The organism is Agrobacterium sp. NPDC090283, from assembly GCF_044769685.1.
In the GTDB taxonomy this organism is placed as follows: Bacteria; Pseudomonadota; Alphaproteobacteria; order Rhizobiales; family Rhizobiaceae; genus Agrobacterium.
In genome coordinates this window covers 1-56,371 of the sequence record NZ_JBIVYG010000017.1, presented here as the reverse complement: position 1 = coordinate 56,371, position 56,371 = coordinate 1, and the positions used below count along the sequence as shown (strand labels likewise).

At 59.6% G+C, this 56,371-nt stretch carries 52 protein-coding genes, 1 tRNA gene and 1 pseudogene (1 of these 54 cut by a window edge); 35 read left to right on the top strand and 19 right to left on the bottom strand.

What is annotated here, in order from left to right; translation table 11 throughout:
* From ACIQUH_RS21535 to trmB, 3 genes are all read left to right on the top strand, one after another.
* Positions 1 to 88, top strand: the final stretch of a protein-coding gene (locus ACIQUH_RS21535; protein WP_400818750.1) for a helix-turn-helix domain-containing protein. The gene continues 332 nt to the left of window position 1, outside the view; the window shows 88 of its 420 coding nt (coding positions 333-420); its start codon lies off the left edge, out of view; it ends in the stop codon at positions 86 to 88.
* A 189-nt stretch (positions 89 to 277) separates the two neighbouring features.
* Positions 278 to 1,540: a methionine adenosyltransferase gene (metK, locus tag ACIQUH_RS21530; RefSeq protein WP_400818747.1), complete on the top strand. Its 1,263-nt coding sequence runs from the start codon at positions 278 to 280 to the stop codon at positions 1,538 to 1,540.
* A 169-nt stretch (positions 1,541 to 1,709) separates the two neighbouring features.
* Positions 1,710 to 2,408, top strand: coding sequence for a tRNA (guanosine(46)-N7)-methyltransferase TrmB (trmB, locus tag ACIQUH_RS21525; RefSeq protein ID WP_006310208.1), 699 nt, complete (start codon positions 1,710 to 1,712; stop codon positions 2,406 to 2,408).
* A 63-nt stretch (positions 2,409 to 2,471) separates the two neighbouring features.
* On the opposite strand, the gene ACIQUH_RS21520 is transcribed toward trmB, so the two are convergent.
* Both ACIQUH_RS21520 and ACIQUH_RS21515 read right to left on the bottom strand, forming a co-directional pair.
* Positions 2,472 to 3,371 carry a ribokinase gene (locus ACIQUH_RS21520; RefSeq protein WP_400818743.1) on the bottom strand — a complete coding sequence of 300 codons (900 nt, stop codon included), beginning with the start codon at positions 3,369 to 3,371 and terminating at the stop codon, positions 2,472 to 2,474.
* Between the two features lie 54 nt (positions 3,372 to 3,425).
* Entirely contained in the window at positions 3,426 to 4,619 is a 1,194-nt protein-coding gene (locus ACIQUH_RS21515) for a DNA recombination protein RmuC (RefSeq protein ID WP_400818741.1), read from the bottom strand.
* Positions 4,620 to 4,768: 149 nt separating this feature from the next.
* Between ACIQUH_RS21515 and def the strand changes: the two genes are divergently transcribed.
* From def to truA, 3 genes are read left to right on the top strand one after another with little or no spacing between them, the layout of a single operon-like run.
* Positions 4,769 to 5,281, top strand: coding sequence for a peptide deformylase (gene def / locus ACIQUH_RS21510; RefSeq protein WP_080791476.1), 513 nt, complete (start codon positions 4,769 to 4,771; stop codon positions 5,279 to 5,281).
* Between the two features lie 47 nt (positions 5,282 to 5,328).
* A complete protein-coding gene (fmt, locus tag ACIQUH_RS21505; RefSeq protein ID WP_400818739.1) occupies positions 5,329 to 6,264 on the top strand; it encodes a methionyl-tRNA formyltransferase in 936 nt (311 codons plus the stop codon).
* The gene (gene truA / locus ACIQUH_RS21500; protein WP_400818737.1) at positions 6,264 to 7,067 is read left to right on the top strand and encodes a tRNA pseudouridine(38-40) synthase TruA; all 804 of its coding nucleotides are present in this window, start codon (positions 6,264 to 6,266) and stop codon (positions 7,065 to 7,067) included. The genes fmt and truA overlap by 1 nt, the downstream gene beginning before the upstream one ends.
* Positions 7,068 to 7,089: 22 nt before the next feature.
* Here the strand turns inward: truA and ACIQUH_RS21495 are convergent, their stop codons facing one another.
* The 3 genes from ACIQUH_RS21495 to dapD are packed head-to-tail and all read right to left on the bottom strand — an operon-like array spanning position 7,090 to position 9,735.
* Entirely contained in the window at positions 7,090 to 7,686 is a 597-nt protein-coding gene (locus ACIQUH_RS21495; RefSeq protein ID WP_400818735.1) for a hypothetical protein, read from the bottom strand.
* Positions 7,670 to 8,866, bottom strand: coding sequence for a succinyl-diaminopimelate desuccinylase (dapE, locus tag ACIQUH_RS21490; RefSeq protein WP_400818733.1), 1,197 nt, complete (start codon positions 8,864 to 8,866; stop codon positions 7,670 to 7,672). Before dapE ends, ACIQUH_RS21495 begins: the two co-directional genes overlap by 17 nt.
* Positions 8,867 to 8,880: 14 nt before the next feature.
* Entirely contained in the window at positions 8,881 to 9,735 is an 855-nt protein-coding gene (gene dapD, locus ACIQUH_RS21485) for a 2,3,4,5-tetrahydropyridine-2,6-dicarboxylate N-succinyltransferase (protein WP_059759385.1), read from the bottom strand.
* 138 nt (positions 9,736 to 9,873) lie between these two features.
* Between dapD and ACIQUH_RS21480 the strand changes: the two genes are divergently transcribed.
* Both ACIQUH_RS21480 and ACIQUH_RS21475 read left to right on the top strand, forming a co-directional pair.
* Positions 9,874 to 10,740 (top strand): LOG family protein, encoded by an 867-nt coding sequence (locus ACIQUH_RS21480; RefSeq protein WP_031234344.1) that lies wholly within the window; start codon positions 9,874 to 9,876, stop codon positions 10,738 to 10,740.
* Positions 10,741 to 10,907: 167 nt separating this feature from the next.
* On the top strand, positions 10,908 to 13,247 hold the full coding sequence (locus ACIQUH_RS21475) for a methyl-accepting chemotaxis protein (protein WP_400818729.1): 2,340 nt from the start codon (positions 10,908 to 10,910) through the stop codon (positions 13,245 to 13,247).
* A 71-nt stretch (positions 13,248 to 13,318) separates the two neighbouring features.
* On the opposite strand, the gene ACIQUH_RS21470 is transcribed toward ACIQUH_RS21475, so the two are convergent.
* The gene (locus ACIQUH_RS21470) at positions 13,319 to 14,263 is read right to left on the bottom strand and encodes a nucleoside hydrolase (RefSeq protein WP_400818726.1); all 945 of its coding nucleotides are present in this window, start codon (positions 14,261 to 14,263) and stop codon (positions 13,319 to 13,321) included.
* A 206-nt stretch (positions 14,264 to 14,469) separates the two neighbouring features.
* On the opposite strand from ACIQUH_RS21470, the gene ACIQUH_RS21465 reads away from it, so the two are divergent.
* Together ACIQUH_RS21465 and ACIQUH_RS21460 are read left to right on the top strand one after the other, a co-directional pair.
* Positions 14,470 to 14,895, top strand: coding sequence for an Hsp20 family protein (locus ACIQUH_RS21465; protein ID WP_400818724.1), 426 nt, complete (start codon positions 14,470 to 14,472; stop codon positions 14,893 to 14,895).
* 56 nt (positions 14,896 to 14,951) lie between these two features.
* Positions 14,952 to 15,209: a DUF1150 family protein gene (locus ACIQUH_RS21460; protein ID WP_003503706.1), complete on the top strand. Its 258-nt coding sequence runs from the start codon at positions 14,952 to 14,954 to the stop codon at positions 15,207 to 15,209.
* Positions 15,210 to 15,251: 42 nt separating this feature from the next.
* Here ACIQUH_RS21460 and ACIQUH_RS21455 read toward each other — a convergent pair whose 3' ends face one another.
* Both ACIQUH_RS21455 and ACIQUH_RS21450 read right to left on the bottom strand, forming a co-directional pair.
* The gene (locus ACIQUH_RS21455) at positions 15,252 to 15,860 is read right to left on the bottom strand and encodes an EF-hand domain-containing protein (protein ID WP_400818721.1); all 609 of its coding nucleotides are present in this window, start codon (positions 15,858 to 15,860) and stop codon (positions 15,252 to 15,254) included.
* A gap of 100 nt (positions 15,861 to 15,960) precedes the next feature.
* On the bottom strand, positions 15,961 to 16,674 hold the full coding sequence (locus ACIQUH_RS21450) for a pyrimidine 5'-nucleotidase (protein ID WP_400818719.1): 714 nt from the start codon (positions 16,672 to 16,674) through the stop codon (positions 15,961 to 15,963).
* Positions 16,675 to 16,780: 106 nt separating this feature from the next.
* Here ACIQUH_RS21450 and ACIQUH_RS21445 point away from each other — a divergent pair, with 106 nt between their 5' ends.
* Positions 16,781 to 17,698, top strand: coding sequence for an EamA family transporter (locus ACIQUH_RS21445; RefSeq protein ID WP_400818717.1), 918 nt, complete (start codon positions 16,781 to 16,783; stop codon positions 17,696 to 17,698).
* Between the two features lie 46 nt (positions 17,699 to 17,744).
* Here the strand turns inward: ACIQUH_RS21445 and argB are convergent, their stop codons facing one another.
* Positions 17,745 to 18,629, bottom strand: coding sequence for an acetylglutamate kinase (argB, locus tag ACIQUH_RS21440; RefSeq protein WP_400818715.1), 885 nt, complete (start codon positions 18,627 to 18,629; stop codon positions 17,745 to 17,747).
* Between the two features lie 271 nt (positions 18,630 to 18,900).
* Here argB and ACIQUH_RS21435 point away from each other — a divergent pair, with 271 nt between their 5' ends.
* A complete protein-coding gene (locus tag ACIQUH_RS21435; RefSeq protein ID WP_400818713.1) occupies positions 18,901 to 19,278 on the top strand; it encodes a hypothetical protein in 378 nt (125 codons plus the stop codon).
* Between the two features lie 12 nt (positions 19,279 to 19,290).
* On the opposite strand, the gene yihA is transcribed toward ACIQUH_RS21435, so the two are convergent.
* Genes yihA through rpmH form a run of 4 tightly spaced genes read right to left on the bottom strand, consistent with a single transcriptional unit; the run spans position 19,291 to position 22,303 of the window.
* On the bottom strand, positions 19,291 to 19,944 hold the full coding sequence (yihA, locus tag ACIQUH_RS21430; protein ID WP_149743868.1) for a ribosome biogenesis GTP-binding protein YihA/YsxC: 654 nt from the start codon (positions 19,942 to 19,944) through the stop codon (positions 19,291 to 19,293).
* Entirely contained in the window at positions 19,941 to 21,746 is a 1,806-nt protein-coding gene (yidC, locus tag ACIQUH_RS21425) for a membrane protein insertase YidC (protein WP_400818710.1), read from the bottom strand. The genes yihA and yidC overlap by 4 nt, the downstream gene beginning before the upstream one ends.
* A complete protein-coding gene (gene rnpA / locus ACIQUH_RS21420) occupies positions 21,746 to 22,129 on the bottom strand; it encodes a ribonuclease P protein component (protein WP_400818708.1) in 384 nt (127 codons plus the stop codon). The genes yidC and rnpA overlap by 1 nt, the downstream gene beginning before the upstream one ends.
* Positions 22,130 to 22,165: 36 nt before the next feature.
* A complete protein-coding gene (gene rpmH, locus ACIQUH_RS21415; protein WP_003493611.1) occupies positions 22,166 to 22,303 on the bottom strand; it encodes a 50S ribosomal protein L34 in 138 nt (45 codons plus the stop codon).
* A gap of 351 nt (positions 22,304 to 22,654) precedes the next feature.
* On the opposite strand from rpmH, the gene ACIQUH_RS21410 reads away from it, so the two are divergent.
* The 17 genes from ACIQUH_RS21410 (at position 22,655) to ACIQUH_RS21330 (ending at position 42,296) form a co-directional block, all read left to right on the top strand.
* Positions 22,655 to 24,703: a methyl-accepting chemotaxis protein gene (locus ACIQUH_RS21410; protein WP_400818705.1), complete on the top strand. Its 2,049-nt coding sequence runs from the start codon at positions 22,655 to 22,657 to the stop codon at positions 24,701 to 24,703.
* Positions 24,704 to 24,947: 244 nt separating this feature from the next.
* Positions 24,948 to 26,366: a sensor histidine kinase gene (locus ACIQUH_RS21405; RefSeq protein ID WP_400818912.1), complete on the top strand. Its 1,419-nt coding sequence runs from the start codon at positions 24,948 to 24,950 to the stop codon at positions 26,364 to 26,366.
* A 217-nt stretch (positions 26,367 to 26,583) separates the two neighbouring features.
* Positions 26,584 to 26,660: transfer RNA gene (locus ACIQUH_RS21400), tRNA-Arg, on the top strand.
* A gap of 181 nt (positions 26,661 to 26,841) precedes the next feature.
* Positions 26,842 to 27,654: a class I SAM-dependent methyltransferase gene (locus tag ACIQUH_RS21395; RefSeq protein WP_400818703.1), complete on the top strand. Its 813-nt coding sequence runs from the start codon at positions 26,842 to 26,844 to the stop codon at positions 27,652 to 27,654.
* Positions 27,655 to 27,874: 220 nt separating this feature from the next.
* On the top strand, positions 27,875 to 29,020 hold the full coding sequence (locus ACIQUH_RS21390; RefSeq protein WP_400818700.1) for an ABC transporter ATP-binding protein: 1,146 nt from the start codon (positions 27,875 to 27,877) through the stop codon (positions 29,018 to 29,020).
* Positions 29,017 to 29,943 (top strand): carbohydrate ABC transporter permease, encoded by a 927-nt coding sequence (locus ACIQUH_RS21385; protein WP_400818698.1) that lies wholly within the window; start codon positions 29,017 to 29,019, stop codon positions 29,941 to 29,943. The genes ACIQUH_RS21390 and ACIQUH_RS21385 overlap by 4 nt, the downstream gene beginning before the upstream one ends.
* The gene (locus ACIQUH_RS21380) at positions 29,943 to 30,764 is read left to right on the top strand and encodes a carbohydrate ABC transporter permease (RefSeq protein ID WP_400818695.1); all 822 of its coding nucleotides are present in this window, start codon (positions 29,943 to 29,945) and stop codon (positions 30,762 to 30,764) included. Before ACIQUH_RS21385 ends, ACIQUH_RS21380 begins: the two co-directional genes overlap by 1 nt.
* A 42-nt stretch (positions 30,765 to 30,806) precedes the next feature.
* Positions 30,807 to 32,099 (top strand): ABC transporter substrate-binding protein, encoded by a 1,293-nt coding sequence (locus ACIQUH_RS21375; protein WP_400818693.1) that lies wholly within the window; start codon positions 30,807 to 30,809, stop codon positions 32,097 to 32,099.
* A gap of 66 nt (positions 32,100 to 32,165) precedes the next feature.
* Positions 32,166 to 32,966, top strand: coding sequence for a phosphodiesterase (locus ACIQUH_RS21370; RefSeq protein WP_400818691.1), 801 nt, complete (start codon positions 32,166 to 32,168; stop codon positions 32,964 to 32,966).
* A 299-nt stretch (positions 32,967 to 33,265) separates the two neighbouring features.
* Positions 33,266 to 34,762: an acetyl-CoA hydrolase/transferase family protein gene (locus ACIQUH_RS21365; RefSeq protein WP_400818689.1), complete on the top strand. Its 1,497-nt coding sequence runs from the start codon at positions 33,266 to 33,268 to the stop codon at positions 34,760 to 34,762.
* Positions 34,763 to 34,951: 189 nt separating this feature from the next.
* Entirely contained in the window at positions 34,952 to 36,274 is a 1,323-nt protein-coding gene (locus ACIQUH_RS21360; RefSeq protein WP_400818910.1) for an alpha/beta hydrolase, read from the top strand.
* A gap of 126 nt (positions 36,275 to 36,400) precedes the next feature.
* The gene (locus ACIQUH_RS21355; protein WP_400818687.1) at positions 36,401 to 37,438 is read left to right on the top strand and encodes a 4-hydroxyproline epimerase; all 1,038 of its coding nucleotides are present in this window, start codon (positions 36,401 to 36,403) and stop codon (positions 37,436 to 37,438) included.
* A gap of 113 nt (positions 37,439 to 37,551) precedes the next feature.
* On the top strand, positions 37,552 to 38,589 hold the full coding sequence (gene pyrC / locus ACIQUH_RS21350; protein WP_400818685.1) for a dihydroorotase: 1,038 nt from the start codon (positions 37,552 to 37,554) through the stop codon (positions 38,587 to 38,589).
* Positions 38,590 to 38,755: 166 nt separating this feature from the next.
* Positions 38,756 to 39,454 (top strand): orotate phosphoribosyltransferase, encoded by a 699-nt coding sequence (locus tag ACIQUH_RS21345; protein ID WP_400818683.1) that lies wholly within the window; start codon positions 38,756 to 38,758, stop codon positions 39,452 to 39,454.
* Between the two features lie 100 nt (positions 39,455 to 39,554).
* Positions 39,555 to 40,481 carry a carbohydrate kinase gene (locus ACIQUH_RS21340; protein ID WP_400818681.1) on the top strand — a complete coding sequence of 309 codons (927 nt, stop codon included), beginning with the start codon at positions 39,555 to 39,557 and terminating at the stop codon, positions 40,479 to 40,481.
* Positions 40,482 to 40,605: 124 nt separating this feature from the next.
* Positions 40,606 to 41,571 carry an acetylxylan esterase gene (locus ACIQUH_RS21335; protein WP_400818679.1) on the top strand — a complete coding sequence of 322 codons (966 nt, stop codon included), beginning with the start codon at positions 40,606 to 40,608 and terminating at the stop codon, positions 41,569 to 41,571.
* Positions 41,568 to 42,296 carry an esterase family protein gene (locus ACIQUH_RS21330; protein ID WP_400818677.1) on the top strand — a complete coding sequence of 243 codons (729 nt, stop codon included), beginning with the start codon at positions 41,568 to 41,570 and terminating at the stop codon, positions 42,294 to 42,296. Before ACIQUH_RS21335 ends, ACIQUH_RS21330 begins: the two co-directional genes overlap by 4 nt.
* A gap of 62 nt (positions 42,297 to 42,358) precedes the next feature.
* On the opposite strand, the gene pgi is transcribed toward ACIQUH_RS21330, so the two are convergent.
* Together pgi and ACIQUH_RS21320 are read right to left on the bottom strand one after the other, a co-directional pair.
* Complete coding sequence (pgi, locus tag ACIQUH_RS21325; protein WP_400818674.1) at positions 42,359 to 43,984, bottom strand: glucose-6-phosphate isomerase; 1,626 nt, start codon at positions 43,982 to 43,984, stop codon at positions 42,359 to 42,361.
* Between the two features lie 139 nt (positions 43,985 to 44,123).
* Positions 44,124 to 45,836, bottom strand: coding sequence for a long-chain fatty acid--CoA ligase (locus ACIQUH_RS21320; RefSeq protein WP_400818671.1), 1,713 nt, complete (start codon positions 45,834 to 45,836; stop codon positions 44,124 to 44,126).
* Between the two features lie 358 nt (positions 45,837 to 46,194).
* On the opposite strand from ACIQUH_RS21320, the gene ACIQUH_RS21315 reads away from it, so the two are divergent.
* The 6 genes from ACIQUH_RS21315 (at position 46,195) to ACIQUH_RS21290 (ending at position 54,150) form a co-directional block, all read left to right on the top strand.
* Entirely contained in the window at positions 46,195 to 47,250 is a 1,056-nt protein-coding gene (locus ACIQUH_RS21315) for an ABC transporter ATP-binding protein (RefSeq protein WP_400818669.1), read from the top strand.
* Positions 47,251 to 47,399: 149 nt separating this feature from the next.
* Positions 47,400 to 48,416, top strand: coding sequence for an extracellular solute-binding protein (locus ACIQUH_RS21310; RefSeq protein WP_400818667.1), 1,017 nt, complete (start codon positions 47,400 to 47,402; stop codon positions 48,414 to 48,416).
* A 174-nt stretch (positions 48,417 to 48,590) separates the two neighbouring features.
* On the top strand, positions 48,591 to 50,267 hold the full coding sequence (locus ACIQUH_RS21305; protein ID WP_400818664.1) for an ABC transporter permease: 1,677 nt from the start codon (positions 48,591 to 48,593) through the stop codon (positions 50,265 to 50,267).
* Between the two features lie 179 nt (positions 50,268 to 50,446).
* The gene (locus ACIQUH_RS21300; protein WP_400818661.1) at positions 50,447 to 52,636 is read left to right on the top strand and encodes a TonB-dependent siderophore receptor; all 2,190 of its coding nucleotides are present in this window, start codon (positions 50,447 to 50,449) and stop codon (positions 52,634 to 52,636) included.
* Positions 52,637 to 52,745: 109 nt separating this feature from the next.
* Entirely contained in the window at positions 52,746 to 53,627 is an 882-nt protein-coding gene (locus ACIQUH_RS21295) for a helix-turn-helix transcriptional regulator (protein WP_400818658.1), read from the top strand.
* Between the two features lie 130 nt (positions 53,628 to 53,757).
* Complete coding sequence (locus ACIQUH_RS21290; protein ID WP_003503587.1) at positions 53,758 to 54,150, top strand: PRC-barrel domain-containing protein; 393 nt, start codon at positions 53,758 to 53,760, stop codon at positions 54,148 to 54,150.
* 95 nt (positions 54,151 to 54,245) lie between these two features.
* On the opposite strand, the gene ACIQUH_RS21285 is transcribed toward ACIQUH_RS21290, so the two are convergent.
* From ACIQUH_RS21285 to ACIQUH_RS21270, 4 genes and pseudogenes are all read right to left on the bottom strand, one after another.
* Positions 54,246 to 54,488: a DUF982 domain-containing protein gene (locus ACIQUH_RS21285; protein ID WP_003519998.1), complete on the bottom strand. Its 243-nt coding sequence runs from the start codon at positions 54,486 to 54,488 to the stop codon at positions 54,246 to 54,248.
* 318 nt (positions 54,489 to 54,806) lie between these two features.
* Positions 54,807 to 54,965: a YqaE/Pmp3 family membrane protein gene (locus ACIQUH_RS21280; RefSeq protein ID WP_003503579.1), complete on the bottom strand. Its 159-nt coding sequence runs from the start codon at positions 54,963 to 54,965 to the stop codon at positions 54,807 to 54,809.
* A gap of 355 nt (positions 54,966 to 55,320) precedes the next feature.
* Positions 55,321 to 56,019, bottom strand: a complete 699-nt coding sequence (locus tag ACIQUH_RS21275; RefSeq protein WP_400818654.1) for a hypothetical protein — start codon at positions 56,017 to 56,019, stop codon at positions 55,321 to 55,323.
* A 155-nt stretch (positions 56,020 to 56,174) separates the two neighbouring features.
* Positions 56,175 to 56,371: pseudogene (locus ACIQUH_RS21270) on the bottom strand (hypothetical protein); the annotation flags it as partial.

Below are 56,371 nucleotides of genomic sequence, written 5' to 3'. Positions count from 1 at the left end.
GGCATTCGTGAAGATCGCAGACCCGAAGGTTCGCCGCCGCCTCGTCGACCTTGTCAAGGCGCTCGCCGCCGAAGGCGACGCCGAGTAAGCGCAGCCTCCGCCACGCAAAAATTTCCGGCACGGGATGCCGGGCACTCAACGGTCCGCAAGGACCGTTTTTTTGTGCCGGATTAGAAAGGAATTCTCACATAAAGATATATTTATGTGGTTGTGTCCTTGTTTTTCGCGGCCGAAATGACTAACAAACTCGAAGACCGTTCTTTGAGGGGAATCCCGCATGCGTGCCAATTACCTGTTCACCAGCGAGTCCGTGGCCGAGGGTCATCCGGACAAGGTTTGTGATCGTATTTCCGATGAAATCGTGGATCTTATCTATCGCGAAGCAGCCAAGACGGGTGTTGACCCCTGGACCGTACGCATCGCCTGCGAAACGCTGGCGACAACCAACCGCGTCGTTATCGCCGGTGAGGTTCGGGTTCCCGACACGCTTCTGAAGAAGGACAAGGACGGCAAGGTCGTCAAGGACGCCGCCGGCCATCCGGTCATCAATCCTTCCAAGTTCAAGTCCGCCGCCCGCAAGGCGATCCGCGACATCGGCTACGAGCAGGATGGTTTCCACTGGAAGACCGCCAAGATCGACGTTCTGCTGCATCCCCAGTCCGCGGATATCGCGCAGGGCGTGGACAGCGCCTCCGACAAGCAGGGCGACGAGGGTGCCGGCGACCAGGGCATCATGTTCGGTTACGCCTGCAAGGAAACCCCGGACCTCATGCCGGCGCCGATCTATTATTCCCATCGCATCCTGCAGCTTCTCGCCACCGCCCGTAAGAGCGGCGAAGGCGAAGCGGCGAAACTCGGCCCCGACGCCAAGAGCCAGGTGACCGTTCGTTACGTCGACGGCAAGGCTTCGGAAGCCGTGTCCATCGTCCTGTCCACGCAGCACCTCGATGCAAGCTGGGATTCGAAGAAGGTTCGTGCCGTTGTCGAACCTTATATCCGCGAAGCTCTGGGTGACCTGAAGATCGCTGACGATTGCCAGTGGTACATCAACCCGACGGGCAAGTTCGTCATCGGCGGTCCTGACGGCGATGCCGGTCTGACCGGCCGCAAGATCATCGTCGACACCTATGGCGGTGCCGCTCCCCATGGCGGTGGCGCATTCTCCGGCAAGGACACGACCAAGGTCGACCGTTCCGCCGCTTATGCCGCCCGCTACCTCGCCAAGAACGTCGTGGCTGCCGGCCTTGCAGAGCGCTGCACGATCCAGATCTCCTACGCGATCGGCATCGCCCAGCCTTTGTCGATCTATGTCGATCTGCATGGCACCGGCAAGGTCAGCGAAGATCAGGTCGAGGCGGCGATCCGCAAGGTCATGGACCTGTCGCCCTCGGGCATTCGTCGCCATCTCGATCTCAACAAGCCGATCTATGCCAAGACGTCTTCCTACGGCCATTTCGGCCGCAAGGCCGGCCGCGATGGCTCCTTCTCCTGGGAGAAGCTCGATCTGGTGAAGCCGCTCAAGGAAGCTTTGAGCGCCTGAAGCATTTCCAGTAAAAGTGCGTAGCGGTTTTACGTCCGGAAATGCGTCAACTGGATATCGCGCTTGTTATTCGGCGGCAATTGAGAGATACCGTCTGCACCTTTGTAACCCGCACAGTGCCTCATCTGGCGCTGTGCGGGTTAAGTCTATTTGTTCTTGAGAGTATGAGATGACGGAAGAACGGCGTTCGCGCGCGACGGAAGCGTTTTTTGGCAGACGCAAGGGCAAACCCCTGCGCAATCAGCAGGTCGATACGATCGAAAACCTGCTGCCTTTGCTGAAGATCGATCTGGAAAGCGTGCCCCCGCAAAATCTCGTTGCTCTTTTTCCTGCGGATGTACGATCGATCCGTCTGGAGATCGGTTTCGGCGGCGGCGAGCATCTCGCCCACCGTGCGGTCGAAAATCCCGAAACGGGTTTCATCGGCGTCGAGCCCTTCGTGAATTCCATGGCCAAGCTGCTTGCCACCGTTCGCGAGCGCGAGCTGATGAATATCCGCCTTTACGACGATGACGCGACGCAGCTGCTGGACTGGCTGCCCGAGGGGTCGATCGATCACATCGATCTGCTTTATCCCGATCCGTGGCCGAAGAAGAAGCACTGGAAGCGCCGTTTCGTCTCCGACGTCAATCTCGCCCGTTTCCATCGTGTGTTGAAACCCGGCGGCAAGTTCTGCTTTGCATCGGATATCGATACTTACGTCAACTGGACGCTGCAGCATTGCGCCCGGCATGGCGGTTTTGAATGGACGGCGACAAGCGCTGACGACTGGCGCACGCCCTATGCCAACTGGCCGGGCACGCGTTATGAGAACAAGGCAAAAAGAGAAGGCCGCAGCTCGGCCTATCTCACCTTCATCCGTCGCTGAAGCATTGCCAGCAAAACGGCGTAGCGGTTCCACGTCGGGAAAATACGCTAACGGCCTGATCCCTTAGAGCGCTGCATCCACTTCCGCTGCCAGCGGAATGGAGGGCTGGGCACCGGCGCGCGTGCAGGCGAGCGAACCCGCAACGGCGGCGCGCTTCAGCGCCGTTTCGAAATCCATCCCCTGATCGAGGCTGGCGGCGAGATAACCGCAGAAGGTATCGCCCGCACCGACCGTGTCGACCGGCTCGATCTTGAGGCCGGAAGCCCTGTAGACCTTGCTGTTGCGCATGGCAATCACGCCATCCGCACCAAGTGTGACGATCAATGTCTGACCGGTCCTGTCATGCAGGGTCTTGAGTTCATTTTCCCGCTCGGAGGCGGAAAGCCCGTTCTTGCCGATCAACAGTTCGAACTCGGTTTCATTGGCAATGACGATATCAGCGAGGCCGGCAAGGCGGGGCGCGTCAGACGTCAATGGTGCGGTATTGATCACGGTGGTGATGCGCTTTGCCTTTGCAGCCGTCAGCGCCGCTTCGATGGCAGGCGCGGGGATCTCGAACTGCAACATCAGAATATCGCCCGTAGCCATCTCTGATATTGTCCTTGCAGCGTCGGAGGCGGAAACTTCGCCATTGGCGGCGGGAATGACCGAGATCATGTTCTCTCCGCCTTCACCGATCAGGATCACCGCCGTTCCCGTCGGGCCGGGTGCGGTTTTGACCAATGACAGATCGGTACCTGCATCGCGCAGCAAGGTCAGCGCTGGTGCGGCAAAGGTATCATCGCCGGCAGCGCCCGCCATCTTGACGGTGGCGCCTGCACGCCGCGCGGCCAGTGCCTGATTGGCTCCCTTGCCGCCGGCGGCCGTGGAAAAAGTCTCGCCCGTGACTGTTTCACCGGGCTTGGGCAGGCGTTTGGCGGTGGCAACAAGGTCCATGTTGATGGAGCCGAAAACAGTAATCATGGGGCGCTGGGTCCGTATGAAATTTGAGCGAGGCGGCGACTTTGCCCGAGACGATCACTCGTCGTCAACTACCCGCAATTTTGCTGCACCGGCTCTGTTTTCCGCAAAGCGACGGGCCTGTTCGATTTCCCCATGCGGAGCCTCTTTTTCCGTCGGCGAGAAATCGAGGCCTTCGATCTTCTGGCCGCGCGCCAGCACCTTGTCGGAAGAGATCAGCATCATGTCGATGTCCTTCTGCGCCAGCCCGAAATGGGCCTGCAGCTTGCGCGTCCGGTCGTCCAGCCGCCGCACATCGTCCATGAGCAGCGCCACTTCGCCCTGGATGAGATGCGCCTGCTCGCGCATGCGCTGGTCTTTCAAAACCGACTGAATGACCTGCACCGACAGCATCAGCAGCGATGGCGAAACGATGACGACGCGGGCGCGGTGGGCGCGCTGCACGAGATATTCGAAATGCTGGTGAATGTCGGCGAAGATCGATTCGGACGGCACGAAGATGAAGGCCGTGTCCTGTGTCTCGCCGCGAATGAGGTATTTCTCCGCGACGTCGCGAATATGTACCTCCATATCGCGGCGGAACTGCTGCACGGCTGCGCGTTTGGTTTCCGGCGTCTCATCCGCCTTGATAGCGTTCCATGCTTCCAGCGGAAACTTGGCGTCGATGACCAGCGGCGGCGCATTGTTCGGCATTTTGATGGTGCAATCCGGCCGGTAGCCGTTGGAAAGCGTCGGCTGCAGCTGAAAGGCCCCGTTGGGAAGCGCATCGGCGATCAACGTTTCCATGCGCGCCTGTCCGAAGGCACCGCGCGTCTGCTTGTTGGAAAGGATCGCCTGCAGCCCGACCACGTCTTTCGCCAAATCCTGAATATTGCCCTGTGCGGCATCGATCACCGCCAGGCGTTCCTGCAGGCGGCTCAGATTCTCATGGGTCGACCGGGTCTGTTCCGTCAGCGTTTCGCCAAGGCGCTGTGACATGCCGTCAAGGCGCTGGTTCAGCGTCTGGCTCATCTCGGTCTGGCGGGTGCCGAGCGTTTCCGCCATGGCCGCGATCCGGCCATGCAATTCGGACTGTGTTTTCAGGAGATCGGAGATTTCACCGTCGGCTCCCGCTTTTTTTGCGCGGTTTGTCGTGACCAGCCATGTGATGACCAGCCCGAAAACCAGAGCCGCGAGCAGCGCGCCGAAGCTGATATCGACGGAGCCCGCGCGGAGTGCGGGGGTAAGGAGAACGGAGAAATCTATGTTCATGATTAAATCTAGCAGATTTCCAGTGATTCGGAAGATCAAAACAAGAACATTCCTGCGGCGGAAATGAGTCGAATGCGGTGGACGACGCAAGCCGTTTTCACCCTCGTGTTTTTTATTTCCTCGGCGCGAGAGATACGTTATGGGAAGCCATGACCATCAAACCGCTTATCATTTTGCCCGATCCCGTGCTGCGCCAGCAATCCAGGCCCATCGAACAGGTGGATGCCGAGGTGCTGCGCCTTGCCGACGACATGCTCGAAACCATGTATGATGCGCCGGGTATCGGCCTCGCCGCCATTCAGATCGGCGTGCCGCGCCGCATGCTGGTGATCGACGTTGCGCGTGAAGGCGAGGAAAAGACCCCGATCGTCTTCATCAATCCCGAAATCCTCAAAGTGTCGGACGATGTCTCGACCTATGAGGAAGGTTGCCTCTCCATTCCCGATTATTATGCCGAGGTCGAGCGTCCCGCGTCGCTCACGGTGCAATATGTCGGCCGTGACGGCAAGCAGCAGACGGTCGAGGCGGATGGTCTGCTTGCAACCTGCCTGCAGCACGAGATCGATCACCTGAACGGCGTTCTCTTCATCGACCATATTTCGCGGCTGAAGCGCGACATGGTCATCAAGAAATTCACGAAAGCGGCCCGCGCAAAGATCTGATCCTTCTCCTTTGGGAGATGGAACGGAAAACAGGGCAGGGGGCGACGATGGCTCTTCGCATCATTTTTATGGGTACGCCGGAATTTTCCGTTCCCACATTGCGTGCACTGGTGGAGGCGGGCCACGAGATCGTTGCCGTCTACACCCAGCCGCCGCGTCCCGGCGGCCGCCGTGGCCTCGATCTGCAGAAGTCACCGGTGCATCAGGCCGCCGAGCTTTTGGGCCTGCCTGTGCTGACGCCGGTGAACTTCAAGGCTGAGGAAGACCGCCAGCAATTCCGGGACTTCAATGCCGATGTCGCGGTTGTCGTGGCCTACGGTCTGCTGCTGCCGGAAGCGATCCTCAGCGGCACGCGCCTTGGCTGTTACAATGGTCACGCCTCCCTGCTGCCGCGCTGGCGCGGTGCTGCACCCATCCAGCGGGCGATCATGGCCGGCGATGCCGAGACCGGCATGATGGTCATGAAAATGGAAAAGGGGCTCGATACCGGCCCCGTCGCGCTCACCGCCAAGATCGCAATCGGCGAGAATATGACGGCTGGCGAATTGCACGACAGCCTGATGCTGGCCGGCGCGCGGCTGATGCGGCAGGCGATGGCCAAGCTGGAAGCCGGTGACCTGCCTCTCGTCACCCAGGCGGAAGAGGGCGTTCTCTACGCTGCAAAGATCGACAAGGGCGAAACCCGCATCGATTTTTCAAGGCCAGCGCAGGATGTGCACAATCACATTCGCGGCCTTTCGCCGTTTCCCGGCGCCTGGCTGGAGATGGATATCGGCGGCAAAGCCGAGCGCGTGAAGGTTCTGGCGTCCGAGCTGGCTAGCGGCATGGGAGAAGCCGGTGCGGCGCTGGATGATGCGCTCACCATTGCCTGCGGCAGCGGTGCCGTGCGGCTCACCCGCTTGCAGAAGGCTGGCGGCAAGCCGATGTCGGCGGCCGATTTCGTGCGCGGTACGCCGGTTCCGGCGACAACGAGGCTCGGCTGATGCCACGTTTCCGCATGACCGTCGAATATGACGGCACGTCCTATTACGGCTGGCAGAGACAGGAAAACGGCCCTTCGGTTCAGGGTGCTTTGGAAGCTGCTGTCCGGTCGTTGACGGGAGAGAGCGTTTCCATTCGCGGCGCCGGCCGCACCGATTCCGGCGTGCATGCCGTCGGGCAGGTCGTCCACGTCGATCTTTCCCGAGAATGGGAACCCTACAAGCTTCGTAACGCGCTCAATGCGCATCTCGCCATGGCCGGTGAGGCCGTAGCCGTCCTCGATGCCGCTTCCGTGACCGAGGATTTCGACGCCCGGTTTTCCGCTCTTCGTCGGCACTACCTCTACCGCATCATCTGCCGCAAGGCCCGGCTGGCGCTGGAGCACAAGCGGGCATGGTGGGTGTCGAAGGACATGGATCATGAGCGCATGCATGAAGCCGCGCAGATGCTCGTCGGCCGGCATGATTTCACCACCTTCCGTTCCGTGCATTGTCAGGCGAACAGCCCGGTGCGCACGCTCGACCGGCTGGATGTGACGCGCACCGGCGATCTCATCGAAATCCGCGCGACTGCGCAGAGCTTCCTGCATAACCAGATCCGCTCTTTCGCCGGCACGCTGAAACTGGCGGGCGAAGGCACGATGACGCCGGAGGATGTGCGTGCCGCACTGGAGGCGCGGGACCGCAAGGCCTGCGGCCCGGTCGCGCCGCCGGACGGTCTTTATTTCATGCAGGTCGATTATCCCGACGTCATTCCGCCGCGCCGTCGGTACCCTGAAGTCGATATGGCTGAGGATACAGACTGAGCTCTAAAACCCAGGCCGCTTCTCAGGCGGGGTAAACGCCGAGAAAACGCTGCAGCGCTTCCGACAGAAGCATGCCGGGCACCAGCAGCGTCATGACGATGGCCGAGACGAGCAGCGACTGGTCGCGGATGAAGAACCGCACAATTCGCGAGAAGGCGAAGACCAGCGACAGAAGCAGCGCCAGCCACAGAATGGCGATCAGCCCCTGCAAGGGCGGCAGGAAGAATGCGATCAGGATCAGAACCGCATAGGCATAGGAAAATGGCAGCGACAGCCAGTTCATGGTGGTGACGAGCGGCGCGAATTTTTCCCGCGCGCCGAAGGCAAAGAGCAGCATGCCGATCAACAGCAGCGGCACGATCCAGCAGATGGCCTCGACCATCGCCAGACGGAAAAAAAAGATGAAGCCCGTTCCGGTACCGGGCGGATAGCTGGCGAGGAAGGCGGCCCGCAGCCACAGCCAGGAAACCAGCATGGCCGGCAGGCACCACAGCGCGGAATAGAAGGATCGCCACATGCCGCGCTCGGAGAGGTCCAGATAACGGGCGCCGTTATGGTCGCCGAGCAGCAGAAGCCACAGGCCCGTCAGATAGAGCCTTACTTCACTTGCCGTCGGCATGGGCGAACCAGCGTTCGATAAAGGTCTCGTAAATCCGCGTCAGCGTCTCCAGATCGGCAACCGCCACGCGCTCGTCGACCATATGCATGGTCTGTCCGACGAGGCCGAACTCCACCACCGGGCAATAATCCTTGATGAAGCGCGCATCCGAGGTGCCGCCGGTGGTCGAAAGCTTGGGCTCCTTGCCGGTCACGGCCTCCACCGCGCCGGAAAGCGAGGAGATGAGCGCATTGTTGCGGGTCAGGAATACATGGGCCGGACGGTCCGCCCAGACGATGTCGTATTTCACCGGTGAACGGTCCGGGCGAAGCTCACCTTCGGCCGCGGCGGCATCGAGGCGGCGGATGATTTCTGCCCTGAGGCTTTCCGCCGTCCAGGTGTCGTTGAAACGGATGTTGAAGGAGGCCGTCGCCCGCGCCGGGATCACATTGGTGGCGGCATTGCCGGTATCGACGGTCGTCACTTCCAGATTGGAAGGCTGGAAATTATCGGTGCCGTGATCGAAGGGCGGATGCATCAGCGCATGGGTGAGCTGCAACAACCCGCGAATGGGGTTGTCGGCGAGATGCGGATAGGCGGCGTGTCCCTGCACGCCATGGACCGTGATGCGGCCGGAGAGTGACCCCCGGCGGCCGATCTTGATCATGTCGCCCAGCTGGTCGGGATTGGTCGGTTCGCCCACCACGCAGGCGTCCCATGTCTCGCCCTTGGCGGCCGCCCATTCCAGCAGCTTGGAGGTGCCGTTGATCGACGGGCCTTCCTCATCGCCCGTGATCAGGAAGGAGACGGAGCCCTGCGGCTTGCCGTGTTTTTCGATAAAACGGGCAATAGCGGCAACAAAACAGGCGATGCCACCCTTCATGTCTACCGCACCGCGGCCATACATTTCGCCGCCGGTAATTTCGGCCGCAAAGGGCGGATGGCTCCATGCTGCCTCGTCGCCCACCGGAACAACATCCGTATGGCCCGCAAACATCAGATGCGGACCCTCGGTGCCGAGCCGGGCATAGAGGTTTTCCACGTCAGGCGTTCCCGCCTCGCTCGCCACCATCCTGTCCACCTGGAAACCAAGCGGCGAAAGCAGGCTGTCGAGCAGGGAAAGCGCGCCGCCTTCCGCAGGCGTCACCGAGGGGCAACGGATGAGGGCGGCGAGATTGGCAACGGGATCGGTCGTGGTCATGGTATCAGCTTTTATCAGTCGCGCAGAAGCTCGTTGATGCCGGTCTTGGAGCGGGTCTTCTCATCGACGCGCTTGACGATCACGGCGCAATAAAGGCTCGGGCCGGGTTCGCCGTTCGGGAAAGGCTTGCCCGGCATGGTGCCGGCAACGACGACGGAATAGGGCGGCACTTCGCCATAGGTGATCTCGCCGGTGGCGCGATCGACGATCTTGGTGGACTTGCCGATGAACACGCCCATGCCGAGAACGGCGCCTTCACGCACGATGCAGCCTTCCACGACTTCCGAACGGGCGCCGATGAAGCAATTGTCCTCGATGATGGTCGGGCCGGCCTGAAGCGGCTCCAGAACACCGCCGATGCCGACGCCGCCCGAAAGATGCACGTTCTTGCCGATCTGCGCGCAGGAGCCGACCGTTGCCCAGGTATCGACCATCGTGCCTTCATCGACATAGGCACCGAGATTGACGAAGGAGGGCATCAGGACCACGTTCTTGGCAACATAGGCGGAGCGGCGCACGACGGCATTCGGTACGGCGCGGAAACCGGCGGCGCGGAACTGGTTTTCACCCCAGTTTTCAAACTTCGACGGCACCTTGTCCCACCAGGTGGATTCGCCCGGTCCGCCGGTCACGATCTCCATGTCGTTCAGGCGGAAGGACAGGAGCACGGCCTTTTTCAGCCACTGGTTCACCTTCCAGTTCCCGTCAGCCTGCTTTTCGGCCACGCGTGCCTTGCCGCTATCGAGAAGTTGAAGAGATGTGTCCACGGCGTCGCGAACCTCGCCCTTCGTCGATACGTTCACACCATCGCGGTTGTCGAAGGCGGTTTCGATGATGGTTTCGAGGGAGGTGAGATCCGTAAGGCTCATGGAAAATTCCTTAAAGTCGCGTGGTGTTCGTGGTCACGGATGGTGCCGCGCCGCTGGAAGGCTTTGGTCATTTGATCTAAGGGAGTGTTGGAAAGGCGTCAATGTGATTTGGGTGATTTGGCGCGTCAGACGAAAGGCATGGAAATGACACGACTGAAAAACGGCAAGTTGCGGCGCAAGGACGGGGTATGGGATCCGTTGAAGCGCAGTGCCGTCGATAAGCAGCAGGCCGAGGTCGTTCAAAAAACACCGCAGTCGGATTCCCCGTCCTATCGCCTCGCCTATGTGGACATGGATTTCCTCTGCCGCGAGGAACTGCGCCCCGTCAGGCTTCAATTGGAGCTTCTGAAGACGGAAATGGCGCTGACCGAGCGCGGCATCAAATCCACCGTCGTTATGTTTGGCGGCGCCCGCATTCCCGAACCCGGCGGCGAAGCCTGGGCGGCGCGCAACGAGACGCAGAAGCGCAATCTCGAGCAATCCTCGGTCTATTACGACGAGGCGCGCAAGTTCGCCCGTCTCTGCACCGACTATGCCGCGAAATCGGATCATCTCGAATATGTCGTGGTCACCGGCGGTGGTCCTGGTGTCATGGAAGCGGGCAATCGCGGCGCTGCCGATGCCGGTGGCCCTTCTATCGGTCTCAACATCGTTCTGCCGCACGAGCAGGCGCCGAACCCCTATGTGACGCCGGAGCTGAGCTTCAACTTCCACTATTTCGCCATTCGCAAGATGCATTTCCTGATGCGGGCGAAGGCAGTGGTGATCTTCCCCGGCGGTTTCGGCACGCTGGATGAATTGTTCGAAGCGCTGACCCTGATCCAGACGAAACGCATGGAGCCCATTCCTCTCATCCTGTTCGGTGAGAAATTCTGGCGATCGGTGATCAACTTCGAGTTCCTGGCGGATTTCGGCACCATCGCACCTGAAGATATGAATCTTCTGCACTTCGCCGAAACGGCCGACGATGCATGGAAAATCATCTCGGCCCATTACGAACACTGATTTATGCTTGGCGCGGCGATGTAATTTTAGGGCTTAATTAGCAAAGATCTTCTAGTTTTGCCCCGTCGCGCTGCAGCGCACTGTCCCGTGAGGACGGGCCTCCATGACGGAGATTTCTCATCCGTTGACGTCAGCCTTTTCGGGCGGGCGATTTGATCGAGGCCAAAATGTTCAATTTCCAAGTGAAGTCGCTTGCGACCAAACTGATCCTTGTAACCGGCTGCGCCATCACCACGGTTCTTGTCGCATCGAATTCCTTCCTGATTTCCCAGACCAGCGAGCGCGTCCATTCGCTGACCATGGAGCAGGCCAATACCGAAGCGCGCGCCATCGCCAACGTCATCGCTGCCGATGTGGGTGAACTGGGCAGCGCCGCGCGCTCCATGGCCGGTGTCATCGGCCGTGCGCATCAGGCGAAATCGATGGATCGCCCCGGCATCGTCAACATCCTCAAGGCCAATGTCGAGCAGAATGCTTTCGCTTTCGGAAGCTGGTTCTGCGAGCAGCTTGGCCTTTTTGATGGGCAGAGCAAGGAGATTGCGGGCAGGCTGGATCTCGGCACCAATGAAAACGGCGCGTTTGCGCCCTACTGGTCGAAGACCCAGAAGGGCGATATCCAGTTTTCAACCTTCAATAACGACTATGCGGCGGAATGGTATGCCCTTGCGGCAAAGACCGGCAAGGGCGCTATTACCCAGCCCTATCTCGCCGAAGGCACGGAAGTGCCCACCACCATGACCTCGCTTGCCTATCCGGTCATGTCGGATGGCAAGATGATCGGCGTCGCGGGTGTGGATATATCGCTCGCCTCGCTGTCGCAGAAGCTGCAGGCGCTGCATCCTTTCGAGACCGGCCGCGTGACGCTCGTTTCGCAGGGCGGGCAATGGCTGGTGCCGCCGACGCCGGAACAGAACATGAAAGCCTATGACGGAGACGGTGCGAGCACCGTTCAGGCGGCGATCACGTCAAGCAAGCAGGGCCTCATCGAAAATCTCGGCCTTGATACGGACGCGCCCTTTAACCGTCTCGTCTATCCTTTCGCCGTTCCGGGTCTCAACGCGACCTGGGTGGTGCTGGTGGATATTCCCCATCAGGCGCTGAACGCGCCGGTTCAGGAACAGACCTACATGATGATCATCGGCGCGATCGTCATTCTCGCCGCCGTCATCACCGCGCTTTATTTCGCCGTACGTTATTTTGTCCGCAATCCCCTTGCCTCGCTGGTCTCCGACGTCAGGACGCTGAGTGACGGTCGCTACGACGTACCGGTTTCCGGACAGGAACGCCGGGATGAGACGGGCGCCGTGGCTACCGCGCTGGAAGGGTTCCGCGCGAAGCTTGCCGGCATTCGCGAGATGGAGGCCGAAGCCGCCGCCCAGCGTGGCCATGCGGAAACGGAGCGCCAGCGATCCGAATTCGAGCGCAATGAAAACAGCCGCATGCAGCAGCACATTGTCGGCGCGCTTGGTGCTGGCCTCAACGCGCTTTCGCAGGGTAACCTCACCTACCGTATCGAGGACGAGTTTCCCGGCGAATATGTAAAGCTGCGTGAGGACTTCAACGCGGCGCTCGCCAGCCTCGAGGAAACCGTTTCCACGGTCAACACAACCGTCGTCAGCATCGGCAACGGCACCGGTGAGATCACCCGCGCCGCTAGTGATCTGTCGCACCGCACGGAACAGCAGGCCGCGAGCCTCGAAGAAACCGCCGCCGCTCTCAACGAGCTTACCGCGCAGGTCAATTCCAGCGCGGAAAACGCCGCTGAGGCGGCTGGAGCCGTCAGCCATGCCTGCGACGACGCCGGCAAGTCGGGCGAGGTCGTGCAGCAGGCCGTGAACTCCATGCAGGGTATCGCGCAATCCTCGGCCGAAATCTCCCGTATTATCGGCGTGATCGACGAGATCGCCTTCCAGACCAACCTTCTGGCGCTGAATGCGGGCGTTGAAGCCGCCCGTGCGGGTGATGCGGGCAAGGGTTTTGCCGTCGTCGCACAGGAGGTGCGCGAACTGGCACAACGCTCCGCCACCGCCGCCAAGGAGATCAAGGGTCTTATCAACACCTCGGCCACGCAGGTGGGCGAGGGCGTCCAGCTGGTCGGCAAAGCTGGCGAGACGATGAGAAAGATCGCCGATCAGGTTCTGCAGATCAACCAGCTGATACGGCAGATTTCCGCTTCCGCCAGCGAGCAGGCGGTCGGTCTCAAGGAGATCAATTCCGCCGTCACCCAGATGGATCAGGTTACCCAGCAGAATGCGGCGATGGTGGAAGAAACTACCGCTGCGAGTGTAACGCTGAACAGCGAAGCCGAAACGCTGAAATCGCTCGTTGCCGGTTTCTCGGTTTCCGGCGGCCATTCCAGCCAGCAATTGCGCGCCGCAGCGGCGGCAATGCGCGCCCCCGCCGCTCCGGCGCAGACGCACGCGCCTGCACATGCCGCTACCCCCCGCGCACGCCCGAGAACCAGCGGCGCAAACGCGCTGGCGCAGGATGACTGGACGGAATTCTGACAAGCCTTTCCGGCTTCAAATAAAAAGGGCCGCTGGCGATACCAGCGGCCCTTTTGCGTATCCGCACTCCGTTACAGACGGGCGAAGCGTTCCGTCAGCAGTTCGAAAAAGCCATCCGCATCCACATTGCGCATAACGCGGGCGTTGGCGGGCCGTTCGGTAACATGCCACCAATCCACCACCGTCATGCCCATGGTGAGTTCGGAATGGACTTCGATTTCGACATTGCACTCGCGACCCTGAAACAGTTCGGGTTTGATGAGATAGGCGATGACGGTCGGATCATGCAGCGGACCACCGTCCGAACCGTATTTCTCGATGTCGAAACGTTCGAAGAATTCCAGCATTTCCGCCATGGCGATGGCCGGCCGTGTGCCGATCTCGCGAATGCGGCTGACGCGCGCCTTGGTCGTCAGCAACTGGTGGGTGACGTCGAGCGGCATCATGACAACAGGCATGCCGGAGCGGAAGACGATATCGGCGGCCTGCGGGTCGACATAGATGTTGAATTCCGCCGCCGGCGTGATGTTGCCGCCCTCGAAGAAACCGCCGCCCATCATCACCAGTTCCTTGACGCGGTCGGCGATCTCGGGTGCCTTCAGGAGCGCCAGAGCCACATTGGTCAGCGCGCCGAGCGTGCACAGTGTCACGGTGCCGGCGGGTTCCCGCATCAGCGTTTCGATGATGAAATCGACCGCATGCTGCTTTTGCGCCTCCATCGTCGGCTCATCGAGATCAGGGCCATCGAGGCCGGTGCTGCCGTGAACGTGCTCGGCGGTGATGGGCTTGCGCACCAGCGGCTTCTCGGCGCCCTCGTAGACGGGAATATCGGTGCGGCCGCACAATTCGCTGATGATGCGGATATTGCGGCTGGTGAGCTTCAAGGGAACGTTGCCGGCGACGGCGCACAATCCGAGAATGTCGATTTCCTCCGGACTTGCGAAAGCGAGCATGATTGCCGCCGCGTCGTCCTGGCCCGGATCGGTGTCGATGATGATTTTTCTGCGTTCTGCCATGTCTTGCCCGCCGTTGAGATGAGCGCTTTTTTCGAGCCGCGGATGCTCACTTGTCAAGCCTCATTCCCCGGTGTCCCCTTTGCTCGTCGCCGCGTCTTGCGTATTGCGGTTGTGCTTCCCATATTGCAGGGGCCGGTGCGATTGACCGGCGAGGTTGCCGGAAGCGGGACCGCGAAACGTCGCTTGGTTGCAAGGACAACAGAGATATGAGCCGCATGACGCCATTCACTCACCCGCTTTTGCTGGGTTTTGATGCCATGGAAAAAACGCTGGAGCGTATGGCAAAGGCCAATGATGGCTATCCTCCCTATAATATCGAGCGCCTGCCGGGCAGTGACGATGTGCCGGAACGCCTGCGCATCACCATCGCCGTCGCGGGGTTTTCGCAGGATGATCTGGATGTGACGACGGCCGATAATCAGCTCGTCATTCGCGGACGCCAGCAGGAACAGGAGAAGCGCGATTTTCTCTATCGCGGCATCGCCGCGCGCCAGTTCCAGCGGGTCTTCGTGCTTGCCGATGGCATGCAGGTTCGCGACGCGCGCCTGCGCAACGGCCTTCTGTCCATCGATCTGGTCCGGCCCGAAATTTCAAACGTGGTAAAGAAAATTAATATTTCCGTCTCAGAGTAGAACGTGAACGCCGGAATCGGACATGAATCGCTCGGCGTGAAGAAGGAGGCTGAAATATGCTCTTAAAAGAAGCGCATGCGCGTCTCACCCAGTCCCAGCTCGCCCATATCGGTGAAGGAGAAGTGGGATATATCCGCAAGATCCGTGCGGAAGACGTTAGCCGCTGTTTCCCGGAGGCGCCTGATCTCGATCCGCAATTGGATCTTTGGGCGCTGTTTGGTGCGGATGGTACGCCGATCCTCCTGACGGACAACCGGTCCAGTACATTTTTCAAGGCTGCCGAAGACGATCTCAAGACCGTCAGCCTGCATTGAAGGAAAAAGCCCGCCGGTTGAGCGGGCTTTATGCTTATTGGATCAAAGGAACGGGCGGTCCGGCATGTCGTCGATGGAGATGACGCCGTCCTTGTTCTTGTCCAGCCGTTCGAACATCTTTTCGCCGGCGGCGGTAAACTCGGCCTTGCTGACCTGACCGTTCTCGTCGGTATCGGCCCAGCGGATCAGCGCGAAGCCTGCGCCCTTGCCGCCATGCTTGCCCCAGCCCTGATGGCCGAAACGGCCGCCATGTTCGCGCTCGGCATGTCTTTCGGCGCGCTTGCCCTCGGGGCCCTTGCCGTCTTCGGCTTTGGCGTCCTCACGCTCGGGACGGGGATTGGCGGCGCGGAAAGCTTCCATTTTCGCCTGGCGATATTCGCGCATTTCCTTCGGCGTGATCGAGCCGTCCTTGTCCTTGTCGATCTCGGTGAAGAGCGCGTCCTGACGGGCGGCGAATTCCTCCTTGGAAATCTTGCCGTCCTTGTTGGTATCCGCAACCTTCAAGAGGTGAACGAAGGCGGCTTCCTGGCGGATCGGCATGCGATCCTTGTGGCCTTTGCCGGGTGCGGCGAAACTCGCCGTCGCGGCCGTGCTGAGCACAAGGGCTGCGCCAAGAGCAGACAGGGCGATTTTTCGTGTGGTCATCGTCATTACCTTTCTTTGGTGTCCCTGAAGAAAAGATAGTGACGTCTAACACGCCCCACCACTTAAACATCCGTAAGGTGGATGAAGCTTCGGTAATGTTCGCTGCTCAGCCTGCGATGGTCGTCGTCAGGAACCCGGTCAGGTCATCGGTGATATAGTCGATATGCGCGTCCGTGACGGCGGGGATTTCCCAGCGTTCCATGATGATGCCCTCAAGATTGGCGGGGACGAGCAGCACGGTCTTCATGCCGAGCGCCTTGGGCGCTGCAAGATTGCGCGGTAAATCCTCGAACATGGCGGCTTTTTGCGTGTCGAGTTTCGCAAGCGCGGCAAACTTCTCATAGGTCGCGCTGGCGGGTTTCGGCAGATAGCCTGCGGCGACGATATCGAAAATATCCTCGAAATGATCGAGAATGCCGAGCGCGCCGGCGGCGGCCTGCGCATGTTTGACGCTACCGTTGGTGAGGATGAACTTGCGGCCCGGCAAAGCCTTGATTGCCTCACCGAGTTCCGGATGCGGTTTCAGCGCCGAATAATCGATGGCATGGGCGCGTTCCAGAAACTCGTCCGGGCTGATGCCGTAATGGATCATCAGACCCTGAAGCGTCGTGCCGTGGTCGTGATAATAGCGCTTCTGCAGCGCCCGGGCCTCGTCGGGATCGAGCTTCAGAAGCTCCGCCACATAGGCCGTCATGTTGCGGTCGATCTGCGAGAACAGATTGACGTGATGCGGGTAGAGCGTGTTGTCGAGATCGAAGACCCATTCGCTCACATGGGCAAAATCGGCGGCTTCGGGCAGGTTTTTCGGCTTTGTGTCCATGGGCTGCTTTATGCCCGTTTCGAATGCCGAAGAAAATCGAAAAGACGACGATTGATCAGAAAATCGGGCTTGGCTGCGGCCTCCGGCGCATGATACCGCCAAGGCCATGGAACTCTGGATAGGCATCACTTTCGCAAGCGCGTTCTTGCAGAACCTGCGCTCGACCCTGCAAAAGCACCTCAAGGGCATGATGGGCACCACGGGCGCGACCTTCGTGCGCTTCGTGTTTGGCATGCCTTTCGCTCTCGCCTATCTCGCTTTTCTGCATTTCGGGCTCGGTCGCCCTCTGCCGGTGCCCAACATGTCCTTCGCCGTGTGGGCGACGGTCGGGGCCATGGCGCAGATTGCCGCCACCTTCCTGCTGGTGCATCTGTTCTCTTTCCGTAATTTTGCGGTTGGAACGGCCTATTCCCGCACAGAACCGGCGCAGGCAGCACTGTTCGCGCTTATCTTCATCGGTGAAAGCGTCAATGGCGGCACATTGGCGGCCATCGCCATCTCGGTTGCCGGCGTCATGCTGATTTCGGTGGCGCGCACGGAAGTCACGCCCGCTTCCTTCCTGACCTCTATTTTCAGCCGGACGGCGGGTATCGGCCTTGCTTCAGGCGCTTTCTTCGGCCTGTCGTCGGTTGCCTATCGATCAGCGTCGCTCGCGCTTGCGCCGAGCCTTCCCGCCCCGGACGCGATGATGCAGGCGGGCTTTACCCTCGTTGTCGTCATCGTCATGCAGACGGTGTCGATGTTCCTGTGGATCGTCTGGCGCGAGCGGGAAGAGTTGCGGCGGATCGCCAGGGTGTGGAAACCGTCGCTTGCGGTCGGTTTCGTAGGCGCCACGGCCTCATTCGGCTGGTTCACGGCGATGACCCTGCAACAGGCCGCCGTGGTGAAGGCATTGGCGCAGGTGGAGATGCTCTTCGCCTTCGCTTCGACCGTGCTTTTCTTCAAGGAGAAGATCAACCGGCTCGAACTCTCCGGCTGCCTGCTGATTGTCGTGGGTGTGCTGTCGCTGCTGGCATTCGGCTGAATGCCCGATGTGGCGGACAGGCTCGCTGTCCGCCACCTGAAGCACATCAGGGCACGATGAGCGTGCCGGCGCCTTCCGTGAAGATTTCCAGAAGGACGGAGTGGGGCGTCTTGCCGTTGAGGATCACCACGCCCTGAACACCGGCCTTGATGGCATCGATGCAGGTCTCGACCTTCGGGATCATACCGCCGGAAATCGTGCCGTCCTTGATGAGCGCGCGCGCCTGCGAGACGGTAAGTTCCTTGATGAGCTCCTTGTTCTTGTCGAGAACGCCGGGAACGTCGGTGAGAAACAGCAGACGCGAAGCGTGAAGCGCACCCGCAATCGCGCCGGCGAAGGTATCGGCGTTGATATTGTAGGTGGCACCGTCGCGACCGGGAGCGACCGGGGCGATGACCGGGATCATTTCCGACTTGGCGAGCAGGTCGAGCAAGGTGCGGTCGACTTCGGTGACTTCGCCGACGAAGCCGAGATCGAGTACACGTTCGATATTGCTGTCGGGATCGATGACGGTCTTTTTCGCCTTTTCGGCAAAGACCATGTTACCGTCCTTGCCGCACAGGCCGATGGCCCATTCACCCGTCTGGTTGATGAGGGCGACGATTTCCTTGTTGATGGAGCCTGCCAGAACCATTTCGACAATCTCGACCGTCTTGGCGTCGGTAACGCGCAGGCCGCCCTCGAATTTCGATTCGATGCCCATCTTCGTCAGCATCGCGCCGATCTGCGGGCCGCCGCCATGCACGACGATGGGGTTAATGCCCGATTGCTTCAACAGGGCGATGTCTTCCGCGAAAGCCTTGCCGAGCGTGGTATCTCCCATGGCGTGACCGCCATATTTCACCACGATGGTCTTGTTCTCGTATTTCTGCATGAAGGGCAGAGCTTGTGCGAGCAGCCGCGCCTGAGTTTCGCTTTCGGAAGCAGTCATCTAAAAACCTCGGTCTGTGGTTGCGGCTGTTGAGAGCCTGTCACCGCTCTAAAGCAAGTCTTTGACGGATGAAATAACCTCCTGGCCTTATTGTGTCGGCAGCGGTCAAATTTCTTTTTTTTGACGGTCCCGGCCCTGTAATGTGATTGACATAAAGGCCCAATGGGACCAGCCTTGCAGGGGAAAGGGGAGGGGTTAATTCAGGGCGATATGGGATGTCGCGCGCCGCGGAAGCGATGCTGACCTGAACGACCGAGGAGCGAGAGACCATATGACGGCACCCGATCGAGACAAGCAAAGCGGTTTGCGGGATGAAGTCCTTGCGGGCGAATATGTGCTGGGTGCCCTGCCGCCGGAAAACATGGCGGAGCTTGCCAAGCGCGTCAAACGCGACCGCCAGTTCGCTGCCATGGTCAGGCGCTGGCGGGACAATCTGGCGGAAACCGAATATCGCGAAAACGCAACCGTTGCCGCGCTGCTGGAACGGGACCCGAGCCGCTCCGGCCTGCCATTCAGGAGCCAGCCGCTGCGGGGTGGCAGCATGCTCGCTGCCATGCTTTCGGAGGTCTGGCATTCGGTGCGCTTCTGGCGCCTTCTGGCGTTGACGGCGATGCTCTGGACCGCCGTTCTGCTTTTCACCATCGCCTGAGAGGCGCGCCTTTCAGAGAGAGATCGTTCTGACGATCTCGGCCCGCAGGCTATCCAGCCCGAATGATTTTTCCGAGGATGTGGCGAGAACTTCCGGATAGGCGGCAGGACGCTTGCGGATTTTCTCCAGCGTTTCGCCGATCAGCCGCGGAACACCGGCATCCTTGATCTTGTCCGTCTTCGTCAGCACGATCTGGTAGGAAACGGCCGCCTTGTCGAGCAGGGTCAGAACCTCCTCGTCATTCTTTTTCACGCCGTGGCGGGAATCGATCAGCACGTAAACGCGCTTCAGCGTCGCACGACCGCGCAGATAATCGAAGACGAGCTTCGTCCAGGCATCGACCTGATCCTTGGGGGCCTGCGCATAACCGTAACCGGGCATGTCGACCAGCGCCATCGGCGGCAGATCGCCCGCTTCGCCGGAATAACCATCCGGAACGAAATAGTTGAGTTCCTGCGTGCGTCCGGGCGTGTTGGAGGTGCGGGCAAGCCCCTTGTGGCCCACCAGCGCATTGATGAGCGAGGACTTGCCGACATTCGAACGGCCGGCGAAGGCAATCTCCGGCGGGCCTTCGGGCGGCAGGAATTTCATTGCGGGAACGCCGCGAATGAAAATCCAGGGTCGCCCGAACAGGGGCTTTTCGGTTGCCGTGCCGGTCTCGGTCATTTCGATTGCACCGGCTTTCGCTTGAACAGCCCCTTGATGTTATCGAACAGCTCGATCTTGGCGCCCTGGCGCTTCATGATGACGGCCTGCTGGGTGATGGAGAGCGTGTTGTTCCATGCCCAGTAGATGACCAGACCGGCCGGGAAGGAGGCCAGCATGAATGTGAAGATCAGCGGCATCCAGTTGAAGATCATCGCCTGCGTCGGATCGGGCGGCGTCGGGTTCATGCGCATCTGCAGGAACATGGTGATGCCCATGACCAGCGGCCAGACGCCGATCATCAGGAAGTGCGGCACATCATAGGGCAGAAGGCCGAAGAGATTGAACAGCGACGTCGGATCCGGCGCGGACAGGTCGTGAATCCAGCCGAAGAACGGCGCGTGCCGCATTTCGATGGTGACGTAGATGACCTTGTAGAGCGCGAAGAAGACCGGGATCTGCAGAAGCATCGGCCAGCAGCCGGCAACCGGGTTGATCTTCTCTTCCTTGTAGAGCTGCATCATCGCCTGCTGCATGGCCATGCGGTCATCGCCATGCTTGGCTTTCAGCTCTTCCATCTTCGGCTGCACGCGCTTCATGTTCGCCATGGACGCATATTGCTTGCTGGCGAGCGGGAAGAAGAGCGCCTTGACGACGATGGTGGTGAGCAGGATCGCCACGCCGAAATTGCCAAAATAACGGAAGAAGAAATCCATCAGTTTGAACATCGGCTTGGTGATGAAGTAGAACCAGCCCCAGTCGATCAGAAGGTCGAACTTCGGAATGGAGTATTCTTTTTCATAGCGGTCAACCAGCGGCACTTCCTTGGCGCCGGCGAAGACGAGGCTCTTCAGCTCGATCGACTGGCCGGGCTCGACCGTCATCGGGTCGCTCTTGAAATCGGCCTGATAGCTCGGCTGATTGCCGGTGATGTGCGAATAGCGGGTTTCGAACGGCGTCGTCTGGGGCGGAACGATGGCCGCGGCCCAATATTTGTCGGTGATGCCGAGCCAGCCGCCGGTCGCCTTGGCAACCGTGACCGGTGCTTCTTCGACGTCCTTGTACTTTTCTTCCGTCAGGCTGCCGTCTTTGCCCGAAACGCCGAGGAAGCCTTCATGGATGACGAAGACGGGGGGAACTGCAGGCTTGTTGTTGCGCGTTACACGGCCATAGGTGGCGAAGGAGATCGCCGCCTGGCCGGGGTTCTCTACCTTGTCGGCGACCGAGATCATGTAATGCTCGTCGATCGAAACCGTACGGGAGAAAATCACGCCCTTGGAATTGGTATAGGTGAGGGTGACCGGGGTGGTTTCCGTCAGCTTGTCGCCGCTTGCCAGCGTCCAGACGGTGGTCGGGCCGGGAACACCGCCGACTTCCTGTGCTGCAACGTAACCGAGTTCGGTGAAGTAGCCGTCCTTGGTGTCGGAGGGCGAGAACAGCGTGATGATCGGGCTCGAGTCATCGACGGTCTCATGGTAATCCTTGAGCCGGATGTCATCGAAGCGGGCGCCGGTGAGGTTGATCGAGCCGGCGATGGCGTTGGTCTCGATGGCCACGCGCTGGGTTCTTGCAATCGACTCCTCGCGGGTCGCCGTGGCGGCAGTCTGCGGTGAGGAGGCGGGCGGTGCGCCTTCAACGGCAGCACCTGGAGCGGCGCCCGGCGCCGGCTGCTGTTGCTGCGTCGTCTGCTGCTGCTGCGCCTGGCGGGCCTCTTCGGCGCGGCGCTGCTGCTCGATACGCGGATTCATGTAAAGGAATTGCCAGGCGAGGACGATGACAACCGAAAGGGCTATCGCGATGAAGTAATTACGGTTCTTTTCCATCATTCTTTCCTGGAGCGGGTCTCCTGGGACCGTTTCGGTTTCGCCGTCCCTTCAATCCGCTCGTTAAGGAGAGACTGAAGTTTCGGGAAGGCCGTATCGAGCACGTCCCTGCGGGCGACAATCACATAGTCATGACCGGGCTTCATTGCGACCCCGGCAGAAAGCCTGACGGCTTCCTTGAGACGGCGGCGCATGCGATTTCGCTCGACCGCGTTGCCTTGTCTTTTCGTTACGGTAAAACCGACGCGAGGTTCGGTTTCCGGGGCTCTCCGGTCAAGCACTTCCAGAAGAAAGGTGCTTCCCCGCCGTTTTTCTCCTGCCTGAACGGCAAGGAAATCCGACCGGTTTTTAAGCCGGCCGGGCAGTTTTCCTGTCTTGCTCATGTGCCCGCGACTTTCACCGGGTCACAGAGACGGCAATTAAGCCGAAAGACGAGCGCGGCCGCGCGCACGGCGGGCTGCGAGAACCTTGCGGCCGCCAGCGGTAGCCATACGGGCGCGGAAGCCATGGCGACGCTTGCGGACAAGCTTGGACGGTTGGTAAGTACGCTTCGACATTTATTTAATACCGCGGTGTGCGGCCCTTCTTGAATTTGCAATAATTTGCAAGAGCGTTTCGTTTTTTGCACGGCTAACCCCGCCTGGGCGAGCTTTCAATGGCCGAGCGTGCGCGGCTTATAAGGGCATAGGCCGAGCAAAGTCAATTGCCGAAGGGGTTTTCGCGCTTCACCTTTTGCGGAAAACGCACCGCCATCTCCTTCGCCGACTGCCAATAGAGGCCGATTCCGGCGCGCAATCGATAAAATCTGAAATTCTTTCTTAACGCGGCATTGATAAATCTTGTGACGCGAAAAGTTATGCCAGCTTCCCATTTTCATCTTGGCGCTGGTTTTTGTTGGGGGAACGAAGTTGAGAATTCGTGGTCGTATCAATCTACTTGTCGGGCTGATGAGCCTTGTGGCCTGCACCATTGGCGGGCTGTCCATCTATGCGATCAACGAATTCTGGGTTCGGTCGCATCACTTCGAGGAAGCCGCCGAAAGGGCATACAAGGGCGAGGCGCTCAATCGACTGGTAACGGCAGTCGTCATGGAGGCGCGTGGCGTTTATGCGGCGGCCGATGTGGCTGCGGCTACCCCCTTTGCCGACGGCATGGTCAAAAACCTCGACGCCATGGAAAAGCTGATTGCCAGCTGGGCGCCGCTCGTGCCGGCGGAACAGCAGGCGAGTTTCGACAAGCTTGTCAGCCGGTCCAAGGAATTCCGGACCTTCCGTCTGGAGACTGTCCGGCTGGGGAAGGAAAACGGGCCGCAGGCGGCCAGCCAGCAGGGCAATAACGAGGCGAACCGCGCCAATCGCAAGGCCTATCAGGCGGAGATCGACAGTGTCGTGAAAAACGATCTTGCCGAACTGGAAGTCGTAAAGGCGGGAGTCGATTCTTTCAGCACCACCATATTCTGGGCGATCGTCGCGGTAACGGTTGCCGGCGTCGGCGCGGGAGCCGCGTTCGGCCTCTATATTGGTACGCGGCAACTCAGCGCACCCATCCGCAGGGTTTCGCAGGTGATGAATGCCGTGGCCGATGGAAATCTGGACGCGGACGTCCCCTATCTCGGCCGCAACGACGAAATCGGCGAAATGGCTGCGGCCGTCGAGGTCTTCAAGAAAAACGGCAGCGAAGTGCGCCGCATGAATGCGCAGGAAGCCGCCATGCGCGCCAAGAGCGACGATCTGCAGGCCGGCATGGCCGTCGTCGTCGACGCCGCGGCCCAGGGCGATTTCAGCCGCCGCATCAACAAGGATTATGGCGAAGAGAACCTCAACCGTTTCGCCGCGACGATCAATTCGCTCCTCACCGGGGTACACAACGGTGTTTCCGAGACCAACCGTGTCATCGGAGGTCTGGCGCGGGGCGATCTGACGGAGCGGATGGATGGCGAGTTCCGCGGTGTGTTCGCCGAACTTCAGGAGAACGTCAACCAGACGCTGACCAAGCTGCGCGAGACGATGCGCGAAGTGCGCGGCAGCACGGAAGGCATCAGCGGCAACGCGAACGAACTGCGCTCGGCGGCCGACGACCTGTCGAAGCGGACGGAACAGCAGGCTGCGGCACTGGAGGAAACCTCCGCGGCTCTGGATGAGATCACCGCCGTCGTTCGCAATTCGACCGATCGCGCGCAGGAAGCCAGCGCCATGGTCGCCGAAACGAAGCAGAAGACGGAAGAATCCGCCAATGTCGTGCGCGATGCCGTTTCCGCCATGGATCGCATCGAGCACGCCTCTCGCGAGATCAGCCAGATCATCAACGTCATCGATGAAATTGCCTTCCAGACGAACCTGCTGGCGCTGAATGCCGGCGTGGAAGCGGCGCGCGCCGGCGAAGCCGGTAAGGGCTTTGCCGTCGTCGCACAGGAAGTGCGGGAACTTGCGCAACGGTCCGCGACGGCCGCCAAAGACATCAAGGCGCTGATTACCAAATCCGGCGAAGAGGTCGGGCGTGGCGTGTCGCTGGTGCAGAGAACCGGTGGCGCGCTGAACGAGATCGAGACCCGCGTTCTCGCAATCAACGAGCACATCCATTCGATCGCGACGGCTGCCAGGGAACAGTCCACCGGACTGCACGAGGTGAATACCGCCATCAACCAGATGGATCAGGTAACGCAGCGCAACGCCGCCATGGTGGAGGAGACCTCGGCTGCAACCCACAAGCTGAGCAGCGAGGCGGACCATCTCGTGACGCTGGTGGCGCGCTTCAACGTCGGCGCCGAGAATACGCAGCGCAGCCATCGCAGCGAGCAGCCCCCGAGGCCGATGACGGTCTCCGCCGGACCGGTGGCTGTCTCCGGCAGGACGCCGGCGGTGGCATCCCCGGCCCGCAAATTGATGAACAGCGTCAGCCGCGCGCTCAATGCCCAGCCTGCGGCAGCGCCCGCGCATGGCGACTGGCAGGAGTTCTAGGCCACCTGCGGTTTCGCTTCAAACAGGCTCAAACGCCGCCCCTGCCGGGCGGCGTTTGTTTTTCCGGCGATGAAAACCTTTGTTTTGCAGCGCATTGGAAAAATATCCATTAGGTCCTATTATCGTCGCTGCATATAAACCGAGCCGTTCCACGCAAGCGGCGGCACGCATACAGGATCATGGCCCGGTGTTTTCTAAAGGCGTAGACAGCTTGGACCGCACGCAAGACGATCCGGTGCATTGCATGCCGGGATTGACCGCCGGTCTTTCAGGACGGCTGCTGCTGCTCACGGTCATTTTCGTGATGATCGCGGAAGTGCTGATTTTCGTGCCTTCCGTCGCCAATATGCGTCTTTCATGGCTGCGTGATCGTCTGAATACGGCCGCTGCCGCCGGTGCCGTCATCGATGGCCTGCAGGCCGAACTGCCGCGAAGCGTGCAGAACGACACGCTGATGGCAACCGGGGCGAAGCTTATCGCGCTGCGCAAGGACGGTACCTCGCGGCTGCTCGCCGTGGCGGAGACGCCGCCCGGCGTTGACGAGCAATATGATCTTTCCGATGTTTCGCAGGTGGCGGCTGTGCGGGACGCCTTTTCCACCCTGCTGTTCGGCGGCAACCGCGTCATCCGCGTTTTTGATGTCGTCGGCGACAGCGACACGATCATCGAGTTGGTGCTCGGTGAAAACAAGCTGCGGGCGGCGATGCTTGCTTACGCCCGCAACGTTTTCCTGATCTCCATCGTCCTGTCGCTAATCACCGCGGGCCTGATCTTCGTCTCCATCAACCGCATCATGATCCGGCCCATACGCCGGTTGACGCTCGGCATGCAGAATTTCTCGGAGGATCCGGGTAATCCCGAGCGGATTTTCGTGCCCGAGGAAGGGACCGACGAACTGTCCGTTGCGGGCCGCCACCTCGCCGACATGCAGACCGAACTGCAAAAAACCCTGCGCCAGCAGAAGAATCTCGTGGATCTCGGCCTTGCGGTCTCGAAGATCAACCATGACATGCGCAACATCCTGTCCTCCGCGCAGCTCATGTCGGACCGTCTGGTGGATGCCAAGGATCCGATGGTGAGAAGTTTCGCGCCGAAACTGCTGCGCACCATCGACCGCGCCGTGGCCTATACCGGTGAGGTTCTGGCCTATGGCCAGGCAACGGAGGGTGCGCCGAAACGCAAGATGGTGCCGTTGAGCCTTCTGGTGCGGGATGTGCGCGATATTCTGGCGCTCGATCCAGACGGCGGCATCGAGTTCCAGGACAGCGTTGCGCCCGATCTCACGGTGGATGCGGATTCCGAACAGCTTTTCCGGGTCATCCACAATCTCTGTCGCAACGCGGTTCAGGCCCTTCAATCCGATGCGGCGAATGCCGCGCCGCGACACCTTTCCATTTCGGCCCAGAGGGCGGGCAGCGTCGTCAGCATCGTCATCGACGACAATGGGCCGGGAATGCCGCGCAAGGCCAAGGAAAACCTGTTTTCCGCTTTCAGGGGATCGGCCCGCTCCGGCGGCACGGGTCTTGGCCTCGTCATTGCCCGCGAACTCGTGCTTGCTCATGGCGGTACGATCGCGCTTGTCGAAAAACCCGGTCCCGGCACGCAGTTCCGTATCGAAATCGCTGACCGGGCCGCTTCCGTACAGGCAGCCAGAACCGCCTGAAGAACCCGCCCGGCAGCAGGTTCGGGACGTCATCATCTTCGGCGGAATCGAGCCCCCATCAGGCTCGCGGAAAATGGTCCGCATGGAATTTGCAATATAATCAATGCGATACGCGAATTGCTGCGGAAAAATGACAATTTCGAAACGAAATCGCTTGCATTCGGAATGAGGACGTTTTAGAGGATCGCCACGCCACCGGAAACGACCGGAACGGCACGCACCCGTAGCTCAGCTGGATAGAGCACCAGACTACGAATCTGGGGGTCAGGAGTTCGAATCTCTTCGGGTGCGCCATTTTTCTTCCCTTTGAAAAGATACGCTGGAACGCACTGCTGGCTGCCATATGCGCCGGTTGATGTCTCCAATTGCCGATCCGTCTGCATTGGCGCCAAAACCCAGCAAGACTCAGCGAATTCCGAACCTTCCGGATATATGCTAAAATCCTCCGCTCATCAGATGGCGCGGAGTGAAAGCCATGTTGGAAGCGGACAAGGTGTTTGCGGGTTCGATTCCGGAAAATTACGACCGCTATATGGTGCCGTTGATCTTTGCGCCGTTCGCCGCCGATCTGGCGCGGCGGGCGGCGGCCTTGATGCCGGTTGATGTTCTGGAGGTTGCCGCGGGCACCGGGGCTGTCACGCGGGAACTGGCTCCAAGATTATTGCCTGCGGCAAATTATGTGGTGACCGACCTCAATCAGCCGATGCTTGATTTTGCAGCGGCGCAGCAGGCGCCCGACCATCGCATAAAATGGCAGCAGGCAGATGCCCAGATCCTGCCTTTTGGAAACGCTGGCTTTGATCTTGTTTTCTGCCAGTTCGGCGCGATGTTTTTTAATGATCGCCCATCCGCCTATCGCGAGGCCAGGCGGATGCTGAAGCCCGGCGGGCATTATTTATTCAACGTCTGGGATCGCATCGAGGAAAATCACTTCGCGGATGATGTGACGAAGGCCCTTGCCGGCCTTTTTCCCGAGGATCCGCCGCGCTTCATGGCCCGGACACCGCATGGTTATCATGATACGGCATTGATACGCCGTGAGCTGGAGAATGCCGGTTTTTCCCGCGTGACGATCGAGACGGTGGTGGCGCAAAGCCGCGCGCCTTCGCCGCGTTTCGCCGCCTTGGCCTATTGTCAGGGAACTGTGCTTCGAACCGAAATAGAGGCCAGGGCGCCGGAGAAGCTCGATGCCGCGACTGACTGTGCCGCCGCCGCGATTGAAGCGCGGCATGGAAGCGGTGCGGTTTCCGCCAAAATTCAGGCGCATGTGATTCTCGCTGCGGTCTGAAACGGCCCGCACAAACCGGCAGGTTCCTTCCGGGATGAGCGGGCTTGCGGCGTCTGGAAACGAGCCCCCTCAATATTGCTGGGTTTTTGAGAATGCCTGTGCCGCAGGGCCTCGCGATCGGCCGGTGTTGCCGGGCTTTTCGATGTCACCGAAGTTTCCGCAAACCTTCGTCATATTGTCATACAATATAAGCATATGCGCTCCAGAAAAGGAGCGCAGAATGACGCCACAATCACTTGAACTTTCAGGCATCGGCAAAGGCTTCGGGGCTGACGATGTTCTGAAAGAGATCGATCTTTCCATTCGTCCGGGCGAATTCCTCTCCCTCGTCGGCATGTCGGGCTGCGGCAAGTCCACGCTGCTGCGCATCATTGCCGGGCTGGAATCGCCGGATCGCGGTTCGGTTTCGATCGGCGGGCAGGATGTGACGGAGATCGATCCGAGCGATCGCAATCTGGCGATGGTGTTTCAGTCCTATGCGCTTTATCCGCATATGAGCGTGCGCCAGAATATTGCAACGCCGCTCAGAATGCGGCGCCTGCCTTTCGCTGCCCGCCTGCCGTTGATCGGGCGTTTTGCAGCGCCCGCGGAAACATTGAAGCAGATTGATGCCGCCGTTGAACAGGCGGCCGAGACGCTGCAGATCGCGCATCTGCTGGATCGCAGGCCGGCGCAGCTTTCCGGTGGTCAGCGCCAGCGTGTGGCGCTTGCCCGGGCGCTGGTGCGCTCGCCCGCCGCCTTCCTGATGGATGAGCCGCTTTCCAACCTCGACGCCAAGCTCCGCGCCCATATGCGCGAGGAACTGGCGGGCCTGCACCGCCGGCTCGGCGCGACCTTCATCTATGTCACCCATGACCAGATCGAAGCCATGACCATGTCCGATCGCATTGCGCTGATGTCGGAAGGCCGCATCGAACAGCTCGGCACACCAGACGAGCTTTACCGCAAGCCCGCGACACTGACGGTCGCGCGTTTTATCGGCACGCCATCGATCAACCTGCTGCCGGTCGAAATCGATGCGCAGGGCAGGGTCACGGCCTTTGGACGCGATCTTGGCATAGAGGGCGCGGGTCGTGATGCCGGCCCGGCGACACTCGGCCTTCGTGCCGAGGATCTGCATCCGGGCGAGGAAGGTTTCACTGTCCGCGTGGTGCGTAGTGAAACCCACGGTGCCGACCGTTTCGTGAGCTGCCGCCTGCTCAGCGACGAGACAGTCGCCATCACCCTTCGCCAGGGCGCGGGTGAGGCGCTGGGCGCCGATGCAAATGGCATGATGAATCTGGGCTTTGCGCCGGATCGCGCGCATCTTTTCGCGGCCGATGGCCTGCGCCGCAAGGTGACGGTGCGTGAACGGGTGCCGGCATGACGGCTGTCGATATTTCCACGCCCCTGCGTGCCAGGTCCCGTCCGCGCCTGTCGAAGGCGGACCGGCGGATGATGTGGCGTGGCCTGATGTTCGCAGCGCCCGCAAGCCTGCTGCTTTTGGCCATTTATATCGTTCCGATGCTGGTTCTCGCCGGTTTTTCCGTCACGGATTACCAGCTTGGGGCACTTTCCACCCGCTTCATTGGCCTCGGCAATTTCGTGAAGGCGTTTCAGGATCCGGTTTTCCTGCGCGCACTGGCGAACACCGCCATCTATGCGATCATCGTCATTCCCTTTGGCGTGTTTCTCGCGCTTGGGGTCGCTCTGCTGGTCTATAACCGCAAGCGCAGCCGCGCCTTCTGGGAAGTGGCCTATTTTCTTCCCGTCACCGCAACCCTCGTCGCCATGGCGACGGTGTGGCAGTTCCTGTTGCACCCTTCGCTCGGCCCTGTGAACGCGGCGATCAAATGGCTGGGTTTCGAGCCTGTCGCCTTTCTCTCCAACCCCGTTCTCCTCATTCCCACCATGGCGCTGATCGGCATCTGGCAGGTTCTGGGCTTCAACATGGTGCTCTTCCTCGCCGGCCTCACCGCCATTTCGAAGGATCTGCATGAGGCGGCGCGGCTGGATGGCGCCAAGAACCCGGTCGACCGGTTCCTGACTGTGACATGGCCGATGCTCGGGCCGACGACCATGTTCGTGGTGGTCACCACCTCCATCTCGGCCTTCAAGGTGTTCGAAACGGTCGCCGTGCTGACCAAGGGCCGCTTCGGTTCGGAAACCCTGCTGTTCGATCTTTATCTTGAAGGTTTCGAATATTCCAACACCGGTTATGCCGCCGCACTGACTATTATTTTCCTCGTGATCGTGCTGATCCTGTCGATTGGCCAGACGCTGCACATGGACCGGAAGGTGCATTACTGATGGCCGTATTCCGCAAATATCTCCCGCATCTCGTTCTTGCTCTTGGCGCTTTCGTGATGCTCCTGCCATTCTATTGGATGGCCCTGACGTCGATCCGCTCGCCGGCGGAAATATTCGACGTCTCGCTCTGGCCCATCCCGCAGAAATTCGACGCGGCCGACAATTACGCCCGGGCGGCGGGACAGGTGCCGATGGGCCGTTTCATGCTGAACGGCGTCATCGTCTGTGTCGGCATTCTCGTCGTGCAGATCCTCACCTCGGTTCCGGCCGCCTATGCTTTGGCGAAACTCCGGTTTCCGGGCCGCAAGCTGCTGCTGGGCCTCGTCATCGCGGCGCTCTGCGTGCCCATTCAGGCGTTGGCGCTGCCGCTCTTTGTCGGGCTGGCCAAGACGCAGCTTTTAAACACCTACTTCGCGATGATGATGCCGTTCTTCCTTTCGGTTTTCGCCATCTTCCTGTTCAACCAGTCCTTCCGCAGCTACCCCGATGAAATCATCGAAGCCGCCCGCATGGACGGTTTTTCGGAAATGGAAATCTGCTGGGGGCTGGTGCTTCGCGGTTCGCTGCCGTCGCTTGCGGCTTTCTCGATCTTCTCGCTGGTTGCCCACTGGAACGATCTCTACTGGCCGATGATCGTCATCTCCGACACCAATCTCGCCCCGCCGCCGCTTGGCATGATGCTTTTCGCCGATGTCGAATCCGGCGCGAATTACGGTGCGCTGATGGCGGGCGCCACACTGATTACCGCGCCGATGGTGCTGTGCTTCCTCCTCGCACGGCGGCACTTCATCGCCGGTATTACCATGACCGGCGTCAAGTGATGCCGTTCAGACTTCCTCCTCCCAACCTTTCTGGAGACTGACATGAAACTCAACCGACGCGCCGTGGTGGGCGGTCTGGCTCTTGGCATGGCTTTTGCTGGCCTCGCACAGCCGGTTCTGGCCAATGAAATCACACTCAACGTTCTTTACAACCTGCCGGGCTTCACGAAATTCCATCAGCCGCTGGCCGATGAATTCATGAAGAAAAACCCTGACGTGAAGATCAACTTCCTCGCTCCGGCTGCCGGTTACAATGAAGGCCAGCAGCAGGTTCTGCGCTCTGCCGTCACTGGCAATCTGCCCGATGTTTATTTCTCGGGTTACAACCTGACGGCGGAACTGGTTCACACACTCGCACCGCGCAACCAGATCACCGATCTCGGCCCGTTCATTCAGGCTGAAGGCGGTCAGGCCTTCCTCGACAAGAACTACAGCCCGAAGATGGCGGCACTCGGCCAGATCGACGGCAAGCAGTACGGCCTGCCGGTCAATGCGTCCTCGCCGATCATCTACGTCAACTCCGACCTCGTCACCAAGGCTGGCGGCGACCCGGACAAGATGCCGACGACTTTCCCGGAGCTCATCGCTCTCGCCAAGAAGATCAAGGCCCTCGACCCGAAATTCGCCGGCATGAGCTACGATATCAACGGCTGGCCGGATGACTGGTTGTGGCAGGCGCTGGTCTTTGAACAGGGCGGCAAGCTCGTCGACGACAAGACCAAGACCGTTGCCTTCGATAACGAGATCGGCCTCAACGCCCTGAAGATGACCCGCCAGTTCGTCACCGAAGGTGGCCAGAACCTGCTCGACTGGGATCAGTCGCGCCAGCAGTTCGGCGCGGGCCTCACCGGCTTCATCTTCTCGACGCCTGCTCACGTTCAGACGATTCAGGGTCTGGTCGGCGACCGCTTCAAGCTGAAGACGGCGACCTTCCCGCTCGACAACAAGGAAAAGGGCGGCGTGCCGACCGGCGGCAACTCCGCCGTCATCCTGACGCAGGAAAAGGCCAAGCAGGATGCTGCCTGGAAATACCTGAAGTGGATCACCGGTCCGGAAGCGCAGAACACCATCGTTCGCATCACCGGCTATCTGCCGACCAACAAGCTGGCAACCGGCCCGGACTTCCTCGCTCCTTATTATGTCGAGAACCCGAATGTGAAGACCGCTTCGCTTCAGGCCGATCGTTCTCTGCCCTGGGCCGGTTATCCGGGCGGCGATTCCGTCCGCATCTGGCGCACCCAGCGCGACATCATCGGCACCGTCATGCGCGGTGAAGTTACGCCTGAAGCCGGTCTGAAGCAGATCGTCGAGCAGACCAACGCCCTGCTGAAATAAGCAGAGCCATGAAAGAGGCTGCGGGGAAATCCGTTCCCGCAGCCATTTTGCGCAGAGGGACCGATTATGAAGATCATCCAGATCACCGACACCCATCTTCTGCCGCCCGGCATCGCGATAAACGGCGTCGACCCGGAAAAGCAGCTGCGCGCGGCAGTGGCCGATATTGTCGAAAAACATGCCGACGCCGATCTTCTTGTCATGACGGGCGATCTTTGCAACTACGGCGAGCCGGAAGCCTATGAGCTGCTGCGCGATATCCTCGCGCCGGTCGCCATGCCCGTGCGGCTGATGCTCGGCAATCACGACCGCCGTCCGGAATTTGTTGCAGCCTTCCCGGAGCAGCCCTGCGATGACAACGGCTATATCCAGTCCTGCATCGATACGGATTTCGGCCGGCTGCTGTTTCTCGACAGCCACGAAGCCGATGTGATCGGCGGTATCTACGGTGCGGATCGTCTGGCATGGCTGGAGAATGCGCTGGAAAGCGCGGGCGATCTTCCGGTGACGGTGTTCATTCATCACCCGCCGATGGATTGCGGCATCCGGCATTTCGAACATATCGGCATGCATGATGACGGCGCTGTCATGCGCCGTCTCGCTGCCCACCCGGCCGGCATACGCCATATCATTTTCGGCCATATCCATGTGCCGATGGCAGGCACGACAGCGGAAGGCATTGCCTATAGTTCAGGGCAAGCCTGCGCCCATCGTTTCATAACTGATATCGATGTCGTTGATCCGCTTTGGACGGGCGGTAATCCCTGTTACCGGGTCATAAGTCTCGGTGCATTCGGCCTGCGTGCCTATGATACGGAAGTTGGGCAGGCTGTTCTGGGTCAGGCACCGGTCTGCGAAGGCCCCTGACCCAGGATGATTCTTTGGGCCGCGATGAGGCGCCTTCCGCCTCCTCACTTGCCGGCGACGGAGAGGCTTGGCGGAAGTCTTGTGCGATAAGGAGGTCGCGATGGTCTGAAGAACCTCTCAGCCTGTCGCGCCGATGCGTCACTTGCGATTTGTTGAACGGGATTTGAGGCGCGAAAGCCATGGTTCCGTTCCCGCCCTTGATCTATGTCAGTTTCATCGGTGAAACTGCACGCCATAGTCGCCCAAGAGGTGGCCAGCCGAATGCCGTGCCATCGCGATGACAGATCATGGAGAAGTGCATGCTTGAAAAGCGTATCCGCAACGCGTCCCTCTTGAACAGGATTGTCAGCGCGGAAGAGGCCGCCAGTCTCATTCAGGATGGCATGACCGTGGGCATGAGCGGTTTTACACGCGCCGGTGAAGCCAAAGCCGTGCCGCTGGCGCTGGCCGAGCGCGCCAGGACGAACCCCATGAAAATCACCCTGATGACCGGCGCCTCCCTCGGCAACGATCTCGACAAGACCATGGTCGAGGCCGGCATGCTGGCACGCCGCATGCCGTTCCAGTCAGATCCGGCTTTACGCAAGGCAATCAATGACGGCAGGGTGATGTTCATCGATCAGCATCTGTCCGAGACGGTCGAGCAATTGCGCGGCGGCCAGATCCACGGCGTCGATATCGCCATTGTCGAGGCGGTGGCGATCACGGCGGAGGGCGGCATCGTGCCCACCACCTCTGTCGGTAATTCCGCAAGCTTCGCTATTCTGGCCGACAAGGTCATCGTCGAAATCAACCTGTCGCAGCCCGAGGTGCTGGAAGGGCTGCACGATATCTTCATTCCTGCCAAGCGCCCGACCCGTATGCCCATTCCGGTGGTGGCGACGGATAGCCGTGTCGGCCTGCCCTTCATTCCGGTGCCGCCGGAAAAGATCGCCGCCATCGTTCTGAGCGACAAGAGCGACAGTTTTTCGACGGTGCTGCCGCCGGATGACGAGACGAAGGCGATTGCCGGCCACCTTACCGAGTTCCTGCTGAACGAGGTGCGCCACGGCCGCATGACCCACGAACTCCAGCCGCTTCAGGCCGGCATCGGCACCATCGCCAATGCAGTGATGCATGGTTTCATCGATACGCCGTTTCACGATCTCAAAATGTACTCGGAGGTCTTGCAGGATTCGACGTTCGAACTGTTTGACGCGGGCAAGCTGACCTTCGCTTCGGGCTCGTCGATCACGCTGTCTTCCGCCATGAATGCGCAGGTGATGCCGAGATTGGCCGAGTACAAGAGCAGGCTGATCCTTCGCCCGCAGGAAGTCAGCAATCACCCTGAGGTCATCCGCCGCCTCGGCATCATCGGCATCAACACGGCGCTGGAATTCGATATTTACGGAAACGTCAATTCCACCCATGTCGGCGGAACGCACATGATGAACGGCATCGGCGGCTCGGGGGATTTTGCCCGCAACGCCTATATGTCCATCTTCGTCACCAAATCGATCGCCAAGGGCGGCGCCATTTCCAGCGTCGTGCCCATGGTCAGCCATGTCGATCATACCGAACATGATGTCGATATTCTCGTCACCGAAACAGGTCTCGCCGATCTGCGCGGCCTGGCACCCCGCGAGCGCGCGGCGGTCATCATCGCGAACTGCGTGCACCCCGATTATCGTGATGCGCTGACGGACTATTACCAGCGGGCGGTGGCGCGGGGCGGACACACGCCGCATCTCATCGAAGAGGCGCTGTCCTGGCACGCGGCTTTGCGCGAAAGGGGCACGATGCTGCTGCAGAAATAGACCTGCCTTTCGCAAGGCCTGCGCCGTCACCGGTTCAACCGCCGTGTAATTGGGTCCGTTTGGACACACCGGGGTGGAAATTGTCCGCTCTTGTGCTCAGGTTGCTGGCGCGGCAGTTCCGCCTCCGGTAGAAAATCCTCTCCCCCCGGCTGCTGTCCGGCTGCCTCTGGGTTGTAGGAGAGTAACGTGATGCCCATTCGCTTCGTGGCCATGATCGCCATTGTTGCCCTGCTCGCAGGCTGCGGGGGCCGCCCGATCGGGGTCATGACGCCGACGGGGCAGACCGTGGCGGGAACCACGCCGGTCAATCTTCTGGTCGCCACCACCCGTGCGCCATCGGAAAATGCCGCCGTGCTTTTTGGCGGCGAGCGTGGAACGGGTCTGAAGGTGGATGCGGTGACGGTTTCCATTCCGCCCAATGCCAATCGCAAGGTCGGGCAGGTGCAATGGCCGAAGAAGTTGCCGCCGAACCCGCTGAAGGATTTCACCACGGTTGCGGTGGAGCCCATTCGCTCCGAAGCGGAGACCAGAAGCTGGATCAGCAGACATATCCAGAAGGACCGCCGCGTCCTCGTCTTCGTGCATGGTTTCAACAACCGTTACGAGGAATCCGTTTATCGCTTTGCCCAGATCGTCCATGATTCCGGCACGGATGTCGTGCCCGTCGTCTTCACCTGGCCGTCGCGCGCGAGCATCTTCGACTATAATTACGACAAGGAAAGCACCAACTATTCGCGTGATGCGCTGGAGGAGATGCTGACACGTCTCGCCAAGGACAAGTCCATCGGCGAAGTCACCGTCATGGCACATTCCATGGGCACCTGGCTTGCGGTGGAGGCACTACGCCAGATGGCCATCCGCAATGGCCGTGTCGATCCGAAGATCGGCAATGTCATTCTGGCTGCGCCGGATCTGGATGTGGACGTATTCAGCCGGCAATTCGCAAGCCTCGGCAAGACACCGCCGAAATTCACCCTATTCGTCTCGCAGGATGACCGTGCTCTCAGCCTGTCGCGCCGCATTTCCGGCAATGTCGATCGCCTCGGCCAGATCGACCCATCCGTCGAGCCCTATCGCAGCCAGCTGGAAAAGGCGGGCATCACGGTTCTCGATCTCACCAAGCTGCAATCCGGCGACCGCCTGAACCACGGAAAATTTGCCGAGAGCCCCGAGGTCGTCCGCCTGATCGGCGACCGTCTTATCGCGGGCCAGACGGTGACGGATTCCGATGTCGGTCTGGGCGAAGCGCTTGGCGCGGTCAGCATCGGTGCTGCGCAAACCGTTGGGACGGCGGCCAGCGTTGTGGTCAGCGCGCCGATCGCGGTCTTCGATCCGCGCACGCGGGAGAATTACGGCAGGCAGGTGGAGCGGCTTGGACGTTCCGTCGAAAACACCGTCGGGTCAGTGGGCGATACGGCCGGTTCCGTGGTAGATGACCAGACGCTTCAGTCGTCGAGGGTCAACTGCGATGCCGCCGCCAATCGAAACCGGGCGGAATGCCGTAATCGCTAAACCATGATGCCAGAGGATCGGGCGAAAACGTCGAGCGTTTTTGTCATCGCACGCCCGCAGATTTGTATACACCTTGTATTTTTATCTGTATGGTCGGGTCAATAAACCACTTCCGGAGTAAGACCCATGCGTTGGAAACGCACCCTTCAGCTTCTCGATGTCCATTGCGAAGGCGAAATCGGCCGTGTCGTCACCGGCGGCGCGCCGAAAATTCCCGGCAACACGGTGGCCGAGCAGCTTCACTGGATGAACACCGATCCGCAGGGTGAGGCGCTGCGTCGTTTTCTGACGCTGGAGCCACGCGGTACGCCCATGGGCTCGGTCAATCTTCTCCTGCCGCCGAAACATCCGGACGCGCATGCCGCCTTCGTTATTCTCCAGCCGGATCAGGCTCATGCCAGTTCCGGCTCGAATTCCATCTGCGCCACCACGGCGCTTCTGGAAAGCGGCATGGTGGAAATGCAGGAGCCGGAAACCGTCATCATTCTGGAAACGGCCGCCGGTCTGGTGAAGGCCACGGCCACCTGCCGTGACGGGCGCTGCGAAAAGGTCAAGCTGACCATGGTTCCGTCTTTTGTGCATGAGCTGGATGTCAGCATCGACACGCCCGAATGGGGCAGGGTGACGATGGATATTTCTTATGGCGGCATTTTTTACGCGCTCGTTGATGTCCGTCAGATCGGGCTCACGATCGACAAGGCCAATGCCGCAAAGCTGGTCGCCGCCGGCATGATCCTGAAGGACCGCGTCAATCGCGAAATGACCGTCGTTCATCCGGAAATTCCCGCAATATCAGGCGTGGCCTATGTGATGTTCCGCGATGTGGATGCGGATGGCTCCATCCGAACCTGCACCACCATGTGGCCGGGCCGGGCGGATCGCTCGCCCTGCGGCACCGGCAATTCCGCCAATCTCGCCACGCTTTATGCGCGCGGCAAGGTGAAGGTGGGAGACGAATATAAGTCCCGCTCGATCATCGGTTCGGAATTCGATGTCGGGCTTTCCGCCGTCACCGAGGTGGCGGGCCGTCCGGCTGTCATTCCCACCATTGCCGGGCGCGGCTTCACCTTCGGGCTGCATCAGGTCGGTCTCGATCCCTTCGACCCCCTGGCCGACGGTTTCGCCATGACCGATGTCTGGGGCCCGGAAGCGGGCAACATCTGAGACTTGCTTCAAAAAAATGAAATTTACAGCCGCCGGATCGTCTTTGGCGGCTGTTTTCCGGCGGCAAAAGATGCTAAGCGGGCGCCAATTCCGTCATGCTCCGAGGTAAATCGATGAAGTCGCTCACCCTGCGCCGCCCTGATGACTGGCACCTGCATCTGCGTGATGGGGCAATGCTGGAAGGGGTGATCGGGGATACGAGCCGCCATTTCGCCCGCGCCATCATCATGCCGAACCTGGTGCCGCCGGTCGTCACCACGGCCGATGCCCGCGCCTATCGCGAACGCATCGTCAAGGCAATCCCCGCGGGTGATCGTTTCGAGCCGCTGATGACCCTCTATCTGACCGAGGATACGCAGGCCGACGATGTGGAAGAGGGCAAGAAGAGCGGCCTCATCACCGCCGTGAAGCTCTACCCGGCGGGTGCGACGACCAATTCCCACGGCGGTGTGCGTGATTTCAACAAGGCGATGCCGGTTCTGGAGCGCATGGCGAAGATCGGCCTGCCGCTCTGTGTGCACGGCGAGGTGACAACACCCGAAGTCGATATTTTCGATCGGGAGAAAGCCTTCATCGATACGGTTCTGGAGCCGCTGCGCCAGCGCCTGCCGGAATTGAAGGTGACGATGGAGCACATCACCACCCGCGATGGCGTCGACTATATCAAGTCGTCCAAGGGCAATCTGGCCGGCTCCATCACCACCCATCACCTCATCATCAATCGCAACGCCATTCTGGTCGGCGGTATCAAGCCGCATTATTATTGCCTGCCCGTCGCCAAGCGTGAGGAGCACCGGCTGGCGCTGCGGGCTGCGGCGACCTCGGGTGATGCGCGTTTCTTCCTCGGCACGGATTCCGCTCCGCATGTGGACCCGCTGAAGGAATGCGCCTGCGGCTGCGCCGGCATCTACACCTCCATCAACACCATGAGCTGCCTTGCGCATGTTTTCGAGGACGAAAACGCTCTCGACAAGCTGGAGGCCTTCGCCTCGCTCAACGGTCCGGCTTGGTACGGTCTTGCGCCGAACGAGGAAACGATCACGCTGGTGAAGCGCGAGGAAGCCGTGGCCTTTCCCGCCAAGATCGAAACGGGCGCCGGGCCGGTGACGGTATTCGACCCGATGTTCCCGCTTCATTGGGATGTGAGTTGATTTTTTAATGACCGCCGGCACTGCCGGCGGTTTTGTTATGGTCCACAGGCATTCGCTATCCGGCGCCGCCTGCGGATACCCGCAACGCTGAACAAAGACATTGTGCTTCCGGAAACCGGTCAGGGTTCTCGGAACGATAAACCAAGGCCGAAAAAGGAGAACGCCTATGAACCATTTCACATTTACCGACCGCGCCGTCGTTGCGGAACTGGTTGCGAAGATGTTGTGGGAAATCAAGGCGGTCCACTTCAATTCGGAAAGCCCCTACACCTTCGCTTCGGGCATGAAGAGCCCGGTCTATATCGACATGCGCAAGCTCATTTCCTTCCCGCGCATCCGCTCGGCGGCGATGGATTTTGCGGCGGCGGCGGTGATGCGGGAGGCCGGTTTTGAGAAGTTCGACTGCGTGGCAGGCGGTGAAACGGCGGGCATTCCCTTCGCGGCTTTCCTTGCCGAGCGCCTCGGCCTGCCGATGATCTATTGCCGCAAGAAGCCGAAAGGCCATGGCCGCAACGCCCAGATTGAAGGCCATATGCCTGATGGTGCGCGCGTTCTGGTCATCGAGGACCTGACGACGGCCGGCGGATCGATGTTCACCTTCATCGACGCCATCCGCGCGGCGGGCGGCATTGTCGATCATGGCATCGCGCTCTTCTATTACGGCATCTTCGAAGAGGCCGAAGCGCGCTTCGCCAATGGCAATGTCAAGCTGCATTACCTGACGACCTGGCGCGATGTTCTGGCGGTCGCACGGGCTGAAAAACTGTTCGATGAAAAGACCCTTTCGGAGGTCGAAGCCTTCCTCGACAATCCGCTGCCATGGTCCGCAAAACGCGGCGGCGTCAGCGAATTGCCGCAATCTTAATTTCGGATGCGGCCAGCCCGGTTTTGCGGCTGGCCTTCCGATCGATCTTCGTCTAAATCGATTTAAGTCCATTTGATTTGCTGTTTTGAGGAGGACCGTAATGATCCTGTGTTGTGGTGAAGCCCTGATCGACATGCTGCCCCGGCAGACGACGCTGGGCGAGGCGGGTTTTGCCCCCTATGCAGGTGGAGCGGTCTTCAACACGGCAATTGCGCTGGGGCGTCTCGGCGTCCCTTCCGCCTTTTTCACCGGTCTTTCCGATGACATGATGGGCGATATCCTGCGGGAAACCCTGCGCGCCAGCAAGGTGGATTTCAGCTATTGCGCCACGCTTTCGCGGCCAACCACCATCGCCTTCGTGAAGCTGGTCGATGGCCATGCGACCTACGCTTTTTACGATGAAAACACCGCGGGCCGGATGATCACTGAGGCCGAGCTCCCGGCCCTTGGCGCCGATTGCGAAGCCCTGCATTTCGGCGCCATCAGCCTCATTCCCGAACCCTGCGGCAGCACCTATGAGGCGCTGATGGCACGCGAGCATGAAAGCCGCGTCATTTCGCTCGATCCGAATATCCGCCCCGGCTTCATCAAGGAAAAGGAGTCCCATATGGCCCGCATCCGCCGCATGGCGGCCATGTCGGATATCGTCAAGTTCTCGGATGAAGACCTTGCCTGGTTCGGACTGGAAGGCGATGAGGATACGCTTGCCCGCCATTGGCTGCACCACGGCGCGAAACTCGTCGTTGTCACCCGTGGTGCCAAGGGTGCCGTGGGGTATAGCGCCAATCTCAAGGTGGAAGTGGCCTCCGAACGGGTGGAGGTGGTCGATACGGTCGGCGCGGGTGATACTTTCGATGCCGGCATTCTCGCTTCGCTGAAAATGCAGGGTCTTCTGACCAAACCACAGGTTGCCTCGCTGAGCGAAGAACAGATCAGGAAGGCGTTGGCGCTGGGTGCGAAGGCTGCTGCTGTCACGGTCTCGCGGGCCGGCGCAAATCCGCCTTTCGCGCATGAAATCGGATTGTGACGGCGATGGTTGAACCATTTTGAAAAGGTGGTTCGACCCTCTTGCCGGCGCCAAAGCCGTAAAAAACCGTTATTTCGCGATTATCAAGCTTGTGCCCGCTGTTTTTTCACGAAACAAGCATCGCATGAGCGTTCCCAAGTCCCATCCTTTTGATTTCGATCCGACCTATGGCATGCAGCGCGAACAGCTGCTGGCCATTGCCCCGCCCGAAGCACCGCCGGGCTTCGATGATTTCTGGAAAAAGCGCTATCGCCGCGCGCTTGCCACGGATCCCCGGCCGGTGCTGCGCAAGAGCAGGCTCAACGATCCCCGCTGGCATGTCCTCGACATGACCTACACCTCCACCGGCGGTTTTCGCATCGGCGGGTGGCTGCTTTTGCCGCGCGAAGGGCAGGTGCGTCGCGGTCTCGTTGTCGGCCACGGTTATGGCGGGCGGGGTCAGCCCGATTTCGACGTGCCGGTGGAAGAAACGGCCGTGCTGTTTCCCTGTTTTCGCGGGCTTTCGCTAAGCGCCTGCCCACCGATTTCATCCGATCCGGCCCTCCATGTTCTCTATAACATCGACAGGAAAGACGACTACATCATTGGCGGCTGCGTCGATGATCTGTGGGTCGCCGTTTCCACGCTCATAAGTCTCTATCCCTGGCTGGAGGGGCAGGTGGGTTATAGCGGCATCAGTTTCGGCGGCGGCATCGGTGCTCTGGCATTACCCTTTGACAAGCGCATGGATCGTGGCCACCTGGTGGTCCCGACATTCGGACACCGGCCGTTCTGGCTGACGCTGCCAACGGTGGGTAGTGCGGATGCGGTTCAGACTTACCAGAAGACCCATGCCAATGTGCTCGAGACGCTGCGCCTGTTCGACGCCGCCTCTGCCGCCACCCGCATAAAAGTGCCGATGCTGGTCGCGCCCGCGCTTTTCGACCCGGCAGTGGCGCCACCCTGCCAGTTCGCGGTGGCCAATGCTCTGCCGCAATCAAAATTTAATGAAATCTTCATCCTCGACGCCGGGCATTTCGATTACCCTGACAGCGCATCGCAAGATGCGGTCCATAAGGACAAGGTCAGACGGTTTTTCAAGGTGCCATGAAACGCGAATATCTCCGCTGGTATAGTCAAAGGCTTCATCGCGACATGGAGCTGTTAATATTCGGTCATTCTGGCGCCAAGGTGCTGATGTTTCCCACCCGCGACGGACGTTTCTTCGAATATGAGGAGCTCGGCCTTGTCGGCAGTCTGGCCGACAAGCTCGAGGCGGGCCACCTTCAGCTTTATTGCATAGAGGGGCTGGCCAGAGAGACCTTCTATGCGGCCCGGCATCATCCTGCCGATCGTCTTCGCCGCCATGCTGCTTTCGAAGAGTATATTCTGAACGAAGTGCTGCCGCTGATGGCCGATAAAAACCCGCATGGTGACACGATCGTGCAGGGTTGCAGTCTGGGCGCGTTTCAGGCCGCCAGCCTCGTCTTTCGCCATCCGCATCTTTTTCGCAAGCTCGTCGCCTTTTCCGGCCGTTATGACCTGACGATGAAGGTGGAATCCTTCGGCGACCTGTTCGATGGCTATTACGATGACGACGTCTATTTCCACATGCCGAGCCATTTCCTGCCGGGCCTTGCCTGCCCATGGCGGCTCGACAGCCTGCGCCGGATCGACATGGTTTTCACCATCGGCAATGCAGACCCGTTTCTGGACAATAATCATCGTCTGAGCCGGGTTCTGTCGGACAAACAGGTGGGGCATCAAATGCACGTCTGGGATGGCCGCGCCCACCGGGCGGGCGCATGGCGCAAGATGGCGGCGCTTTATATTTGAGCCGCCACATTAAAAAAAGCCGGAGGTGTCTCCGGCTTTTCAGATCGCGGTCGTAACGACTCTCAGCCCGCCAGTCCCGCCAGCGCCTTCACCAGACCCTGCGTCGAGCTGTCATGGCCGGCGGCACTTTCCTTGCCTTCAACGACGGGAAGCAGGCCCGTTGCGAGTTCCTTGCCAAGCTCCACGCCCCATTGGTCGAAGGAGTTGATGCGGAACAGCACGCCTTCGACGAAAACGCGATGCTCGTAGAGCGCGATGAGGCGGCCCAGAGCAAATGGCGTCAGCTTGTCGTAGACGAAGGTGATGGAGGGGCGGTTGCCGGTGAAGACGCGGTGCGGCGCGATGAAATCGGCCTGGCTGTCTTCCATGCCCTTGGAAGTGAGCTGTGCTTTCGCTTCGGCGAGCGTGCGGCCCTTCATCAGTGCTTCCGATTGCGCCAGGCAATTGGCGATGAGAAGCTGGTGCTGGTGGCGCAGTTCGGGCTCGAAGCCGTTGGCGGCAATCATGAATTCCGCCGGAATGACGCTCGTGCCCTGATGGATGAGCTGGTAGAAAGCGTGCTGGCCGTTAGTGCCGGGTTCGCCCCAGACGACCGGGCCGGACTGACCTTCGACCGGTGTGCCGTCGATGGTAACGCCCTTGCCGTTCGATTCCATATCGAGCTGCTGCAGATAAGCCGGGAAGCGCGACAGACGCTGGTCATAGGGCAGGATCGCCCGGGTCGGATAATTCAGCACGTTGCGGTTATAAAAACCGATGAGGCCGAGCAGCATCGGCAGGTTTTCACGGATCGGCGCTTCGCGGAAGTGCCTGTCCATGGCATGCGCCCCATCCAGGAACTTGCCGAAATTATCCGGGCCGATGGCGATCATCAGCGGCAGGCCGATGGCCGACCAGATCGAATAACGTCCGCCAACCCAGTCCCAGAAACCGAAGATGCGGTCGCTTTCGATGCCGAAGGCGGCCACTTTTTCCAGTGCGGTCGAAACGGCGGCGAAGTGATGCTTGACGGCTGCTTCACCCAGTTTCTCAGCGATGAAACGGCGCGCGGTGGCGGCGTTCGTCATCGTCTCGATGGTGGTGAAAGTCTTGGAGGCCACGATGAAAAGCGAGGTCTCAGGGTCGATGAGCTTCAGCGTATCGGCAATATGAGCGCCATCGATATTGGACACGAAATGCGCGCGCGGGCCGTCATGGAAAGGCGCAAGCGCCAGCGTCGCCATGACGGGGCCAAGATCGGAACCGCCAATGCCGATATTGATGACATCGGTGATCTTTTTGCCGGTCGCACCTTTCAGCGAACCGGAACGGATCGCATCGGCAAATTTGCCCATGGCGGCGAGAACGGCGTTCACGTCAGGCATCACGTCCTTGCCGTCAACGAGAACCGGCGTGTTGGAGCGGTTGCGCAGTGCGGTATGCAGCACGGCGCGGTCTTCGGTGAAGTTGATCGCCTTGCCGGAGAACATCTCCTCGCGCTTGGCCTCGACACCGCCCTCGCGCGCCAGCTGTTCGAGAAGCGTGACGATCTCCTCATTCACGGCGCATTTGGAATAATCCATCAGCAGGTCATCGAATTTGGCGCTGAAACGGCTGAATCTCTTGTCGTCGGCCGCAAAAGCGGCGCGAAGATCGGCTGCGGCTGTGCTGCTTGCCGTTGATTTCAGTTTTTCGATGGTGGCCTGCATCTTGTGCTCCTCGGCTTCCGTGGAAGGATGAGGAAACTATTCTTTTTCAGGCGGCCAAATCAAGGCGACTTTGATAAAAGAAAAGGGCCGGGATGAAAGAAAGAGCCGGTCGCCCGGCTCTCCCCATTGCGCGAGACAATCAGTTCAGATTGCGCAATTCGCGCCGCAAGATTTTGCCGACATTCGATTTCGGCAACTCGGTGCGAAACTCGATGATTTTCGGCCGTTTGTAGTTCGTCAGGTTCTTGGCGCAGAAGGCCTTGAGCTCCGCTTCCGTGAGCGACTGGTCCTTCTTGACGACGAAAAGCTTGACGGTTTCGCCGGAATGTTCGTCCGGAACACCGATCGCGGCGCATTCCAGCACGCCCGGATGGCTGGCCGCCACTTCCTCCACCTCGTTCGGATAGACGTTGAAACCGGAAACGAGGATCATGTCCTTCTTGCGGTCGACGATCTTGGTGTAACCGCGCTCGTCCATGAAACCCATGTCGCCGGAACGGAAGAAGCCGTCGGCGGTCATAGCTTTTGCGGTTTCATCCGGCCGCTGCCAATAGCCGGCCATGACCTGCGGACCGCGAATGCAGATCTCGCCCACTTCGCCCGTTGGCAGGCTGTTGCCGTCCTCGTCGCGAATATCGATTTCCGTCGAGGAGATGGGCAGACCGATGGTGCCGCTGAATTCCGTCGAATCGAGACGGTTGACGGTTGCAACCGGCGATGTCTCGGAGAGGCCATAACCTTCGGCAATCGGGCAGCCGACGATGGAAAGCCAGCGTTCCGCGACAGGCCTCTGCACGGCCATGCCGCCGCCGAGAACCAGAATGAGGGACGAGAGATCGAGCTTGCGGAAATCCTCATTATTCATCAGCGCGTTGAAAAGCGTGTTGATACCGGGGAAAACATGCGGCTGATAATGCGCCAGCTCCTTCACGAAGCCGGGAATGTCGCGCGGATTGGCGATCAGCAGATTATGGCCGCCGAGCGCGATGCCCATCAGCGAATTCACCGTCAATGCGAAGATGTGGCAGAGCGGCAGCGCGCAGATGAAGTTGAGAACTTCCGGGCGGTCTTTTCGGCCGTTGAAGGCGGCGTCCAGCCACAGGCTGATTTGAAGCTTGTTGGCCAGAAGATTGGCATGGGTGAGAACCGCACCCTTGGATACACCCGTGGTTCCCCCGGTATATTGCAGGAAGGCGATGTCCTGCGCCGTGAGGCTGACCGGCTTCAGCGAGAAGCCCTGAGCTTCCTTCAGCATCGCCTTGAAGCTGATGGAGCCGGGAATGGTGTAGGCGGGCACCAGTTTCTTGACCTTGCGAACCACCAGATTGACGATATGTCCCTTCAGGCCGAGGAGATCGCCCATCGCCGCGACGACCACATGCCGCACCGCGGTTTTCGGCACCGCCTGCTGTGCCACATGCGCGAAATTTTCCAGCACGAAGATGGCCTTTGCGCCGGAATCCTTGAGCTGATGCTCCAGTTCGCGCGGCGTGTAGAGCGGATTGACATTGACCACGATCATGCCCGCCCGCAGGATCCCGTATACGGCGACGGGATTTTGCAGGATATTCGGCATCATCACCGCAACCCGGTCGCCTTTTTCCAGTCCTCTGGATTGCAGCCAGGCAGCGACCGCGCGGGTTTCAGCGTCCAGTTCTCGATAGGTCAGGGACTTTCCCATGCTGGAAAAGGCCTTGCGGTCGGCAAATTGCGCACAGCTCTTTTCGAGAAGCTCGACAAGGGAGGCATGGGCGGATGCGGGGATTTCGGAAGGTACGCCCGGCGGATAGGATGCCAGCCAACGCTTCTCCGCGCTGACATTTTCCGGGTGTCCCAGGGACAGTTCACTCATGCTTCTCCTCCCAGAGTCGTTGTCGCGCCGCGCATTCCTTAAAATGCGTGAAGGGCGCTTTCGGCTGCCTGATGTTCACGAGGCTCCCGCATTCAACCGGCCCAATCGGCCAGGTTGAGGGAACCCCATGTGGCGTCACCGGATCGACCGCTCCTCTCGCTCCCCGGTGACGAATGATAGACGCGTAATCCCTTGACGTCCATCTCGTCGCCAAAACCTATTTAACTCTAACGTAAACGTCAATATTGCTGCCGCACATCTCGCCAACTCGTGAAGGGAAATGCATTTTCCCGTCTTTTTTGACTTTAATCCTGATTTGAGCGATCAACATAATTCGCAAAGCAGGGCAGGATTGGAAATGGCAGGCAGGGCAGCGCTGGAACTGAAATCGGTCGGGAAGAGATTCGGCGATACGGATGTGCTGTCCGATATCGATCTCTCCGTCGAGCGCGGCGAAATCATTTGTCTGGTGGGACGCTCCGGCTGTGGAAAATCGACGCTGCTGCGCATCGTGGCGGGCGTGGAGACGCCTGATCATGGCAGCGTTTCCTTAAACGGTGCGGTCGTCGCAGGTCCCGCTGTTTTCGTCGAGCCGGAAAAGCGCAATATCGGTTTTGTCTTTCAGGACTATGCGCTGTTTCCGCATCTCACCGTCGAGCAGAATGTCATGTTCGGCCTTCGGTCTCTGCCAAAGGCGGAAGCCCGAGCCCGTGCTGCCGAGATGATCGAACATGTTCATCTGCAGGAACTGGCGAAACGTTATCCGCATACGCTTTCGGGCGGTGAGCAGCAGCGCGTGGCGCTTGCCCGTGCGCTTGCCCCGCAGCCCGGTCTGCTGTTGATGGATGAACCCTTTTCCAATCTGGACAGGGGATTGCGCGACAGCGTGCGCGAGGAAACGCTGGGCCTGCTGCGGCAACTGGGCACGACGGCGATCATGGTTACCCATGATCCGGAAGAGGCGCTTTCGGCAGGCGACCGTGTGGTTTTGATGCAGCGCGGGCGTATCGTGCAGAGCGGCACGGGTTACGAAATCCACGATCATCCCAAAACCCGCTATGCCGCCGATTTTTTCTGCGCCTTCAACAAGATCGAGGGCCGGGTGAGACAGGGCCGCGTCGAAACGCCGCTCGGGCTTCTGGGCGATGCGTCCGATCTGCCTGATGGTCTCGCCGCCGTTGCCTATGTTCGCCCAAATGCGATTTCGATCATCGAGGACGGCGCCGCGAAAGAAGGAATTGCCGGCGAAATATCGAGCCGTGTCTTCCTCGGTGAGATCGAGCAGCTTGGCATCGCCGTGCCGGGACTGTCGGCCGATCTGCGTGTCAGGACGATGCAGCGCACTCCCGCCCGCACCACGGCGGTGCGTTTCGGTATCGATCCCAAGGGCGTGCTTATATTTACTGCAAGTTGAATGAGCGGATTTGTATGTTTATTTTCGCTCCATTTTCAACTCTTGGTGATCGAATTCGCCCTAAAAACACGGAAATAAAACTTGATTTAACTCATCATGTATGATGTCTGCTCCCTCTATATTGCCGCTATCGGAGAGGGAGACAAAACATGACGAAATTTACGAGATTTGCCCTGCTTGCCAGCACGGTTGCCTTTGCGGCCGGAACCGCGAGCGCCGCGGAGATCAACATCTACACTACCAGAGAGCCGGGCCTGATCCAGCCGCTTCTGGAATCCTTCACCGCTTCGAGCGGCGTCAAGGTCAACACCGTGTTCCTGAAGGACGGTCTTGCCGAGCGCGTTCTGAGCGAGGGCGCAAGCTCGCCTGCCGACGTTCTGATGACGGTGGATGCCGGCAACCTCGTTGATCTCGCCGAAAAGGGCGTTACCCAGGCGGTCGAATCCGAAACCCTGACCAAGGCCATTCCGGCTGAACTTCGCGACGCCAAGGGCCACTGGTTCGCGCTCTCTATGCGCGCCCGCGTTCTTTATGCGGCGAAGGATGTCGATCTCGCCTCGTTCAACTATGAAGATCTGGCGGATGCGAAGTGGAAGGGCAAGGTCTGCATTCGCGCCGGCCAGCACCCCTATAACACCGCGCTCTTTGCCGACTACATCGCCCATTACGGCGCTGCCGACACCGAGAAGTGGCTTGCCGGCGTCAAGGAAAACCTGGCCCGCAAGGCAGGCGGCGGCGACCGCGATGTTGCCAAGGATATCCTCGGCGGCATTTGCGATATCGGCATCGCCAACTCCTATTATGTCGGCCTGATGCGCTCGGGCAAGGGCGGCGAGGAGCAGGTGAAGTGGGGCGACGCCATCAAGGTGGTTCTGCCGACCTTCAAGAATGGCGGCACGCAGGTCAATATCAGCGGCGCGGCCGTGGCCAAGAATGCGCCGAACAAGGCGGAAGCGGTCAAGCTGCTGGAATATCTCGTCTCCGACGAAGCCCAGAAGATCTATGCTGAAGCCAACTACGAATATCCGGTCAAGCAGGGTGCGGCTCTCAACGAGATCGTCGCTTCCTTCGGCACGCTGAAGATCGATAACAAGCCGCTGACGGAAATCGTCTCGCATCGCAAGCAGGCGAGCGAGCTGGTCGACAAGGTCGGTTTCGACAAGTAAAGGCCATCGAAAGCATCGGACCGAAAAGTATACGCGGTTTTCGGAAAATCCGATGCTTTAACGAAAAGATAGAGCGTCGGACACGGTTGCGTTTTTCTGTCCGACGCTCTAGCGATAACATGGTGGAAGGCGTTCGCATCTGCGGGCGCCTTTCCGCGTATTTTCTGAAAGCACATGAATCCAGACGCCATCCAGCCATTGAGACCCCGTGCCCGAGCCAGGTTTTCATCCTCCTTCTGGTGGCTGTGCCTCTCCGTGCTGGCGGTCTGTGGCGCCATGGTGCCGGTGCTGGCGCTCGTCTCGCAGGCATTGCAGGGTTCTGAAGGCCTGTGGGCGCATCTCGGCTCGACCGTGCTCTGGACGGCGCTTCCGGATACGGCGATCCTTCTTGCCGGTGTCGGGCTGCTGGCCGGTGTCGTCGGAACCTATGCCGCCTGGCTGGTCACGGCCTATGATTTTCCCGGCCGCAAAATATTGGAATGGGCGCTGCTGCTGCCGCTGGCCATGCCCACCTATATCGTCGCTTACGCCTATCTGGATATTCTGCATCCCATCGGACCGGTGCAGGGTGCGATCCGCTGGCTGCTCGGTTATTCCAGCCCGCGCGAATTCCGCCTGCCGGACATAAGGTCCATGACGGGCTGCATTGTCCTTCTCGGTTTCGTGCTGTTTCCCTATGTCTATATTCCCGTGCGCGCCATGTTCCTGACGCAGGCGGGCAACCTGCTGGAAGCGGCACGCACACTCGGCGTTTCCAGACGCGCGGCTTTCTTTAAAGTGGCAGTGCCGCTCGCACGCCCGGCGATTGCGGTCGGCACCAGTCTTGCTCTGATGGAAGCGCTGAACGACATAGGAGCATCGGAGTTCCTCGGCGTCCGCACGCTCACCGTTTCCGTCTACACGACCTGGGTCACGAAATCCGACCTCCCGGGTGCGGCGCAGATCGCGCTTTCCATGCTGTTCATCGTTGTCGCCCTCGTGGCGCTCGAGCGCTGGGCGCGGCGCAAGCAGCGTTATGCGGTTTCGGCGCAGAAAAGCAGGGAACTGGAGCCAGTGCGGCTGAATGGCCTGAAGGGCTGGTTTGCCTTCGCGCTTGGCGGCCTGCCGGTCTTGATCGGCTTTGTCGCACCGGCCAGCTATCTCGTCATCGAGGCATGGAAACGGTTCCGTTTCAGCGGTCTGTCCGCCCGTTTTGCCGATGAGGCTTTGAACACCATCGTCTTTGCCGGGCTGGCGACGGTGATCACCCTGATCCTCGGCCTTGCGGTTGCTTATGCAATGCGGCTTGCACCGGGGCGTCTCTCGCTCTGGTCCTATCGCCTTTCGACGGTCGGATATGCGGCCCCCGGCACGGTCATCGCCATCGGCGTGCTGATTGCGCTCGGCGGCTTCGACCGCTTTGTCGACCAGACCATGCGTGACTGGTTCGGCATTTATACCGGCCTCATCTTCATCGGCAGCGGTGCCGCGCTGATCTACGCCTATTCGGCGCGTTTCCTGACCATTGCCGCAGGCGGTGTGGATGCCGGCCTCAGCCGCATCCCGCAATCCTTCGATCACGCCTCGCGAACGCTCGGGCGATCCGCGACGCAGACATTCCGCCAGATTCATCTGCCGCTATCCAAGGCGTCGCTTGCGGCTGCGGCGCTGCTGATCTTTGTCGATTGCGTCAAGGAACTTCCCGCCACGCTTCTGTTGAGGCCGCTCAATTTCGAAACCTTCGCTACCCATCTTTATGGTGAAGCGGCGCGCGGCACCTATGAGGAGGCGGCCATCGCAGCGCTGGCAATCGTCGTCATCGGCATGCTTCCGGTCATGCAGCTTGCAAGGATCGGCCGACGCAAGAGCTGATATCGAAGCGCTTCGCGATAAATGACAGGCGCAAAACTGTGCGAGAAGCCAATAAGCTTCAAATCCCGCCAGAAAACGACAAGCATCCTGCCTTAATCCTGATGTAAATACTCAGCTTAATTGAGGTGCCGCGGCCTGTCGGATATGGACATCGGCCGCGATCTGTTTCGGGGCATATCTTGAAAAATTTGCATGGGATGTTTTTGAGCCGTATGGCTTTGGGCACGGCCGCCGTTGTTTTGATGGCGCCAGCGATGGGCCACGCGCAGGACACGACCGTTCTGCGGCAGATTACCGTTGAAGGGCAGGGCGCGGAAAACGCGACGGGCCCGGTCCGGGGTTATGTCGCGAAGAAAAGCGCGGCGGGTTCGAAAACAGAGACGGAAACCAAGGATATTCCGCAATCCGTATCGGTCGTCGGCCGCCAGGAAATGGATGACCGTGGCGCGGTGACGAAAATCGACGAGGTACTGCGTTATACCCCCGGCGTGACGGCGGAGCCCTTCGGTACGGACCCGGATACGGACTGGATTTATATTCGCGGTTTTCAGGCCACCCAGACCGGCGTGTTTCTCGATGGTCTGAACCTGTTCAGCTACGGTTTCGGCGGTTTCCAGATGGATGCCTATGGTCTGGAGCGCGTGGAAGTTCTGAAGGGCCCCGCCTCGGTGCTTTATGGTGGCGCCAATCCCGGCGGCATCGTGCAGATGGTCCGCAAGCGCACGCAGGATGAGCCGGTGCGCGAAACGGAAATCGGCATCAATAATTTCGGCAATGCCTTCTTCGGCTTCGATCTCGGCGACAAGGTCGATGAGCAAGGGGTATGGAAGTACCGCGTCACCGGCAAGGTCTCCGGCGGCGACAATTACACCGATTATTCCGAGGACTTGCGCGGCTTCATCATGCCGCAGATCACCTTCGAACCGGATGCGCAGACAAGCGCGACGCTCTACGGCTATTTCTCGGCGCTCGATCAGGTTCATATCGGCAACGGTTTCCTGCCCTATGTCGGCACGGTGGTCGACGCGCCTTTCGGCAAGCTCGACCGCAAGGCCTTTTATGGCGAACCGGATATCGACAATGGCCGCGTCTACCAGTCCATGGTGGGTTACGAGGTCAGCCATGAATTCGACAATGGCTGGAAGATCAGCCAGAACGCCCGTTACGGCCACCTCTACAAGCACGAGACCGGACCCTATGCCGGCGGTTGGGCCAATACCGATGCAAATGGCCAGCCTATCCTCGATGCCACCACCAACGACTATATGCTGACGCGGTTCGGTTATGACGGCGTGTCGAAAGTCGACAGCTTCGGTGTCGATAACCGGGTCGAAGGCCAGTTCGATACAGGCGCAGTCAACCATTCGCTGCTCTTCGGTCTCGACTATAAATATTACCGGCTGGATCAGGTACAGGCCTGCTGCGGATCGAATGCAATCGGCGCGCTCAACCCGATCTATGGCTCGACGCAGGGAACGAATTTCGTTTACGCCGACAATATCGTGACCCAGCAGCAGATCGGCATCTATGCCCAGGACCAGCTGCGTTTCGGCGACGGCTGGCTGGTCACGCTGAATGGCCGTTACGACTATGTCGATACGGAACTGAACAACAGGCTGCCGGCGGGCCTATCCCGCCGCTCGAATGACGATGCGCTGAGTGGCCGGGCCGGCCTTGCCTATGAATTCGATAACGGTCTGACGCCCTATGTCTCTGCGGCCACCTTCTTCAATCCGCTGATCGATACGCTCGCGGATGGCACGCCCGCTTCGCCGGAGGAAGGTCATCAGTTCGAGGCCGGCATCAAATACGAGCCGACCTTCTTCGATGGCAGCATCACGGCTTCCGTCTTCAAGCTGGTCAAGGACAATGCCATCGTGTCCTATACGGCCGGCGGCATAACCACGAGCGGACAGTTCGGGCAGGTGGAGTCTACCGGGTTCGAACTGGAGGCCAAGGCCAATCTCAGCGAGAACTGGAAGGCACTCGCCTCCTATTCCTATACGGATCTTGAGATTACCCGTGATGCCAATCCCAATCTGATCGGCAAGTCGCCATGGATCGTGCCCGCCCACACCGCCTCGCTGTGGCTGGACTATGCCTTTACCAACGATGCGCTTGATGGACTCAGCATCGGCGGCGGTGTGCGCTATCAGGGCAAATCCTGGGCGGATGCGGCAAACACGCTGCGGGTGCCGGATGCCGCCGTCTTCGACGCCGCTATCCGCTATGAGAAGAACGACTGGACCGCATCGATCAACGTCGCCAATGTCTTCGACAAGGAATATGTGAAGAGCTGCGCCGGCGTCTCCGTCTGCGGCTGGGGCGATAGCCGCACCATCACCTTCAAGCTTTCCAAGAAGTGGTAAGGCTTGGCCGAAGGCCGGCAGTTGCAGGGAAAGCAGTTTGCCACTATAAACATGAATAGATTTATCATGTTTATAGTGGCGCCATGGCGCCCTGCGGGATCGAGAGGCCATGGCTTTCCGCGTGCGGATGGAAAATGAGATTGAGGGCTTTGCCGTCATCGGCGGCCCGCGCTCAAGGGTCTGGAACGGCATTGTCGCCGATCTCTGGGATGTGCGTTGCGCCCCGAAGGCGGGCGGGCGTTATGTCGGCAAGGATCCGCGCTTTGTTTTCTTGCTGGATATGGACGGGACGGATGACGGCCGGTTCATGATGAACCGCTGCCGCCGCGATAATTTCGGATCGTCAAAGGCGAACCGGATTTCCTTCGTGCCCGCCGATCTGGATGTGCATGCCGAACTCAGCAACGTCTCTTTCGTGCGTCATCTCGATCTGCATTTCGATGCGGGATTGCTGGGTGCGCGGCTGGTGCAGGGCTTCGATCCGCACGGCCTGCTCGATCCGCATCTGATGTTCGAGGATGAGCGCCTGCTGGCGCTGGCGCGATTGATTGCCGCCGAATGTGATAATCCCGATCCGCTGCACGACCTCTACGGCGAGAGCCTTGTGCTGGCACTGTTGACGGATTTCCTGAAGGTGAAGCGGGAGCCGGTCAAAAAACGCAGCAAGCTCGCCGTCTGGCAGTTAAGGGTGGCGACGGACTACATCCGCGAACATTGCCTGCGGTCGATCCGGCTGGAGGAACTGGCGGAACTGACCAACCTGTCGCAATCGCATTTCAGCCATGCCTTCAAGGCCTCCACCGGTGTGCCGCCGCATCAATGGCAGATGCAGGCGCGCATCGATCGCGTCAAGGAACTGATGATGCGAACCGACATGGCGCTGACCGACATCGCCATCGCCGCCGGTTTTTCCGATCAGGCGCATTTCTCCCGAGTCTTTCGCAAGATGGTCGGTGTCTCTCCGTCCGTCTGGCAGAAAATCCGCCAATAAACGCGCGTTTTCGTTCCATTTTCCTTCAAAAAAATTCCGGCAAAAGCGCCTGAAACGCCGCGGAACGAATTGTCCGTCGAGGGGTTTACCAGACGTGACACAAACGAGGAAAATCAAGGAGGAAAGGCACATGATGCATCAGGAACCCCGCGCCGGACAGGATCCCTATGTCAAGGATACGCCGAGCCTGATCGCCAGCGACAAGGTGGAAGGCACCCGCGTTTATGGTGCCGATGGCAAACATATCGGCTCGATCCAGCGCATCATTCTGGAAAAACGCGGCGGGCGCGTGGCCTATGCGGTGTTGAGCTTTGGTGGCTTCCTCGGCATTGGCGACGATTATTATCCGCTGCCATGGGAAAAGCTGCATTACGACGAAGAACTCGACGGCTACCGCATCGATCTCACCAAGGAAGAGATCGAAAACGCGCCGCACTTCGCCAATCTCGATGATAACGACCTGCTGAACGCCAGGGATCGCAAGGTCTACGACTATTACGGCGTCGCCCCCTATTGGATGTAAAATCCGCCCGGAAGGCACTGCCGGTTATTCGATCCCCCGGAAGCGTCGCACATAAAAGAACGGCTCCTTTTCAGGAGCCGTTTTTCGTTTGGGCGTCAATGCGGGTTTTTCTGCATCTCGGAAACCGCGTCGGTGAAGCACTTGCGTGCCTCCTCGGGCGATTTGCGTCCGTCAAGCGCGGCGCGGCAGGCGCTTCTCGCTCTCACGAAGCTCAACCCACCGATTTTGGGCCAGCCTTCGGTCAACAATGTCAGCGCTTCGAAGGGGCCGGCGATGACGCTTTTGCCATTCGCCTCAAGATTGACCTCGACAGGTTCTGTCCATCTCTCGTTCTTCATCGTGCACCTCCCAGAGCAACGCGATCCCGAAATTCACCCGACAGCGAAGCAACCCATGAACGCAGTCGTGTGTCACTGCTGCTTAGGATATGCGCAAGCGATCGAATTGACAACGGGGATCAACGGAAGCCGAAAAACGACAGGATTGCCAGGACGATGACGACGAGGCCGACGATGTAGATGATCTGGTTCATGATTTTCTCCTTGGCTGGTGTCATCACCATAACGTGAGGGAGAAGACGAGGTTCCAGCAGCCAATAAGAATTTAATCACGTACTAAAATGTTGCGGGCGTCCCATCGTAAATAGGAGGTGGGTGTCACCTCCGCAGGATCACCCAGATCGCGTGAATAATGCCGGGAACATAACCGCACAGCGTCAGGAGAATATTGATCCAGAAATGCAGGCCGAGCCCGACCTGGAGAAACACGCCGACGGGCGGCAGGATGATGGCGATGAGAATACGAATAACGTCCACGACGATCGGCTTTCCAGTTAACAATAGCGATCAACGCCCGAGAAGGCAGGTTGGTTTCAAATGTCTTAAGTGCGAGGGAAGGACGGCAAACAACGATCGGCACCTGGAACAGTGATCGTGCATTGATTGATTTCGGGGATAAAAATGGTGCCGCTTACGTGAGGCATTTCCTGAAATCTATGGCTTTGAATACTAACGTCTTTTGCCGGTGGTAGTGAGACACGATGCCTCACTTTTATGTGCCAGTTTTGTACGGGAAAATAAACGCATGGCAAGAGGCAGGTCGTTAATCTGCAATATAAAGAAGCAAACATCAGAGCGTAAATGCAACGTTAGTAATCATGATCGAGTTGTTTTACGGTGTTGCGGTAACTCCCCAGTGGCTCAACAGACTTAGTGCAACGACAGCTACAACCCCAATTACCATGAAGATAACTCTCTTCGTGAATGCGAGCGGTGGCGCTATGCCGACCACGATCAAACCACAGGCGACAGCGCAGAGCGCCGCAATGGCCGTGGAGGCCGTTTCGGAAACGTTCGGCGGCGCAGTGCCGTGTGCGGAGTAGCCGAAAACGAAGCTGAAGCCGATCATGCTGACTGCTACTACGAGAGAGGTCCAAAGTGGCCATCCTCGTAACCCGATAATAATAGCCCCACAGTACAACACATAGCAGACCGCGATAAACGTATAGGGGAAGCGAATGTACACATCTGCTGCGGTGGGCACGAAAGCAGGTAGGGATATCAACACGCCCTGCAACAAATAGAACACGGTTCCAATCAGCACTCTTGCGTTGAAGATGTTGGCCCAGCGGACAGGCCAAGGTTCCCGCGCAGCACCCTTGAACTCGTTTTCGATCCTTGCGCCCACAGCAATGAAACTGACGAAGAGCGCCATGGCAATCATTGATGTGGCGACAACTGAAACCCTTATACCGAAAAGCTCTATTAGACCGGATACAATCGGCGTTACTAGCTCACCCCATTTTAGGATCAGCCAATCGGCCCATTTTGCAAGGTCGAGAATGTCTTGCAAGTTGGAAAGCAGGGTCAATGCCCCACCCCAAATTCCCAGCCATGTCAGTATCGAATGTCTGAATGTCTGTATCATTGATCGCTATGCCCTTGGAGAAATTATCGTTTCTTAACTCCGGCGGACGCGAATATCCCCGCATCAGAGGCCCAATTACAGAAGTAATGCTGCCGCACTTAATTGCAGAGGTTTACCCCATCCTTAACGATCACGGCCCATTTGGGACCGAGCGTTTCACGAGCGGATATTGCTTGATTGCTGCCGGGTTCGCCGTCTTTGAACTGAATAGCCCCAAGATTTGTAGACACCTTCTTTCCTAATTTTGAGGCAAGAAGAGCATCATGGGCAAATCGAATTTCAGCGAAGAGTTTAA

What these genes read in the sequence shown, in the direction of transcription:
- metK (WP_400818747.1), top strand. Translation starts at nt 278, where the DNA reads ATGCGTGCCAATTACCTGTTCACCAGCGAGTCCGTGGCCGAGGGTCAT.
- trmB (WP_006310208.1), top strand. Translation starts at nt 1,710, where the DNA reads ATGACGGAAGAACGGCGTTCGCGCGCGACGGAAGCGTTTTTTGGCAGA.
- ACIQUH_RS21520 (WP_400818743.1), bottom strand. Translation starts at nt 3,371, where the DNA reads ATGATTACTGTTTTCGGCTCCATCAACATGGACCTTGTTGCCACCGCC.
- ACIQUH_RS21515 (WP_400818741.1), bottom strand. Translation starts at nt 4,619, where the DNA reads ATGAACATAGATTTCTCCGTTCTCCTTACCCCCGCACTCCGCGCGGGC.
- def (WP_080791476.1), top strand. Translation starts at nt 4,769, where the DNA reads ATGACCATCAAACCGCTTATCATTTTGCCCGATCCCGTGCTGCGCCAG.
- fmt (WP_400818739.1), top strand. Translation starts at nt 5,329, where the DNA reads ATGGCTCTTCGCATCATTTTTATGGGTACGCCGGAATTTTCCGTTCCC.
- truA (WP_400818737.1), top strand. Translation starts at nt 6,264, where the DNA reads ATGCCACGTTTCCGCATGACCGTCGAATATGACGGCACGTCCTATTAC.
- ACIQUH_RS21495 (WP_400818735.1), bottom strand. Translation starts at nt 7,686, where the DNA reads ATGCCGACGGCAAGTGAAGTAAGGCTCTATCTGACGGGCCTGTGGCTT.
- dapE (WP_400818733.1), bottom strand. Translation starts at nt 8,866, where the DNA reads ATGACCACGACCGATCCCGTTGCCAATCTCGCCGCCCTCATCCGTTGC.
- dapD (WP_059759385.1), bottom strand. Translation starts at nt 9,735, where the DNA reads ATGAGCCTTACGGATCTCACCTCCCTCGAAACCATCATCGAAACCGCC.
- ACIQUH_RS21480 (WP_031234344.1), top strand. Translation starts at nt 9,874, where the DNA reads ATGGAAATGACACGACTGAAAAACGGCAAGTTGCGGCGCAAGGACGGG.
- ACIQUH_RS21475 (WP_400818729.1), top strand. Translation starts at nt 10,908, where the DNA reads ATGTTCAATTTCCAAGTGAAGTCGCTTGCGACCAAACTGATCCTTGTA.
- ACIQUH_RS21470 (WP_400818726.1), bottom strand. Translation starts at nt 14,263, where the DNA reads ATGGCAGAACGCAGAAAAATCATCATCGACACCGATCCGGGCCAGGAC.
- ACIQUH_RS21465 (WP_400818724.1), top strand. Translation starts at nt 14,470, where the DNA reads ATGAGCCGCATGACGCCATTCACTCACCCGCTTTTGCTGGGTTTTGAT.
- ACIQUH_RS21460 (WP_003503706.1), top strand. Translation starts at nt 14,952, where the DNA reads ATGCTCTTAAAAGAAGCGCATGCGCGTCTCACCCAGTCCCAGCTCGCC.
- ACIQUH_RS21455 (WP_400818721.1), bottom strand. Translation starts at nt 15,860, where the DNA reads ATGACGATGACCACACGAAAAATCGCCCTGTCTGCTCTTGGCGCAGCC.
- ACIQUH_RS21450 (WP_400818719.1), bottom strand. Translation starts at nt 16,674, where the DNA reads ATGGACACAAAGCCGAAAAACCTGCCCGAAGCCGCCGATTTTGCCCAT.
- ACIQUH_RS21445 (WP_400818717.1), top strand. Translation starts at nt 16,781, where the DNA reads ATGGAACTCTGGATAGGCATCACTTTCGCAAGCGCGTTCTTGCAGAAC.
- argB (WP_400818715.1), bottom strand. Translation starts at nt 18,629, where the DNA reads ATGACTGCTTCCGAAAGCGAAACTCAGGCGCGGCTGCTCGCACAAGCT.
- ACIQUH_RS21435 (WP_400818713.1), top strand. Translation starts at nt 18,901, where the DNA reads ATGACGGCACCCGATCGAGACAAGCAAAGCGGTTTGCGGGATGAAGTC.
- yihA (WP_149743868.1), bottom strand. Translation starts at nt 19,944, where the DNA reads ATGACCGAGACCGGCACGGCAACCGAAAAGCCCCTGTTCGGGCGACCC.
- yidC (WP_400818710.1), bottom strand. Translation starts at nt 21,746, where the DNA reads ATGGAAAAGAACCGTAATTACTTCATCGCGATAGCCCTTTCGGTTGTC.
- rnpA (WP_400818708.1), bottom strand. Translation starts at nt 22,129, where the DNA reads ATGAGCAAGACAGGAAAACTGCCCGGCCGGCTTAAAAACCGGTCGGAT.
- rpmH (WP_003493611.1), bottom strand. Translation starts at nt 22,303, where the DNA reads ATGTCGAAGCGTACTTACCAACCGTCCAAGCTTGTCCGCAAGCGTCGC.
- ACIQUH_RS21405 (WP_400818912.1), top strand. Translation starts at nt 24,948, where the DNA reads ATGCCGGGATTGACCGCCGGTCTTTCAGGACGGCTGCTGCTGCTCACG.
- ACIQUH_RS21395 (WP_400818703.1), top strand. Translation starts at nt 26,842, where the DNA reads ATGTTGGAAGCGGACAAGGTGTTTGCGGGTTCGATTCCGGAAAATTAC.
- ACIQUH_RS21390 (WP_400818700.1), top strand. Translation starts at nt 27,875, where the DNA reads ATGACGCCACAATCACTTGAACTTTCAGGCATCGGCAAAGGCTTCGGG.
- ACIQUH_RS21385 (WP_400818698.1), top strand. Translation starts at nt 29,017, where the DNA reads ATGACGGCTGTCGATATTTCCACGCCCCTGCGTGCCAGGTCCCGTCCG.
- ACIQUH_RS21380 (WP_400818695.1), top strand. Translation starts at nt 29,943, where the DNA reads ATGGCCGTATTCCGCAAATATCTCCCGCATCTCGTTCTTGCTCTTGGC.
- ACIQUH_RS21375 (WP_400818693.1), top strand. Translation starts at nt 30,807, where the DNA reads ATGAAACTCAACCGACGCGCCGTGGTGGGCGGTCTGGCTCTTGGCATG.
- ACIQUH_RS21370 (WP_400818691.1), top strand. Translation starts at nt 32,166, where the DNA reads ATGAAGATCATCCAGATCACCGACACCCATCTTCTGCCGCCCGGCATC.
- ACIQUH_RS21365 (WP_400818689.1), top strand. Translation starts at nt 33,266, where the DNA reads ATGCTTGAAAAGCGTATCCGCAACGCGTCCCTCTTGAACAGGATTGTC.
- ACIQUH_RS21360 (WP_400818910.1), top strand. Translation starts at nt 34,952, where the DNA reads ATGCCCATTCGCTTCGTGGCCATGATCGCCATTGTTGCCCTGCTCGCA.
- ACIQUH_RS21355 (WP_400818687.1), top strand. Translation starts at nt 36,401, where the DNA reads ATGCGTTGGAAACGCACCCTTCAGCTTCTCGATGTCCATTGCGAAGGC.
- pyrC (WP_400818685.1), top strand. Translation starts at nt 37,552, where the DNA reads ATGAAGTCGCTCACCCTGCGCCGCCCTGATGACTGGCACCTGCATCTG.
- ACIQUH_RS21345 (WP_400818683.1), top strand. Translation starts at nt 38,756, where the DNA reads ATGAACCATTTCACATTTACCGACCGCGCCGTCGTTGCGGAACTGGTT.
- ACIQUH_RS21340 (WP_400818681.1), top strand. Translation starts at nt 39,555, where the DNA reads ATGATCCTGTGTTGTGGTGAAGCCCTGATCGACATGCTGCCCCGGCAG.
- ACIQUH_RS21335 (WP_400818679.1), top strand. Translation starts at nt 40,606, where the DNA reads ATGAGCGTTCCCAAGTCCCATCCTTTTGATTTCGATCCGACCTATGGC.
- ACIQUH_RS21330 (WP_400818677.1), top strand. Translation starts at nt 41,568, where the DNA reads ATGAAACGCGAATATCTCCGCTGGTATAGTCAAAGGCTTCATCGCGAC.
- pgi (WP_400818674.1), bottom strand. Translation starts at nt 43,984, where the DNA reads ATGCAGGCCACCATCGAAAAACTGAAATCAACGGCAAGCAGCACAGCC.
- ACIQUH_RS21320 (WP_400818671.1), bottom strand. Translation starts at nt 45,836, where the DNA reads ATGAGTGAACTGTCCCTGGGACACCCGGAAAATGTCAGCGCGGAGAAG.
- ACIQUH_RS21315 (WP_400818669.1), top strand. Translation starts at nt 46,195, where the DNA reads ATGGCAGGCAGGGCAGCGCTGGAACTGAAATCGGTCGGGAAGAGATTC.
- ACIQUH_RS21310 (WP_400818667.1), top strand. Translation starts at nt 47,400, where the DNA reads ATGACGAAATTTACGAGATTTGCCCTGCTTGCCAGCACGGTTGCCTTT.
- ACIQUH_RS21305 (WP_400818664.1), top strand. Translation starts at nt 48,591, where the DNA reads ATGAATCCAGACGCCATCCAGCCATTGAGACCCCGTGCCCGAGCCAGG.
- ACIQUH_RS21295 (WP_400818658.1), top strand. Translation starts at nt 52,746, where the DNA reads ATGGCTTTCCGCGTGCGGATGGAAAATGAGATTGAGGGCTTTGCCGTC.
- ACIQUH_RS21290 (WP_003503587.1), top strand. Translation starts at nt 53,758, where the DNA reads ATGATGCATCAGGAACCCCGCGCCGGACAGGATCCCTATGTCAAGGAT.
- ACIQUH_RS21285 (WP_003519998.1), bottom strand. Translation starts at nt 54,488, where the DNA reads ATGAAGAACGAGAGATGGACAGAACCTGTCGAGGTCAATCTTGAGGCG.